At 67.2% G+C, this 55,931-nt stretch carries 53 protein-coding genes and 1 tRNA gene (1 of these 54 cut by a window edge); 24 read left to right on the plus strand and 30 right to left on the minus strand.

Translation table 11 applies throughout. From position 1 onward, the window contains the following. The first annotated feature begins 481 nt into the window (after positions 1-481). The 3 genes from leuS to holA all read left to right on the plus strand — a co-directional run bounded on the left by leuS (position 482) and on the right by holA (position 4,743). The gene (gene leuS, locus ACZL02_RS15470) at positions 482-3,088 is read left to right on the plus strand and encodes a leucine--tRNA ligase (RefSeq protein WP_472939160.1); all 2,607 of its coding nucleotides are present in this window, start codon (positions 482-484) and stop codon (positions 3,086-3,088) included. Continuing rightward, positions 3,075-3,626, plus strand: coding sequence for a hypothetical protein (locus tag ACZL02_RS15475; RefSeq protein WP_472939161.1), 552 nt, complete (start codon positions 3,075-3,077; stop codon positions 3,624-3,626). Before leuS ends, ACZL02_RS15475 begins: the two co-directional genes overlap by 14 nt. Positions 3,627-3,693: 67 nt before the next feature. After that, positions 3,694-4,743, plus strand: coding sequence for a DNA polymerase III subunit delta (holA, locus tag ACZL02_RS15480; RefSeq protein WP_472939162.1), 1,050 nt, complete (start codon positions 3,694-3,696; stop codon positions 4,741-4,743). Between the two features lie 175 nt (positions 4,744-4,918). On the opposite strand, the gene ACZL02_RS15485 is transcribed toward holA, so the two are convergent. From ACZL02_RS15485 to rho, 6 genes are all read right to left on the minus strand, one after another. Next, positions 4,919-5,893, minus strand: coding sequence for a ParB/RepB/Spo0J family partition protein (locus ACZL02_RS15485; protein WP_472939163.1), 975 nt, complete (start codon positions 5,891-5,893; stop codon positions 4,919-4,921). Positions 5,894-5,954: 61 nt separating this feature from the next. After that, entirely contained in the window at positions 5,955-6,740 is a 786-nt protein-coding gene (locus ACZL02_RS15490) for a ParA family protein (protein ID WP_472939164.1), read from the minus strand. An 88-nt stretch (positions 6,741-6,828) separates the two neighbouring features. Next, a complete protein-coding gene (rsmG, locus tag ACZL02_RS15495; protein ID WP_472939166.1) occupies positions 6,829-7,542 on the minus strand; it encodes a 16S rRNA (guanine(527)-N(7))-methyltransferase RsmG in 714 nt (237 codons plus the stop codon). Next, positions 7,532-9,415 carry a tRNA uridine-5-carboxymethylaminomethyl(34) synthesis enzyme MnmG gene (gene mnmG / locus ACZL02_RS15500; RefSeq protein WP_472939167.1) on the minus strand — a complete coding sequence of 628 codons (1,884 nt, stop codon included), beginning with the start codon at positions 9,413-9,415 and terminating at the stop codon, positions 7,532-7,534. The genes rsmG and mnmG overlap by 11 nt, the downstream gene beginning before the upstream one ends. A gap of 114 nt (positions 9,416-9,529) precedes the next feature. Beyond that, complete coding sequence (gene mnmE / locus ACZL02_RS15505) at positions 9,530-10,945, minus strand: tRNA uridine-5-carboxymethylaminomethyl(34) synthesis GTPase MnmE (protein ID WP_472939168.1); 1,416 nt, start codon at positions 10,943-10,945, stop codon at positions 9,530-9,532. 87 nt (positions 10,946-11,032) lie between these two features. Then, positions 11,033-12,298: a transcription termination factor Rho gene (gene rho, locus ACZL02_RS15510; protein WP_472936381.1), complete on the minus strand. Its 1,266-nt coding sequence runs from the start codon at positions 12,296-12,298 to the stop codon at positions 11,033-11,035. A 525-nt stretch (positions 12,299-12,823) separates the two neighbouring features. On the opposite strand from rho, the gene ACZL02_RS15515 reads away from it, so the two are divergent. Next, on the plus strand, positions 12,824-15,361 hold the full coding sequence (locus tag ACZL02_RS15515) for a glucose/quinate/shikimate family membrane-bound PQQ-dependent dehydrogenase (RefSeq protein WP_472939169.1): 2,538 nt from the start codon (positions 12,824-12,826) through the stop codon (positions 15,359-15,361). 72 nt (positions 15,362-15,433) lie between these two features. Here the strand turns inward: ACZL02_RS15515 and secB are convergent, their stop codons facing one another. Further along, entirely contained in the window at positions 15,434-15,928 is a 495-nt protein-coding gene (gene secB, locus ACZL02_RS15520; protein ID WP_472939170.1) for a protein-export chaperone SecB, read from the minus strand. Positions 15,929-16,137: 209 nt separating this feature from the next. After that, positions 16,138-16,644 carry an FxsA family protein gene (locus ACZL02_RS15525; RefSeq protein WP_496258478.1) on the minus strand — a complete coding sequence of 169 codons (507 nt, stop codon included), beginning with the start codon at positions 16,642-16,644 and terminating at the stop codon, positions 16,138-16,140. Positions 16,645-16,968: 324 nt separating this feature from the next. Between ACZL02_RS15525 and ACZL02_RS15530 the strand changes: the two genes are divergently transcribed. From ACZL02_RS15530 to ACZL02_RS15545, 4 genes are read left to right on the plus strand one after another with little or no spacing between them, the layout of a single operon-like run. Beyond that, positions 16,969-17,667 carry a Tim44/TimA family putative adaptor protein gene (locus tag ACZL02_RS15530; protein ID WP_472939172.1) on the plus strand — a complete coding sequence of 233 codons (699 nt, stop codon included), beginning with the start codon at positions 16,969-16,971 and terminating at the stop codon, positions 17,665-17,667. Between the two features lie 28 nt (positions 17,668-17,695). After that, the gene (mltA, locus tag ACZL02_RS15535; RefSeq protein ID WP_472939594.1) at positions 17,696-18,808 is read left to right on the plus strand and encodes a murein transglycosylase A; all 1,113 of its coding nucleotides are present in this window, start codon (positions 17,696-17,698) and stop codon (positions 18,806-18,808) included. After that, on the plus strand, positions 18,805-19,407 hold the full coding sequence (locus ACZL02_RS15540) for a Smr/MutS family protein (RefSeq protein WP_472939173.1): 603 nt from the start codon (positions 18,805-18,807) through the stop codon (positions 19,405-19,407). The genes mltA and ACZL02_RS15540 overlap by 4 nt, the downstream gene beginning before the upstream one ends. Before the next feature lie 37 nt (positions 19,408-19,444). Continuing rightward, complete coding sequence (locus ACZL02_RS15545) at positions 19,445-19,840, plus strand: helix-turn-helix domain-containing protein (RefSeq protein WP_472939174.1); 396 nt, start codon at positions 19,445-19,447, stop codon at positions 19,838-19,840. Positions 19,841-20,387: 547 nt separating this feature from the next. On the opposite strand, the gene ACZL02_RS15550 is transcribed toward ACZL02_RS15545, so the two are convergent. The 6 genes from ACZL02_RS15550 to ACZL02_RS15575 all read right to left on the minus strand — a co-directional run bounded on the left by ACZL02_RS15550 (position 20,388) and on the right by ACZL02_RS15575 (position 25,087). Then, positions 20,388-20,588, minus strand: coding sequence for a hypothetical protein (locus ACZL02_RS15550; RefSeq protein WP_472939175.1), 201 nt, complete (start codon positions 20,586-20,588; stop codon positions 20,388-20,390). Positions 20,589-20,678: 90 nt separating this feature from the next. After that, positions 20,679-21,407 carry a DNA polymerase III subunit epsilon gene (gene dnaQ / locus ACZL02_RS15555; protein ID WP_472939176.1) on the minus strand — a complete coding sequence of 243 codons (729 nt, stop codon included), beginning with the start codon at positions 21,405-21,407 and terminating at the stop codon, positions 20,679-20,681. Positions 21,408-21,525: 118 nt separating this feature from the next. Continuing rightward, positions 21,526-22,113, minus strand: a complete 588-nt coding sequence (gene coaE, locus ACZL02_RS15560) for a dephospho-CoA kinase (protein ID WP_472939177.1) — start codon at positions 22,111-22,113, stop codon at positions 21,526-21,528. A 25-nt stretch (positions 22,114-22,138) separates the two neighbouring features. After that, the gene (locus ACZL02_RS15565) at positions 22,139-23,005 is read right to left on the minus strand and encodes a shikimate dehydrogenase (RefSeq protein WP_472939178.1); all 867 of its coding nucleotides are present in this window, start codon (positions 23,003-23,005) and stop codon (positions 22,139-22,141) included. A 175-nt stretch (positions 23,006-23,180) separates the two neighbouring features. Further along, the gene (locus ACZL02_RS15570; RefSeq protein WP_472939179.1) at positions 23,181-23,897 is read right to left on the minus strand and encodes a glutathione S-transferase; all 717 of its coding nucleotides are present in this window, start codon (positions 23,895-23,897) and stop codon (positions 23,181-23,183) included. Positions 23,898-23,980: 83 nt separating this feature from the next. Beyond that, a complete protein-coding gene (locus ACZL02_RS15575) occupies positions 23,981-25,087 on the minus strand; it encodes a catalase family protein (RefSeq protein WP_472939180.1) in 1,107 nt (368 codons plus the stop codon). A gap of 253 nt (positions 25,088-25,340) precedes the next feature. Between ACZL02_RS15575 and ACZL02_RS15580 the strand changes: the two genes are divergently transcribed. The 4 genes from ACZL02_RS15580 (at position 25,341) to ACZL02_RS15595 (ending at position 30,122) form a co-directional block, all read left to right on the plus strand. Next, a complete protein-coding gene (locus ACZL02_RS15580; protein WP_472939181.1) occupies positions 25,341-26,738 on the plus strand; it encodes an MATE family efflux transporter in 1,398 nt (465 codons plus the stop codon). A 213-nt stretch (positions 26,739-26,951) separates the two neighbouring features. Beyond that, positions 26,952-27,923, plus strand: coding sequence for a tripartite tricarboxylate transporter substrate-binding protein (locus ACZL02_RS15585; protein WP_472939182.1), 972 nt, complete (start codon positions 26,952-26,954; stop codon positions 27,921-27,923). 229 nt (positions 27,924-28,152) lie between these two features. Beyond that, the gene (locus ACZL02_RS15590) at positions 28,153-28,617 is read left to right on the plus strand and encodes a tripartite tricarboxylate transporter TctB family protein (protein ID WP_472939183.1); all 465 of its coding nucleotides are present in this window, start codon (positions 28,153-28,155) and stop codon (positions 28,615-28,617) included. Then, a complete protein-coding gene (locus tag ACZL02_RS15595) occupies positions 28,617-30,122 on the plus strand; it encodes a tripartite tricarboxylate transporter permease (protein WP_472939184.1) in 1,506 nt (501 codons plus the stop codon). The genes ACZL02_RS15590 and ACZL02_RS15595 overlap by 1 nt, the downstream gene beginning before the upstream one ends. A 3-nt stretch (positions 30,123-30,125) precedes the next feature. Here ACZL02_RS15595 and ACZL02_RS15600 read toward each other — a convergent pair whose 3' ends face one another. The 4 genes from ACZL02_RS15600 to queG form a co-directional block, all read right to left on the minus strand. Further along, entirely contained in the window at positions 30,126-30,500 is a 375-nt protein-coding gene (locus ACZL02_RS15600) for a helix-turn-helix domain-containing protein (RefSeq protein WP_472939185.1), read from the minus strand. Positions 30,501-30,856: 356 nt separating this feature from the next. Then, complete coding sequence (locus ACZL02_RS15605; protein WP_472939186.1) at positions 30,857-31,261, minus strand: septal ring lytic transglycosylase RlpA family protein; 405 nt, start codon at positions 31,259-31,261, stop codon at positions 30,857-30,859. 141 nt (positions 31,262-31,402) lie between these two features. After that, a complete protein-coding gene (locus ACZL02_RS15610) occupies positions 31,403-32,302 on the minus strand; it encodes an SDR family oxidoreductase (protein WP_472939187.1) in 900 nt (299 codons plus the stop codon). Between the two features lie 39 nt (positions 32,303-32,341). Next, entirely contained in the window at positions 32,342-33,475 is a 1,134-nt protein-coding gene (gene queG / locus ACZL02_RS15615; protein ID WP_472939188.1) for a tRNA epoxyqueuosine(34) reductase QueG, read from the minus strand. 47 nt (positions 33,476-33,522) lie between these two features. On the opposite strand from queG, the gene ACZL02_RS15620 reads away from it, so the two are divergent. Continuing rightward, positions 33,523-33,843, plus strand: a complete 321-nt coding sequence (locus ACZL02_RS15620) for an AbrB/MazE/SpoVT family DNA-binding domain-containing protein (RefSeq protein ID WP_472939189.1) — start codon at positions 33,523-33,525, stop codon at positions 33,841-33,843. A gap of 5 nt (positions 33,844-33,848) precedes the next feature. Then, positions 33,849-34,232, plus strand: coding sequence for a type II toxin-antitoxin system VapC family toxin (locus tag ACZL02_RS15625; RefSeq protein WP_472939190.1), 384 nt, complete (start codon positions 33,849-33,851; stop codon positions 34,230-34,232). 37 nt (positions 34,233-34,269) lie between these two features. Here the strand turns inward: ACZL02_RS15625 and ACZL02_RS15630 are convergent, their stop codons facing one another. After that, positions 34,270-34,962: a glutathione S-transferase family protein gene (locus tag ACZL02_RS15630; protein WP_472936404.1), complete on the minus strand. Its 693-nt coding sequence runs from the start codon at positions 34,960-34,962 to the stop codon at positions 34,270-34,272. Between the two features lie 468 nt (positions 34,963-35,430). On the opposite strand from ACZL02_RS15630, the gene ACZL02_RS15635 reads away from it, so the two are divergent. After that, the gene (locus tag ACZL02_RS15635) at positions 35,431-36,237 is read left to right on the plus strand and encodes an undecaprenyl-diphosphate phosphatase (RefSeq protein WP_472939191.1); all 807 of its coding nucleotides are present in this window, start codon (positions 35,431-35,433) and stop codon (positions 36,235-36,237) included. Positions 36,238-36,555: 318 nt separating this feature from the next. Here ACZL02_RS15635 and ACZL02_RS15640 read toward each other — a convergent pair whose 3' ends face one another. Further along, a complete protein-coding gene (locus ACZL02_RS15640; protein WP_472939192.1) occupies positions 36,556-37,554 on the minus strand; it encodes a complex I NDUFA9 subunit family protein in 999 nt (332 codons plus the stop codon). Positions 37,555-37,754: 200 nt separating this feature from the next. Here ACZL02_RS15640 and ACZL02_RS15645 point away from each other — a divergent pair. Both ACZL02_RS15645 and ACZL02_RS15650 read left to right on the plus strand, forming a co-directional pair. Beyond that, positions 37,755-37,839: transfer RNA gene (locus tag ACZL02_RS15645), tRNA-Leu, on the plus strand. 308 nt (positions 37,840-38,147) lie between these two features. Further along, the gene (locus ACZL02_RS15650) at positions 38,148-38,519 is read left to right on the plus strand and encodes a DUF1236 domain-containing protein (protein ID WP_472939193.1); all 372 of its coding nucleotides are present in this window, start codon (positions 38,148-38,150) and stop codon (positions 38,517-38,519) included. Between the two features lie 128 nt (positions 38,520-38,647). On the opposite strand, the gene hemJ is transcribed toward ACZL02_RS15650, so the two are convergent. Next, a complete protein-coding gene (gene hemJ / locus ACZL02_RS15655) occupies positions 38,648-39,091 on the minus strand; it encodes a protoporphyrinogen oxidase HemJ (RefSeq protein WP_472939194.1) in 444 nt (147 codons plus the stop codon). Between the two features lie 2 nt (positions 39,092-39,093). After that, positions 39,094-40,122 (minus strand): uroporphyrinogen decarboxylase, encoded by a 1,029-nt coding sequence (gene hemE / locus ACZL02_RS15660; RefSeq protein ID WP_472939195.1) that lies wholly within the window; start codon positions 40,120-40,122, stop codon positions 39,094-39,096. Between the two features lie 522 nt (positions 40,123-40,644). On the opposite strand from hemE, the gene ACZL02_RS15665 reads away from it, so the two are divergent. After that, positions 40,645-41,238: a Maf-like protein gene (locus ACZL02_RS15665; protein ID WP_472939196.1), complete on the plus strand. Its 594-nt coding sequence runs from the start codon at positions 40,645-40,647 to the stop codon at positions 41,236-41,238. A gap of 915 nt (positions 41,239-42,153) precedes the next feature. Here the strand turns inward: ACZL02_RS15665 and ACZL02_RS15670 are convergent. After that, positions 42,154-42,981 (minus strand): lytic murein transglycosylase, encoded by an 828-nt coding sequence (locus tag ACZL02_RS15670; RefSeq protein ID WP_472939197.1) that lies wholly within the window; start codon positions 42,979-42,981, stop codon positions 42,154-42,156. A gap of 236 nt (positions 42,982-43,217) precedes the next feature. Further along, a complete protein-coding gene (locus ACZL02_RS15675) occupies positions 43,218-43,595 on the minus strand; it encodes a DUF3307 domain-containing protein (protein ID WP_472939198.1) in 378 nt (125 codons plus the stop codon). A 273-nt stretch (positions 43,596-43,868) separates the two neighbouring features. On the opposite strand from ACZL02_RS15675, the gene ACZL02_RS15680 reads away from it, so the two are divergent. The 6 genes from ACZL02_RS15680 (at position 43,869) to ACZL02_RS15705 (ending at position 51,901) form a co-directional block, all read left to right on the plus strand. After that, positions 43,869-44,792, plus strand: coding sequence for a DMT family transporter (locus ACZL02_RS15680; protein ID WP_472939199.1), 924 nt, complete (start codon positions 43,869-43,871; stop codon positions 44,790-44,792). A gap of 301 nt (positions 44,793-45,093) precedes the next feature. Continuing rightward, entirely contained in the window at positions 45,094-46,125 is a 1,032-nt protein-coding gene (locus tag ACZL02_RS15685; RefSeq protein WP_472939200.1) for an ABC transporter substrate-binding protein, read from the plus strand. 291 nt (positions 46,126-46,416) lie between these two features. After that, complete coding sequence (locus ACZL02_RS15690) at positions 46,417-47,919, plus strand: sugar ABC transporter ATP-binding protein (protein WP_472939201.1); 1,503 nt, start codon at positions 46,417-46,419, stop codon at positions 47,917-47,919. 222 nt (positions 47,920-48,141) lie between these two features. Beyond that, the gene (locus tag ACZL02_RS15695) at positions 48,142-49,080 is read left to right on the plus strand and encodes an ABC transporter permease (protein ID WP_472939202.1); all 939 of its coding nucleotides are present in this window, start codon (positions 48,142-48,144) and stop codon (positions 49,078-49,080) included. Further along, complete coding sequence (locus ACZL02_RS15700) at positions 49,077-50,057, plus strand: ABC transporter permease (RefSeq protein WP_472939203.1); 981 nt, start codon at positions 49,077-49,079, stop codon at positions 50,055-50,057. The genes ACZL02_RS15695 and ACZL02_RS15700 overlap by 4 nt, the downstream gene beginning before the upstream one ends. Before the next feature lie 284 nt (positions 50,058-50,341). Further along, the gene (locus ACZL02_RS15705) at positions 50,342-51,901 is read left to right on the plus strand and encodes a UxaA family hydrolase (protein ID WP_472939204.1); all 1,560 of its coding nucleotides are present in this window, start codon (positions 50,342-50,344) and stop codon (positions 51,899-51,901) included. Positions 51,902-51,949: 48 nt separating this feature from the next. On the opposite strand, the gene ACZL02_RS15710 is transcribed toward ACZL02_RS15705, so the two are convergent. The 6 genes from ACZL02_RS15710 to ppk2 form a co-directional block, all read right to left on the minus strand. After that, positions 51,950-52,270, minus strand: a complete 321-nt coding sequence (locus ACZL02_RS15710) for a hypothetical protein (protein ID WP_472939205.1) — start codon at positions 52,268-52,270, stop codon at positions 51,950-51,952. A gap of 11 nt (positions 52,271-52,281) precedes the next feature. Then, positions 52,282-52,602 (minus strand): type II toxin-antitoxin system RelE/ParE family toxin, encoded by a 321-nt coding sequence (locus ACZL02_RS15715; RefSeq protein WP_472939206.1) that lies wholly within the window; start codon positions 52,600-52,602, stop codon positions 52,282-52,284. A gap of 86 nt (positions 52,603-52,688) precedes the next feature. Beyond that, a complete protein-coding gene (gene denD, locus ACZL02_RS15720; protein ID WP_472939207.1) occupies positions 52,689-53,669 on the minus strand; it encodes a D-erythronate dehydrogenase in 981 nt (326 codons plus the stop codon). 340 nt (positions 53,670-54,009) lie between these two features. Next, positions 54,010-54,762 (minus strand): SDR family oxidoreductase, encoded by a 753-nt coding sequence (locus ACZL02_RS15725; RefSeq protein WP_472939208.1) that lies wholly within the window; start codon positions 54,760-54,762, stop codon positions 54,010-54,012. Between the two features lie 125 nt (positions 54,763-54,887). Next, entirely contained in the window at positions 54,888-55,868 is a 981-nt protein-coding gene (locus ACZL02_RS15730) for a CorA family divalent cation transporter (RefSeq protein ID WP_472939209.1), read from the minus strand. Between the two features lie 12 nt (positions 55,869-55,880). Further along, positions 55,881-55,931: the final stretch of a polyphosphate kinase 2 gene (gene ppk2, locus ACZL02_RS15735; protein ID WP_472939595.1), read on the minus strand. It continues 774 nt past the right edge of the window; 51 of the gene's 825 nt are visible here — the last part of the coding sequence; its start codon lies off the right edge, out of view — the gene reads right to left on this strand; it ends in the stop codon at positions 55,881-55,883.

Below are 55,931 nucleotides of genomic sequence, written 5' to 3' on the forward strand. Positions count from 1 at the left end.
CTTTCAAAGAAGCGAGAGGCGACGGGAGGAACGGGCGCGGCTTTGAAATATGGGCCGGAATGGCGTATATGAAAGGAGTGGGTGCCGGCCGAAGCGACCATAGGTCACCGAAGCCGACACCCTTGGTCAGACGATGAATCGGACCCGGAGACAGACTCGCCAGCCGCTCCGGGTCCTTTTCACCTCCAACGTGATGCTCAGCGGTAGAAACCACATCGCATCACCTCCTCTTCGAGAGCGAGGCTGTCGCCACAGCCGGGGAAGCCCGTTCTCCCCGGTCCGCCGCTGGCCCGGCGTGCTGCTTTCCCTCCCGAAACTCTCCGCCCCCATCTCAGCGCACCCGCGGCCGCCACGTCCAGCGTGAAGCACTGAGCCGCCTGTCGGTTGACGCTGGCGCGCAGGCGGTGTTGAACGACCGCAATCCCCTTCAGACGTCGCGGCCCCTTGTTCCCGGCCTGGCGTGAACCGACGAGCCATCCGCATGTCCATCGAACGCTATAATCCGCGCGAAGCCGAACCCCGCTGGCGGGAGGCGTGGAACGCGGCGAAACTGTTCGAGACACAGGACGATGCGCCGGGCGAGAAATACTACGTCCTCGAGATGTTCCCCTACCCGTCCGGCCGCATCCACATGGGGCATGTGCGCAACTACGCGATGGGCGACGTTGTCGCGCGCTACAAGCGCGCCAAGGGTTTCAACGTCCTCCACCCGATGGGCTGGGACGCCTTCGGCATGCCGGCGGAAAACGCCGCGATGCAGAACAAGGTGCACCCGCGCGAGTGGACCTATGCCAATATCGCGACCATGCGCGGCCAGCTGAAGTCGATGGGCCTGTCGCTCGACTGGACCCGCGAATTCGCCACCTGCGACGTCGACTACTACCACCGCCAGCAGATGCTCTTCCTCGACTTCCTGGCCAAGGGCATCGCCTATCGCCGCAAGTCGAAGGTCAACTGGGATCCCGTCGACAACACCGTGCTCGCCAATGAGCAGGTGATCGACGGCAAGGGCTGGCGCTCGGGCGCCGAGGTCGAGCAGCGCGACCTGACGCAATGGTTCTTCCGCATCACCGACTATGCCGAGGACCTCCTGTCGGCGCTCGACACGCTGCCGGAATGGCCGGAAAAGGTCCGGCTGATGCAGAAGAACTGGATCGGCAAGTCGGAAGGCTTGCTGGTGCGCTTCGCGCTGGAGAAGGCGCCGGACGCCGCGACCGACGTCACCGTGTTCACCACCCGGCCGGACACGCTGTTCGGCGCGTCCTTCCTCGCCGTCGCGCCCGACCACCCGCTGGCGACGGCGGCGGCGCGCGACAATCCGGTGCTCGCCGAGTTCATCCTCGCCTGCAAGCGCGGCGGCACCACGGCGGCGGCGATCGAGACCGCCGAGAAGCTCGGCATGCGCACCGGCATCGAGGCCGTGCACCCGCTCGACCCGGCCTGGAAGTTGCCGGTCTACGTCGCCAACTTCGTGCTGATGGACTACGGCACCGGCGCGATATTCGGCTGCCCGGCGCACGACCAGCGCGATCTCGACTTCGCCCGCAAGTACGACCTGCCGGTCACCCCCGTCGTCCTGCCGCCGGACGCCGACGCGGCGAGCTTCAGCGTGGGCACCGAAGCCTATGTCGGCGACGGCACGCTGTTCCAGTCGCGCTTCCTCGACGGCATGAGCCCGGCCGAGGGCTTTGCCGCCGTCGCCGACCACCTCGCCGCGACCGATCTCGGCGGCGCGCCTCAGGCCGAGCGCAAGGTCAACTTCCGCCTGCGCGACTGGGGCATTTCGCGTCAGCGCTACTGGGGCTGCCCGATCCCGGTGCTCCACTGCGAGGCCTGCGGCGTCGTGCCGGAAGCGCGCGAGAACCTTCCGGTAAAGCTGCCGGACGACATCGACTTCGACAGCCCCGGCAATCCGCTCGACCGTCACCCGACCTGGCGCCACGCCGCCTGCCCGCAATGCGGCGGCAAGGCGCTGCGCGAGACGGACACGATGGACACCTTCGTCGACAGCTCCTGGTATTTCGCCCGCTTCACCGCGCCGCACGCCAGCGAGCCGACCGACCCGCAGCGCGCCAATGCCTGGCTGCCAGTCGACCAGTATATCGGCGGCATCGAGCACGCGATCCTGCACCTCCTCTACTCCCGCTTCTTCGTGCGGGCGATGCAGGCCTGCGGGCATCTCGCCATCGACGAGCCGTTCAAGGGCCTGTTCACCCAAGGCATGGTCGTGCACGAGACCTATCGGCACGGCCGCGACTGGGTCTCGCCCGCCGAGATCCGCATCGCCGAGGTGGACGGCGTGCGCACCGCGACCCGGATGGCGGACGACGCCGTGCTGGAGATCGGCGCGATCGAGAAGATGTCGAAGTCGAAGAAGAACGTCGTCGACCCCGACGACATCATCGCCTCCTACGGCGCCGACACCGCCCGCTGGTTCATGCTGTCGGATTCGCCGCCCGAGCGCGACGTGATCTGGACCGAGTCTGGCGTCGAGGGCGCGCACCGCTTCGTCCAGCGGCTCTGGCGCCTCGTCGCCGAGCTCGCGCCGAAACTCGCCGCCACGACCGGTGACATTGCCGATGCCCCGCGTTCGACCGAGATCCGCCGCGCCGCCCACCGCACGGCGTCCGGTGTTGCCGACGACATCGAGCGCCTCGCCTTCAACAAGGCCGTCGCCCGGCTCTACGAACTCGTCAACACGCTGACCGCGGCGACCGCCGGCGACGCCCGCGACGTCACCGGTGTCGCGGACGCCATTGGCGAGGCGCTGTCGGTGCTGGTGCGGCTGATCGCGCCGATGATGCCGCATCTCGCCGAGGAATGCTGGACGGTGCTCGGCCGCACCGGCCTCTGCGCCGAGCAGAAATGGCCGGAGATCGATCCGGCGCTGCTGGTCGTCGACGAGGTGGTTCTCCCCGTCCAGCTCAACGGCAAGAAGCGCGGCGACTTGACCGTTTCGGTCAAGGCCGGCAAGGCTGAGATCGAAAGCGCCGTCATGGCACTCGACTTCGTGCAGACGGCCCTCGAGGGCCGGACGCCGAAGCGCATCGTCGTCGTCCCCGGAAGGATCGTCAATGTCGTCGTCTGATCGGGCGCTCCGCCCGCGGATCGCCGGGCTTCTCGCCCTCGTCCTCCTCGGTGGCTGCACCGTCTCGCCGATGTACGGCAAATCCAGTCAGGCGGCGCTCGCCACCGGCGGCAGCGGCCAGAGCCTCGGCGACCTCCGCGGCCAGATCGCGGTGGCCCCGGCCAACACCCGTACCGCGCAGCTGTTCCGCAACGCGCTGCTGTTCCGCCTTAACGGCGGCACGACGCCCACCGCCCCGGTCTACGAGATCCGCTACTCCGCCACCGGCCAGGAGAACGTAGTCTCGATCGAGCGTGGCTCGGGCGTGCCAGCTGCGAGCCTTTACCGGATGGACGCGACCTATCAGGTCGTCCGCCTGTCCGATCAGAAGGTCATCGACAGCGGCCTGCGCTTCGCCTCGGTGCCGTTCGACCGGTCTGAGCAGCTCTTCGCCTCCTCGCGCGCCCTCATCGACGCCCGTGAACTGGCGGCGAAGGAAGTCGCCGAAAAGGTGCAGCTCGGCGCCGCCGTCGCGATCCGCAAGGACCTGCGCAAGTGATCCTTGCCGGCGCGGGACGGGCGCACCGCCGCCGCGCGCCGGCATTTCTCCGCCAGCGGGGCGCCTGATGGCGGAAAAGAAGGCGGGTGAGGTCGAGGCCTTCCTGTCGCGGCCCGACACCAGCTTTCCCATCGTCCTGCTCTACGGCCCCGATGCCGGGCTCGTCTCGGAGCGGGCGGCCACGGTGGCGGCGCTGTCGGGCGTCGATCCGAAGGACGCCTTCGCCTTCATCAGCCTCAATGCCGACGAGCTGGAAAAGGACATCGGCCGCCTGTTCGACGAAGCGCGGACCATCTCGATGTTCGGTGGACGCCGGCTGATCCGCATCCGCGGGGCCGGCACCGGTTCCGGCAAGGCGCTGTCGGCCGCGGTCACGGATCTCGCCAAGGACCCGCCGCGCGATGCCGTCGTGGTCATCGAGGCCGGCGATCTCAAGAAAAGTGCGCCCTTGCGCGTCGCCGTCGAGCGAGGCCGGGCCGCCATGGCGCTGCCATGCTACCAGGACGAGGGCAGGGCGCTCGACCTGATGATCGACGAGGAGCTGAAGCTCGCCGGCCTGTCGATCGACCGCGATACCCGCGACATGCTGCGCGCGCGCCTCGGCGCCAACCGGCTGGCCTCGCGCGGCGAGGTGCAGAAGCTTTGCCTCTACTGCTACGGCAAATCGGCTGTCGAGGCCGCCGACATCCTGGCGATCGTCGGCGACGTCTCGGCCGACACGCTGGAGGAGACGATCGATGCGGCCGCCACCGGCGAGGTGCGCAAGCTGCCGGAGCTGATCGAGCGGCTGACCTCCGCCGGCACCCAGCCATTCCTGCTGCAGCAGGGATTGCTCCGCCATTTCCAGGGCTTGCAGCTGATGCGCTTTGCCGTCGAGCATGGCGATCAGAGCGTCGCCCGTGCCGTGGAGGCGCGACGTCCGCATTTCCGGCGGAAGGCTGCGCTCGAAACCGCCCTCGGCCTCTGGACCCTCGACGCGCTTTCGCCTGCGCTCGCGACGATCGAAGCCGACATCCTGCACAGCCGCAAGGAGGCCGCGCTCTCGCACGTCATCCTGCGCCAGACCCTCCTCGGCACCGCCGTCGAGGCGGCGCGCCTGCGGAAAAAGGTCCGCTGAACTCAACCTTCGAGGTGTATCGAACCAGCGCTGTCGACGCTCGAACGCGGTCACCCGCCGCGATCCGCTGTGCAGAGATCGTGGACACCCGAGGCCCCCGCCGGCACTTTCGACGCCGGTGTGACACGGCCGTTACGCCGCCGAATCGATCGTCGGCGGGTTTTGCGGAAAAGAGTTAAAGCGTCCGAATACGGGGTTCAGGTGGGCGGTTCTGCTTCGCCTGGAGAAGCCGGCAGATCTCGTCCAGCTGTTCCAGGTTGCCGTAGTCGATCCGCAGGTCGCCACCATCTTCCGGCAGCCGGATCTCGACGCGCATGCCGAGGGTTTCCGACAGGAGACGCTCGAGCGCTCTCGTGTCCGCATCCTTCTCCTCTGCGAGCGGCCTTGCTGGCTGGGCTTTCGGCCGGGCAGCCGGGCGCTGCCGGGCAGGGAGCCCGGTGACCGACGGCGGCACGGGCGTCCGCGCCAGGTCCTCGGCCTCGCGGACCGACAGGCCGCGCTCGATGATCACGCGCGCAAAAGCCTCCGGATCCTCCGCCGAGACCGCCGTGCGGGCATGGCCGGGCGACAGCTCGCCCCGCGACAGCATGCCCTGCACGCCCTCGGGCAGCTTCAGGAGCCGCAGCGTGTTGGCGACATGGCTGCGGCTCTTGCCGAGCACGTCCGCGAGATCGGCCTGCGTATAGGCATGCTCCTCGATCAGCATCTGGTAGGCCTGCGCCTCCTCGATGGCGCTGAGGTCGGCGCGCTGGACGTTCTCGATGATCGCGATCTCGAGCGACTCGCGGTCCGAGATCTCGCGCACGACCACCGGAACCTCGGTAAGGCCGGCCTTCTGGGCCGCGCGCCAGCGGCGTTCGCCGGCGACGATCTCGTAGGCCTCCGCGCCATCGGCGCGTTCGCGCACCAGGATCGGCTGCACGACGCCATGGGTGCGGATCGAGGCCGTCAGTTCGGCAAGGTCAGCCTCGTCGAAATGCCGGCGCGGATTGCGCGGATTGGGCGACAGGCGGGAAACTGCGATCCGCCGCTCGCCGGCGCTCTCCTGCGGCGCAAAGCCGTTCGAGGCCCGCGCCGGCGAGGCGCCGCCGGTGCCGATGAGCGCAGCCAGTCCACGTCCGAGACGCTGCCGCGACTTGTCCTCGTTCATCTCCGTCTCCCCGTCATGCCGGCGCCGGGCGCCGACCGGCCTGTCTTAGTGCGGCAAGACGTCATGCGACCTCCAGCCGGCGTTCGCGCTGGATCACTTCCGAGGCCAGCCGGATATAGGCCTGGCTGCCCGGACATTTCATATCGTAGAGAATTGCCGGCTTGCCGAAGGACGGCGCCTCCGAAACCCGCACATTGCGCGGGATCACCGTGTCGTAGACGTGCTTGCCCATGTAGGAGCGCACGTCGTTGACCACCTGCGCGGCCAGGTTGTTGCGGCCATCATACATCGTGAGGACAATGCCGTGCAGGTCCAGAGCCGGGTTCAGCGTATCGCGCACCTGCTCCACCGTCTGCAGCAACTGGCTAAGTCCTTCCAGCGCAAAGAACTCGCACTGCAGCGGGACGAGGATCGAGTCCGCGGCGGCCATCGCATTGACCGTCAGAAGGTTCAGCGAGGGCGGGCAGTCGATCAGCACGAAGTCGAACTGCGGGACTTCCATCACATGGAAATGCAGCGCGTCGCGCAACCTGTAGGCGCGGCCGGGTGCACTGGCGATCTCCATCTCGAGCCCGAGCAGATCGAGCGTCGACGGGACAAGCGAGAGGTTCGGCACGGCGGTCGCCATCGCCGCCTCGCTGATCGACGCGGACTCCACCAGCACGTCATAGGAGGACACCTCGCGGTCTTCCTTATCGACGCCGAGCCCGGTCGAGGCGTTACCTTGTGGGTCGAGATCGATCAGCAGCGTCTGCTTGCCCACGGCCGCCAGCGCGGTCGCAAGGTTGATCGCGGTCGTCGTCTTGCCCACGCCGCCCTTCTGGTTGGCGATGGTGATGACCCGCATGCGTCTTGGTGCCCTGGCATCCATCGGCTCGCTCCCTCAACCCGCGATGTTTCACGTGAAACATTCGCTCTGGGTCGGCACATCCGGTTCAGCGCGGCGCGATATCCCGGACTTCCAGGATGACCGATTCCACGTCGACCGTCGAAGAGTGCTTTAGCACTGTGAATCGCCATTCGGCCGATGCGTCAACGATTTCTTCATCATGGCGCCGCCCCTTGGCGAAATAGCAGGGGATTTCAGCCCGGATGCGACCGCTGACGAAGCCGAGCAAAACATCGAGCGAGGCAAGGGCCCGCGCGCTGACGGCGTCCGCCTTCGCCAGTACGGGGCCGCAGTCCTCGATGCGCTCCGCATGAACGGTCGCGGAAATGCCGGTCTCGCGGATGACGGCGCGCAGGAAGGCGGCCTTCTTGGCATTGCTCTCGATGAGATCCACATGGGCACCCGCTTGCCCCCGCTGGCAGATGCCGAGGATGATCCCGGGAAAGCCCGCGCCCGAGCCGAGATCGACCCAGCGGCGCGGCGAAGGAGCGACATCGACCAGCTGGAGAGAGTCGGCGACATGGCGGTGCCAGATCTCGCCAAGAGTGGAAGGCGCAACAAGGTTGGTCTTGACCTGCCATTCCAGCAGCAGCGCGACGTAACGGTCTATTCCCTCCAATGTTTCACGTGAAACATGACGCTGCGCCAGCAGCGCGGCCCGACCCGCCGCGATCTCTGCAGCGGCGGGAACGCTCTGTGCCCGCTTGGTCCGGGGGACGGCGGTGCGGCGGGGGGCTTCTTCCTCGTCGCTACGCCGCATGGGAGAGCCTCTGCTGCTTGCGAAGGTGGACGAGGATCAGAGCCAGCGCTGCCGGTGTCATGCCGTCGATGCGCTCGGCATCGGCGAGCGTCGCAGGCTTGCGGGCTGCGAACTTCTGCTTCAGTTCCGACGAGAGGCCGGGCAGCGCCGATACGTCGAAGCTGTCGGGGATCGCCACGCCTTCGTCGCGGCGCAACCGTGCCTGGTCGCGCCGCTGGCGGTCGAGATAGACATCGTAAGAAGCCTCGATTTCGATACGCTCCCGAATCGACGGCTCGATGGAATCGAGTTCCGGCCAGATCGCGGCAAGCCGGTCGAACCCGATTTCGGGTTGCGACAGCAGCTGGAAGGCGGAGCGCGTCCTCCCGTCCTGGTTGAGGTGCAGCCCGCGCTTTGCGGCTTCGCTCGGCGTGATCGTCGACGCCTCCAGCAAGGCCTTCGCCGCCTCGAGCAGCGCTTCGCTGGCCCTGAACACGGCTTCACGGCGCGGCCCGATGAGGCCAAGGTCCAGGCCGAGGGGGGTCAACCGCCGGTCGGCATTGTCGGCGCGGAGCGACAGTCTGAACTCGGCGCGCGAGGTAAACATCCGGTAAGGCTCGGTGATCCCAGTTCTCGTTAGGTCATCGAGCATCACGCCAATGTAGGCATCGGACCGACTGATCGTCACGCATCCGAATCCACCGGCGCGGCGGGCGGCGTTGAGCCCCGCCCAGAGACCTTGCGCTGCCGCCTCCTCGTAGCCGGTCGTGCCATTGATCTGGCCGGCCAGGAACAGGCCGCGCGCAGCCCGGACCTCGAGTGTCGGATGCAACTCCCGCGGGTCTACATGGTCGTACTCAATGGCATAGCCGGGCTTCAGGATGTCGACGTGTTCGAGGCCGGGGATCGACCGGAGAAACTCCCGCTGGATGTCTTCCGGCAAGGAGGTCGAAAGGCCGTTCGGATAAACGGTATCGTCGTCGAGGCCCTCAGGCTCCAGGAAGATCTGGTGGCCGTCGCGTTCGCCGAACTTGACGATCTTGTCCTCGATCGAGGGACAGTAGCGGGGACCGACGCCCTCGATCTCGCCGGAATAGAGCGCCGACCGGCCGAGGTTCTCGCGGATGATGCGGTGCGTCTCGGGCGTGGTGCGGGTGATGCCGCAGGCAATCTGGCGGTTGGCGATGTGGGTGGTAAGATAGGAGAAGGGGGTCGGCACATCGTCCGCCGCCTGGCTGTCCAGCCCGGACCAGTCGATCGTGCGCCCGTCGAGCCGAGCCGGGGTGCCGGTCTTCAGACGGCCGAGCCGCAGCCCGAGACGGCGCAGCGTGCCGGAAAGCCCGACCGAGGGATCCTCGCCCATGCGGCCGGCCGGGATCTTCTGGAGACCGATATGGATGAGGCCGGAAAGGAAGGTGCCGGTGGTCAGCACCGCAGCGCCACAGGACAGCGTCCGTCCATCACCGAGGATCACGCCGGCGACGCTGCCGTCCTCGGCAAAGCTCAGATCGAACGCGTCACCCTCGATGACCTCGAGGTTTTCAGTCGCCCGGATCATCGCCTGCATGGCCGCGCGGTAGAGCTGTCGGTCGGCCTGGGCGCGCGGGCCGCGCACCGCGGGACCCTTGCTGCGGTTGAGCAGCCGGAACTGGATGCCGGCCGCATCCGCCGCCTCGCCCATCAGGCCGCCCAGCGCATCGATCTCGCGCACGAGATGCCCCTTGCCGATGCCGCCGATCGCCGGATTGCAGCTCATCGCGCCGATCGTGTCGAAGCGATGGGTGAGGAGGGCGGTGCGCGCGCCGAGCCGAGCGGCGGCGCTGGCCGCCTCGCAACCGGCATGGCCGCCGCCGATGACGACGACGTCGAATGCTGTGTGGGATGTGCTGTGCATCGTCTGGTTAAGCCGAAAGCCCGGCGGGCTGTCAATGCGCGAGGCGTCGGGGCCAGCCCAGCCGTCTCGTCGGCACGGCACGCAGAGCTGGTCGCAGCACGTGTTTCACGTGAATCACTTGCCGATGCAGAAGGCTGAGAAGATGACGTCGAGGAGGTCTTCGACACCGACCCGGCCGGTGAGGGCGCCCAAGCGGTCGGTGATCTCCCGCAGATCGTCCGCGGCAAACTCGGGCGGCTGGCTTGCTGCAATGGTCCGGTCGAGGAGGCGCAAGGCGTCCGAGACGATCTCGCGGTGGCGGGTGCGGGCCGGAACCAGGGCCGAGGGGTCCCCGGCAGCCATCGTCGCAGCGCCGGCGATGGCTTCCACCAGCTCCTGCAATCCGATGCGGGACTGCGCGGACACAGCAAACACAGGACGTTCATCGCCGGTCGCATCGTTCGCGATCGTATCGCATCCGAATCGCTCCGGCTCCAGATCGATCTTCGTTCGGACAGACCAGACCGGAGACGCCTCGTGTTCAGTCCGGGTCCGAATCGACCCCCCAGTTCTAGCGTACGGCTGCGCCATGTCCGGATGTTTCACGTGAATCTCTGTTTCACACGACCGGAGATCGAGAATGAGGTCGGCATCCTCAGCCGTTGCCATCGCGCGCTCCATGCCGATCGACTCGATGGCGTCCGCCGTCTCCCGCAGGCCGGCGGTGTCGAACAGGCGCACCTTGAGCCCGCCGAGGTCCAGGGCGACTTCGATGACGTCGCGCGTCGTCCCGGCGATGGGCGAGACGATCGCCGCCTCGCGGTCGGCGAGGGCGTTGAGGAGGCTCGACTTTCCGGCATTCGGCGGTCCGATGATCGCCACCTTGAAGCCGTGCCGCAGGATCTCGCCGCGACCAGCGCCTTCGAGGTGGACCCTCATCTCCGAGGCCAGCGCCTGCAGAGACGGCCGGACGCTGTCGGCAACGTCCTCCGTCACGTCGCCCTCGTCGGCGAAGTCGAACGAGGCCTCGAGCATCGCGCGCGCGTGGACGAGGCGCTTCATCCAGTTCTCGTAGAGCGCCCTTAGCGCCCCGCCCGACTGCGCGACCGCCTGGATCCGCTGCGCCTCGGTCTCGGCGGAGAGGAGGTCGGCGAGACCCTCAGCCTCGGTCAGATCGATGCGGCCGTTCTCGAAGGCGCGGCGGGTAAACTCGCCGGCCTGCGCCAGCCGGACGCCGGGGAGGGCGAGCGCTGCGTCGAGGCACGCGGCGACGACCGCGCGGCCGCCGTGCAGGTGGATCTCGGCGAGATCCTCGCCGGTGACGGTCGTCGGACCCTCGAAGAACAGCACCAGTGCGCGGTCGATGGTCTCGCCGTGCGCATCGCGGATGCGGCGGAGGCTGGCCTGTCGGATGGCCGGGACGCCGCCGGCAAGGCGCTCGAGCACCGGGCGGCTGGCCGGGCCGCTGATGCGGATGACGGCGATACCGGCGGGGAGGGCGCCGGAGGAGAGGGCGATGATGGTGTCGGCGGCGATCATGGCATCGGTCATCATGGCATCCCGTCCTGGCACCGGCTCAAACGCAAACGGCCCGACCCTTCCGGATCGGACCGCTGCCAAATCGATCGTTGAGACCGATCAGGTGTTCATGGAGTCGAAGAAGTCCGAGTTCATCTTGGTCTGCTTCAGCTTGTCGTTCAGGAACTCGACCGCATCGGTCGTGCCCATCGGCGCCAGGATCCGGCGGAGGACGAAGATCTTCTGCAGGTCGGCGCGCGGGACGAGGAGATCCTCCTTGCGTGTTCCGGACTTCAGGATATCCATCGCGGGGTAGATGCGCTTGTCCGCCACCTTGCGGTCGAGGACGATTTCCGAATTGCCGGTGCCCTTGAACTCTTCGAAGATGACTTCGTCCATGCGGCTGCCGGTATCGATCAGCGCCGTCGCGATGATGGTCAGCGAGCCGCCTTCCTCGATGTTACGGGCGGCACCGAAGAAACGCTTCGGGCGCTGCAGCGCATTGGCGTCGACACCGCCGGTCAGCACCTTGCCGGAGGACGGCACGACCGTGTTGTAGGCGCGGCCGAGGCGGGTGATGGAGTCCAATAGGATGACGACGTCGCGGCCGTGCTCGACCAGGCGCTTGGCCTTCTCGATGACCATTTCGGCGACCTGCACATGGCGCACCGCCGGCTCGTCGAAGGTCGAGGAGACCACTTCGCCGCGAACCGAGCGCTGCATGTCGGTGACTTCCTCCGGCCGCTCATCGATGAGCAGCACGATGAGGTAGCACTCCGGGTGGTTGGCGGTGATCGAGTGGGCGATGTTCTGCAGCAGCACCGTCTTGCCGGTGCGGGGCGGCGCGACGATGAGTGCGCGCTGACCCTTGCCGAGCGGGGCGACGAGGTCGATGACGCGGGCCGACAGATCCTTCGAGGTCGGATTGTCGAGCTCCATCTTGAAGCGCTCGTTCGGATAGAGCGGCGTCAGATTGTCGAAATGGCTCTTGTGCTTGATCCGCTCCGGGTCGTCGAAGTTGATCGTGTTGACCTTCAGCAGCGCGAAATAGCGCTCGCCGTCCTTCGGCGAGCGGATCGGTCCCTCGACGGTGTCGCCGGTCTTCAGCGAGAAGCGGCGGAGCTGCGAGGGCGAGATGTAGATGTCGTCCGGACCCGGCAGATAATTGGCATCGGGCGAGCGCAGGAAGCCGAAACCGTCCTGCAGCACCTCGACGACGCCCTCGCCGATGATCTCGACGCCCTGGGCCGCCAGGTTCTTCAGGATCGCGAACAGCAGCTCCTGCTTGCGCAGGACAGGCGCATTCTCGACCGCGTTCTCCTCGGCAAAGGCGATGAGCTCGGGGGCTTTCTTGTTCTTCAGGTCCTGAAGCTTCATTTCCAACATATGGTTTTACGGCTCCGTCCCGCGGATGTGATCGGGCGATCGGTGGGGGGACTGCACTGGCGTCAATAGGAAGACCGGATCGGGGGGAAGTCGTGATCAGGGGAAGTCGGTATCGCGAATGCGGGATGGGGAGAGACCGATGCCAGCGACTGAACACGTGCGGCAACGGAGAGGGTGGTGGCGGAACTGATTCGGCCAGCGCCCCTGAGGCAGGGTATCCAGATTGCCTATACCGGCAAGGCTGCCGGGGTGCAAGCGGGTTGTCAGCCAGCGAGGCATTCGGCGCGGCTGCCGAGCGGCCATTGCCCGTCGTGATGCCGGTCCGTCGCCGCCAAGCGGCTGGTTTCTGGCACCGCACGCCTTGACGAAGCCGGCTACAGGATCACTTGCCCGCGCGGGGATCACGAGAGCGAAAAACGCCGCGCAGCCCTGCTTTCGCCAGCGCTGTGGCAATGCCGCAGTTCCGTTCAGGGACGAGCCATGCAAGGGTCCGTCCACCCAAGACTGTGAAGTGACGAGGTCTACATGCCCACCGGCCGCTCTCCCGCCCTCTGGATCGCCACGATCCTCCTCGTCCTCTTCGGTGTCGCGTCGGCCGTTGGCGGCGTCTGGCTGATCAGCGCCGGCGACTCCTGGTACTATCTTGCCGCGGCCGTCCTGTTCTTCGCCACCGCCGGCCTGCTGTTCGCCCGCCGCGAGGCCGCCCTCTGGGTCTATGCGGCGCTGGTCGTCGGCACGCTCGGCTGGGCACTCTGGGAGGTCGGTCTCGACTGGTGGCCGCTCGCGGCGCGCGGCGACGTGATCTTCCTGATGGGCGTGTTCCTCCTCACGCCCTGGATCACCCGCCGCCTCTATGTGCCCGACGTGCGCGCTGCGATGGACGGCATCAAGGGTGGCCCGACCGCGTTCAGCGGCGGCGGCCTCGCGCTCTCCGCCTCGCTGGTCCTGGTGCTCGCGGTGGCGGTGACGTCCTGGTTCACCGACCTCCACCGGATCAAGGGCACCGTGCCGGCCCCGACGACGCGCGTTGCCGGCGACGCCGCCAGCATCCCCGCCGACGAATGGCGCGCCTATGGCCGCACCGGCTACGGCCAGCGCTTCTCGCCGCTCGACCAGATCACCCCGAAGAACGTCAGCACGCTCGAGACCGCCTGGACCTTCGAGACCGGCGACGTGCCGCAGGACGGCGACCCTGTGGAGACGACTTTCGAGGTCACCCCGCTGAAGATCGGCGACCGGCTTTTCCTCTGCACGCCGCACCAGAGCGTCATCGCGCTCGATGCAGACACCGGTAAAGAGATCTGGCGCTACGACCCGAAGGTCCAGGGTGCACTGGCACTGCAGCACCTGACCTGCCGTGGCCTGTCCTACCACGCCGCAGCCGTTTCATCGGAAGCCGCAGCCCCGGCTGCCGCGGCAACCCCGGCTATCTTGCCGACCGGAGCAACGACTGCCGGTGCCACTGCCACCCCGCCCGCCGGCGATGCCGCGGACCCGGCGCTTCCGGTCGCCACCGCCGGTGCCGCCGTCACCGGCACCTGCGCGGCCAAGCTGTTCATGCCGACGGCCGATGGCCGGTTGATCGCTCTCGACCCGGAGACCGGTGCGGTCTGCAGCAATTTCGGCGGGGGCGACGGGCAGATCGACCTCTGGCAGAAGATGCCCAACGTCAATCCGGGCGCCTACTACTCGACCTCGCCGGTGGTGGTCACCGCCAACATCATCATCGTCGCCGGCACCGTCCTCGACAACGTCTCGACGGCGGAAGCCTCGGGCGTCATCCGCGGCTACGACGTCAACACCGGCGATCTCGTCTGGGCTTGGGACAGCGCCAAGCCGGACCAGACGGCGCCGCTGCCGGAAGGCCAGACTTATACCGCGAACTCGCCGAACTCCTGGTCGATCTCCTCGGTCGATGAGGGCCTCGGCATGGTCTATATCCCGATGGGCAACCAGCCGCCGGACCAGTTCGGCGGCAACCGCTCGCCGGCCGTCGAGCGCTTCTCGTCCTCGGTAGTGGCGCTCGACATCGCGACCGGCACGGTGAAGTGGGTTTTCCAGACCGTCCACCACGACCTCTGGGACTACGACGTGCCGGCCCAGCCGAGCCTCATCGACCTCACCCTCAACGGCCAGACCGTGCCGGCGCTGGTACAGCCGACCAAGCAAGGCGAGCTGTTCGTGCTCGACCGCCGCACCGGCACCCCGGTTCTGCCGGTGACCGAGGTCGCGGCGCCCACGGGCGCGGCGAAGGGCGACCATACAGCGCCCACCCAGCCGAAATCGGCGCTGTCGTTCGACCCGCCCGCGCTCACCGGCAAGGACATGTGGGGCGCCACGATGTTCGACCAGCTGGCCTGCCGGGTGGCCCTGACGCGGCTGAAATATGACGGCCGCTTCACCCCGCCCTCGCTCAAGGGATCGCTGATCTATCCCGGCAATTTCGGCGTGTTCAACTGGGGCGGCGTCGCCGTCGACCCGCAGCGCCAGATCGCCTTCACCACGCCGACCTACCTCGCCTTCACCTCGCAGCTGGTACGGCGCCAGAACGAGACCGAGCTCTACGTCCAGGATGGCGGCGAGAAGCCGGCGGGCGCGCTGCCCTCGCTCAACGAGAATTTCGGCGCGCCGTATGCGATCAAGCTGGCGCCCTTCACCTCGCTGCTCGGCCTGCCCTGCCAGTCGCCGCCCTGGGGCTATGTCGCGGCAGCCGACCTCACCACCGGCAAGGTGATCTGGCAGCACAAGAACGGCACGGTGCGCGACTCCTCGCCGATCCCGCTGCCGTTCCGGATGGGCGTGCCGAACCTCGGCGGTCCGATGATGACGGCCGGCGGCGTCGCCTTCCTGTCGGGCACGCTCGACCAGTACCTGCGCGCCTACGACGTCTCGACCGGCAAGGAACTCTGGAAGGGCCGCCTGCCGGCCGGTGGCCAGGCGACGCCGATGACCTATGCCGGCCGCGACGGCAGCCAGTACGTGCTGGCGGTCGCCGGCGGGCACGGCTCGCTCGGCACCCGCACCGGCGACTCGGTAATCGCCTACAGGCTGCCGAAGCCGTAATAGCGGCTTCGGACCCGATATGAAAAAGGGCGCCCCGTGGCGCCCTTTTTCATGTCTTCGAGAGGCTGGAGATCAGACCGTCTGGACCTGCGCCTTGGCGCGTTCCTCGGCCATCCGCTGGGCGAACAGCGCGGCGAAGTCGATCGGGTCGATCATCAGCGGCGGGAAGCCGGCATTGCGGGTGACGTCGGCGACGATCTGGCGCGCGAACGGGAAGAGCAGGCGCGGGCACTCGATGAACAGCACCGGCAGCAGGTGCTCCTGCGGGAAATGCTGCAGCCGGAACACGCCGCCGTATTCGAGCTCGACATGGAACAGCAGATCCTTGTCGTCGCCAGCCTTGGCGTTCAGCGAGAGCTTGACGTCGTAGTCGCCCTCCTCGGCATTGACCGGGTTGGCGGTGACGTTGACGCCGATGTTGATGCCAGGCGCCTTGGCCTGGTTGCGCAGGGCCGCCGGCGCATTCGGGCTCTCGAACGAGAAGTCCTTGATGTACTGGGCGAGGATGTTGATCGCCGGCGCCTGGCCGTTGGGCAGACCTTGATTGGCCTGGTCGATGTCGGACATGAAAGCCTCCGCTTGGATCCCGGGCATGCCCCGCTGCGCGGCCGGCATGGTCCCCATATCTGTCCCGCCCGCCGGCCCCGGCACGCCGGCACCCGGCACGGTCGCCCGCTGCGGTGGCGCGAGCGCTAACACTTCGCGCAAGGGGAGACAAGTTCGCGCAAGACTACCCGCGACCCCGGCGAAACGCCGGCCAAAGGCGGGAAGGGCGGCTATGGCGCAGGCTTGTCGCCGCGCCAGGGACTGTCGGGGTTCGGCCGCCGGGCATACTCGTCGTCGTCGAGCTCGATCACGCCGGTGGGGGCGGCCGGCCCGGGCGCCGGGCGGCGGAGCAGGTCGCCCGACGGCATTGGGCGCCCGCGAAAGCCGGTGCCGCCGGGCATCGCCATCACGGTGACGCGCCCTTTCAGGAACCGCCAGGCGAGATCGCGCACCGGCGGGATGAAGAGGAGATAGCCGATGAGATCGGTGACGAGGCCGGGCACGATCAGCAGGAACGCCGCCAGCACGATCATCACCCCGTGCACCAGCTCGCGCCCCGGATTTTGCCCGGCCTGGACCTCCTGGCGGATGCGCAGGAGCGTCGACAGGCCTTGCCGCCGCAACAGGAGCACGCCGATCACCGCATTGCCGACGACGAGGCCGAGCGTCGGCATCAGCCCGATCCGGTCGCCGACAAGGATGAACACGGCGATCTCGATGATCGGCAGCAGCAACATCGAGAGCGGGAGCAGCAGGAGGCGCAGGGGAATTCTCCAGGTTGGGATCTCGGGCCAAAAGGAAGAAGAGGCCGGCATCCGACTAAAATTTCGTCGATATCGGCACGCTCCGTTCATTGCGGCCGCATAATTCGCGCGAATGCACGTCACAAAGAAGATAGGATCGGCCAACGGCAATTTGAATGAGCGACCGGCTCACTTATATGCAAGGTCTGCGGCGGCGGGGGAACCGTTGCCAGCTTCTTCCACCGCACCAAGCGGACACACTTTTTCGCCGCACGAATTTCCACCGCACGACGCGAACACATAGGGATTGCGCACAGGATGACCTTCGGGACGATCTTCTTCATCATCGTGGCGGCGATCGTCCTGTTCCAGCTGCGCAACGTGCTGGGCCGGCGCACCGGCAACGAGCGGCCGCCGTTCGATCCCTATGCGCGGCCCGAGAAGACCATCGAGGCTCAAGGCAATGTCGTGACGCTGCCGAACCGGCGCGAGACCGGCGTGACCGAGGCCGTGGTGGTCGACCGCTATGCGGCGATCGACAAGATCGTGCCGCCTGCCGAGCCGGCCAATGCCGAGCTCCGCCGTGTCCAGGACGCCGACCAGACCTTCGATGCCAAGGGCTTCATCGATGGCGTGAAGATCGCCTACGAGATGATCGTCGGCGCCTTTGCCTCCGGTGACCGCAAGACGCTGAAGAGCCTCCTCAGCCAGGAAGCCTATGCCGGCTTCGAGGCGGCAATCACCGAGCGCGAGGCGCGGTCGGAAAAGATGCAGTCGACCTTCGTCGGCATCGACGACGCGAAGATCGTCGCCGCCGAAACCAAGGACCGCGAGGTCCTGATCACCGTGCGGATCGTCTCCCAGCTGATCTCAGCGGTGACATCGACCACCGGCGAGGTGATCGACGGCGATCCGGAGACCGTGGTCGAGGTCAAGGACGTCTGGACCTTCGCCCGCGACACGCGCTCGAAGGATCCGAACTGGAAGCTGGTCGAAACGCAGTCCGAAGCCGCCTGAGCCAGACTGCGACGGCGAGGTGCCCGTGCTGACAGACCTTCTGGCGAAACGCCGCTTCGATGACCTGCCCGGATGGGCCGCGGCAGACCACGCCGCGGCCCTTTCGGCGTTCAGGCGCTCGGCTGCGCGGTTCATGGCCGGCGCCGTCAAGACCGGCACGCTCGGCGTCGATGCGGAGGATTTTCGCCCGGCCGCAGAAGCTGCTCTATCCGCCGCCGCCGAGATCGGCCCGGCGGAGGCCCGCGCCTTCTTCGAACGGCATTTCCAGCCGGCGTTTCTTTCGGCGAAGGCCGAGGATCCCACCGCACGCGGCTTCCTCACCGGCTATTACGAGCCCGAGCTCGACGCCTCGCTGACGCCGGATGCCCGCTTTTCCACCCCGCTCTACGGCGTGCCGAACGACCTCGTCGCCGTCGACGACGTGTCGCGGCCGGCGGGGCTCGATCCGTCCTTCCGCTATGCTTGGCGCCGGCCGGACGAGCATCTCGACGAATACCCCGACAGAGGCGCGATCGAGGCAGGCTTCCTCCACGGCCGCGGGCTGGAGATCGCCTGGCTCGACAACCCCGTCGATGCCTTCTTCGTCCACATCCAGGGCTCGGCCCGGCTGCGGCTACCAGACGGACGCCGCTTGCGCGTCACCTATGCCGCCAAGACCGGGCACCCGTTCACGGCAATCGGCCGGATCCTGGTGCAGGAGGGCGCGCTGACGCTCGCCGAGGCCGACATGGACGGCATCCGCAGCTGGCTGGCCGCGCATCCGGGTCGCGTCCGCGGTCTCCTCGACCGCAATCGCTCCTTCATCTTCTTCCGCGAGGCCGAGGTGCTCGACGAAAGCCTCGGCCCCGTCGCGGCCGCCAAGGTACCGCTGACGCCATTGGCCTCGATCGCCGTCGACCGCGTGCTCCACACCTTCGGCACGCCGTTCTTCATCGACGCGCCCGAACTGGTGCTCGCCGGCACGCCGTTCCAGCAGCTGATGATCGCGCAGGATACCGGCTCGGCGATCCTCGGCGCGGCGCGGGCCGACATCTTCGTCGGCTCCGGCCTCGCGGCGGGGCAGGCGGCGGGACGCGTGCGCCATCCCGGCGACTTCTATCTGCTGCTGCCGGCCTCCGTTCACGCCCGGATCGGGCGATGAGGCGCCGGCGGGGTCTCAGCGACGACGAGCTGCGGCTGTGGGTCGGCGTCGCCCGGCAGGCAAAGCCGATGCCCGGCAAGGATCTGCCCGACCTGCCGCCGGCCGAGCCGGTGGCGGCGCCTCGGCCGCCTGCCGTGCCCCGGCCGGCTTCGGCCAAGAACGTCCGGCTGCCGGCGCCGAAACCCGCCGCGATCGCGGTCCCCAAGCCGAGCCTGATGCCCGCCTACCAGGCGCCGGCGATCAAGGCGAAACCCGTGCGGGTGCTGCCGGGCCTCTTTCCGATCGAGAAGCCGGTCAAGCGCAAGATCGCCAAGGGAAGGGTCGAGATCGACGACCGCATCGACCTGCACGACAAGACCCAGATCGTCGCGCATTACGCGCTGCTCGGCTTCCTGCGCCAGGCGCAGGCCCACCATATGCGGCACGTGCTGGTGATCACCGGGCGCGGCGCTTCCTTCGGCTCGCGCGGGGTGATCAAGCGCTCGTTGCCGCACTGGTTCGATACGCCGGAGTTCCGCAGCCTCGTCGCCGGCTTCGAGCCCGCGGACCGCAGCCATGGCGGCGATGGCGCCTTCTACATCCGCATCCGTCGGCGATGAGCGGCGTCACCCGCAACGCGCCCAAAAGGCGACAGCGTTGACCCCGTTCGGCGAGCGCATCCGCGCACTGCGGCAGGAGAAGGGCGTGACCCAAGGCGAGATGGCAAAGGCGCTGCGCGTCTCCAGCGCCTATCTCTCGGCGCTCGAGCACGGCCGCCGCGGCCGCCCGACCTGGCAGCTGCTGCAGCGGATCATCGGCTATCTCAACGTCATCTGGGACGATGCGGAGGAGCTCGAGCGGCTCGCGGAACTCTCCCACCCGAAAGTGACGGTCGAGACCGCCGGCCTCAGTGCCGACGCGACGGCACTCGCCAACCGCCTCTCCGAAACCATCGCGATTTTGGCCCCGGCAGACCTGGTGCAGCTCCGCGCAGCGCTGGATGAGGCCGCCGCAAGGGCCGAGGCGATCCGGGCTGCGAAGCGGCGGCGGTAGGTGAGGGGGCGGGTGGCGAGATTGGTGGTAGCGGGCGCGGAGTAGCAGGCGCGGGGGTAGCGAGCGCGAAGTGGAGGCGCGGGGGAATTACCCTTTGAGCGTTGACGAGGCGCGGCCCTTGGGCTGAGGATGACATGGTTCCCATATGCTGAGGGCGCACCGGAGCTGCATACGCTGTGGGCAACCTCAATCGTTCGCTATGGGAAACCTCAATGGTTTCGAAGGAGCTGCCATGATGCCGGCCCTTCAATTTCGTCATCCCGGACTTGATCCGGGATCCATTCCTCCGCGCTGAATTGGACCTGTCCCGTGCAGAAACAACACGCGGCGCAAAGGCGGGAAAGTCGCCCGGAGCGTGTGGGGCGGACGATTTGGAATGGATCCCAGCGAAACCGTCGGTTTCGCAGCGGTCAAGCCCGGGATGACAAGGTTTCAGGGTTGGCGCCCTGACTAGTATAGCCGCCGCAAGATACACCGGAACACGGGATTATCTACACCGCCCCCAATTGCCGCGGGCAACCGAGGCATTCCCCGAAACCGCACGACCTCACAGCGGTTCGCCGTCCTCGTCCAGTTCGTCCTCGTCATATTCCTCGATCGGAATGTCGCGGCCGATGAGGCTCTTGTCGGGCGTGCCGTTGAAGGTCGCGTCGGTCTGGCGGACGAAATGCGATGCGAGATCGGGCTTGTCGGTCTCGCTCTCCACGGCAGGAACGGTGTCGGCGGAATGGGTTTTCTTGTCGGACATACTGGCCTCCCGGATCGGCCGACCTTCAAGCGTCGGCTGTCTCGAAAAGGCGGCAGGGCCAGCGCTGGTTCCCGCGCCGGCATGAACGCGTCAGACGGCCACGGCGATTTCCGGCGGGGTCGCGGGCTCGAGGAAGCTCAGCCAGAGGGCATCCGGCCCCAGCGTCTCGATGAAGGCCCGGTGGCGCAGTGCCTCCTCGGGCGTCACCCGCGGCGCCAGCGGCACGCGGCGCGGCGCGAGGCGAAGGACGGCGCCGTCGGCGTCGCGCTGCTCTTCCTGGTGCGAGGAGACGAGGCCGAGCGCCGCCTGGCGGCCGCCGATCAGCTCGATGTAGACGCCGGCCAGGAGTTCGGAGTCGACCAGCGCGCCGTGCTTGTCGCGCTTCGACGTGTCGATCGAGAAGCGCGAGCAGAGGGCATCGAGCGTTGCCGGCGCCATCGGGAATTTTCGCCGCGCCATCTGCAGCGTGTCGATGACCCGCTCCATGTCGATCGGCGGCAGGCCGAGCCGCTTCAGCTCGGCATTGAGGAAGCGGATGTCGAAGGTGGCGTTGTGGGCGATCAGGACGCTGTCGCCGAAGAACTCGGTCATCTCGGCGACGACCTCCTCGAACAGCGGCTTGTCCTTCAGGAAATCGTCGGAAATGCCGTGCACGTCGAAGGCGCCGGGATCGACGCGGCGACCCGCCGGCCGCGCGAAGGCGTGCCAGGACCGGCCGGTCGGGATGTGGTTCCAGAGCTCGATCGCGCCGATTTCGATGACGCGGTCGGCCTCGAAATCGAGGCCGGTGGTTTCCGTATCGAAGACGATCTCGCGCATGACTTCATCCCGTTGGTGTCCCGGTGTCGCGCATCTCCCCCCGAAGTTCAAGCGAGAGCTTCCGGGGGATGACGTTGTCCCCGAGGCTCGCAAGATGTTCTTACTTTGTTCTTAACGTTTACTCAGCGGCTACGAGTTTGTCGATGAGTTCGGCGATCGCGGCGCGGGCGGGTTCGATGCCGCCGGCGGTGTCGAGAACGAAGTCGGCGCGGGCCCGCTGCTCGGCGTCGGGCACTTGGCGGGCAAGGATGGAGGCGAGCTTCTCGGCCGTCATCCCCGGCCGGGCGAGAACCCGCTGGCGCTGCACCTCGGCCGGCGCCGTCACCACCAGCACCTTGTCGACCCGGCGCTCCCCGGCGGTCTCGAACAGAAGCGGGATGTCGAGCACCACCAGCGGCACGCCGGCCTTCCGCGCCTCCGCCAGAAAGGCCTGCTCCTCGGCCCGCACCAGCGGATGCACTAGCGCCTCCAGCGCCTGCAAGGCCGCGGGATCGCCGAGCACCCGGGCCGAGAGCGCCGCGCGGTCGACGACGCCGTCGCGCACCACGCCCGGAAACAACGCCTCCACCGCGGGCGCCGCCTTGCCGGCATAGAGGCGGTGGACGGTCTCGTCGGCGGAATGGACGCGAATGCCGCGCTCGGCGAAGAAGCTTGCCGTCGTCGACTTGCCCATGCCGATCGTGCCGGTAAGGCCGAGGACGATCATCGCGCAGGTCTGCCAGCAGAGCCCGTCATGGCGCGATGTCGGCGACGAGCCGCGCCCGCAGCGCCGCGTCGACGGTCGGGCGCTGGCCGAACCAGCGCTCGAAGCCCGGCACCGCCTGGTGCAGCAGCATGCCGAGCCCGTCGGCATGGCGGAGGCCCCGCGCTTCGGCCGCCAGCAGCACCGGCGTCGCCAGCGGGACATAGACGATGTCGGTGACCAGCGCGGTGTCTGCGAGGGCGGAAAGATCCGGCAAGGCGCCGTCCTCTGTCGCCGAGGCCGGCACGGTGTTGACGAGGAGATCGGCGCCGGCGAGGAGCGCTGCCTGCGCTTCCGCGCCATGGCCGCTGACCCGGGCGCCGAAGCGCTCGGCCAAAGCCGACGCCCGGGCCTCGGTGCGGTTGACGACGTGGACGCGGGCGACGCCGGCCGACAGCAGCGCGAAGACCACCGCCAGCGCCGCACCACCGGCGCCGAGGACCACGGCATTCTCCGCATCGCGCCAGCCGGGCAGGCGCTCGTCGAGATTGGCGGAGAAGCCGTAAGCGTCGGTATTGCCGCCGGTGAGGATCCCGTCCTCCCACCACAGCGTGTTCACCGCCCCGATCGCCTCGGCCGCCGCATCCCGCCGGCCGACGGCGGCAAAGGCCGCCTCTTTGTGCGGCAGCGTGACGTTGCCGCCGACGAAGCCGCTGCCGGCAAAACCCTCGAGGAAGTCGCCGAACTCTTCCGGCGGGATGCCGAGCCGCTGGTAGGAGCCGGGAATGCCGTAGCGCTGCAGCCAGTCGCCGTGGATGAGCGGCGAGCGCGAGTGCCAAACCGGCCAGCCCGTCACGAAGGCGCGCGGGCCTTCCTGAGGCTCATTGGGCGTCTCGTCATCGTGGAAGACATGCATGGCGGTTCCGGCAGCAAGGCGTTCAAGATCCCCGCAGCGTTACCCAATCGATCGCCCGACCGCAAACCTTCGAGAGCGCGGGTTCTTGAGAACGCGGAGACCAACGGCCGCCGTGTCTCACGTGAAACATTCGGCGGACTGCCTAACGTCTCGGGAGAGCGGAAGATGCCCGGCGTCAGTCCGCGTCGAGTTCAGGATAATGGCGGAAGATGCCGTCCTCGCTGAGCGGCAGGCGGCGATCGCTGGCGAGGTAGGTGGCGATGTTCGGCTGCGCGGCGACGCCCGCCGCCAGCGCCACGACGCGCGGATAATCGGCCTCGATGGCGGCCATGCGCCGGGGAAAGGCGTAGCGGAGGCCTTCGACCAGTTGGAACAGGCCGATGTCGGCATAGCTGAGACTGCCGCCGGCGAGGAAGCCGGAGGCGTCGATCAGGCGCTCGTACCAGCCGAGGTACTTTGGCATCCGCTCCGCCCGGAAACCTTCGGCCCGGCGCAGGGCCTCGGGCTTCTGGTCCTCGTAGTAGAGCCCGGTGCCGACGGGATGATGGACCTCGTGCGCCTCCGAAACGATGTCGGCCGTGGTCGCCGCGATCGACCGGGCGAACAGGCGGGTGGCCGGATCCTCCGGCGCCAGCCCCAGCGTCTCGCCGAGATAAGCTGCGATGACGGCGGTCTGCGAGACCATCAGATCGCCGTGAACGAGGAAGGGCGAGGCGAACGGGTGGGCGCCGCCCCAGCCGGACTTCATCATCGCCGTCATACCGGCAATGCCACCGCCGGGAATGTCCAGCCGGGCCATGTCGCGATACTCGGCCCCGGCGGCTTCCAGCACCAGCCGGACGAACTCGCCGCGGCCTTGGATGCCCGGCCAGTAGTAGAGATCAAAGGTCATGGCGGCACTCTCCAAGATTTAGTCGGCCCGCCCCACAGTTGACCGCGGGACGGGTACCGGAGCCGTTCCGGAGGCTCGCAGGACTAGATGCCGATATCCTCGGCGGTCTTCGGCTGCATGATCGGACAGCCATTGTGCGCGGCACGGAAGCCGGAGGACATCTCGTAGGCGGGCTTGCGCACCCGCATGATCGAGCCGAGCGGCCGGTGCTCGGTGATGCCGTGCCAGGGCGAGAAGGCCATGCCGTTGTCGACATGGCGCTCGGCCGCATCGCTCCAGGCATCCTGCGGGCCGACGCTGACGCGGCCGACGGTGATGAACGGGCTCTCCTCCTCGGACCATGGCACCGAGGCATCCTCGATCGGCATGGCCGTTGGATCGGTCATCAGCTGCACCCGCAGTTCCCATTCGCCGGACTGCGTGGCGAACACCTCGGACACCGCCTCGCGCAGCGCATTGGGCTTGCCGGAGACGTCGACCTTTGCGCCGGTCAGGGCTTTCAGGTTGGGGCTGACCGGGGCAAGCGACAGTTTCGCGACGTAGCGGCCATAGAGGAGCGGTGCCTGGGTATAGAAAGTATCGCCGAGCACATGGGTGTTCGGATGGCCGCCCATGGCGATGAGGGTCGAGCTCTTGCCGCCGGCTGCCTCGACCAGAGTCTCGGCGCCGCGCAAGGCCGCCGAAACGGCTTTCTTCAGGAACTGCGGCGTGTCGGTGGTCTTGGCGAGGAGCTTCAGGTTGCCGAGAAACGCCTTGGCGGTGGAGGCGGAGAAGGCGGGGCCGTTGACCATGACGAAATCCTGATCGGCGCCCGGCGAGTCCGGCAGACGCTCGCCGGGCACGCCGACGATCTTCATCGCCATGCCGCGCGGCAGAGAGATGGAGTCGTCGAGGATATCGCCGGGATTGGTGGAGAAGCGCATCACCACCGGATAGGACGCCGCCGTCGCGAAGATGCCCTGCGCGAGTTCCGGCGGCAGGCCGTCCGCGATGGTCAGCGTGCCCCGCAGGATGCCGTGGCTCTTGGCGTGGACGCTGCGCACGGCATGGCCGTAGTCCTTGGCGGTGATCTGCATGATGCCGCGCAAGGTCTCCACGAGCTCACGCGCGGTCTCGGCCTCGTCGAACTCAAGATGCTCGAAGCGCGGGTCGAAAGGGACAGGCGGGTTCTGGAACGGAACATGGCTCATGGGACATCCAGTCTTGCAACAACGGTCTCCCTCGAATGGCCGGGAGGCACTGCTGTTCCCCGGCAACACCGGCTTGTGAGCGAGATGTCGCACTGTTGCCGGCCGGCATCCGTTTGCGCTGCGTCATGCCGGCCCCGGAGACAAGCCGCCTCGGACGGGTGGACAGGCCGGCCGCACTTGCCTAACCAGACGCCGGGGCCCCGCCGGTTCGTCCGCCGCGCCTCTCCCGTATCGAAGACCTCGAGGAAACCCCATGGACGCCGTGCGTTCGTTCGAACGGCCGGCCGTGGCGCCCGACAACAGCTGGAGCCGGCACCTCAAGGCGACGCTGGTGCTCGGCCTGCCGCTGATCGGCGCGCAGCTGGCGCAGATGTCGATCCACGTCACCGACACCGTGATGATCGGCCAGCTCGGCCCCGAGCAGCTGGCCGCCGCGGTGCTGTCGACGCAGGCCTTCTTCCTCGTCTGGATCTTCGGCTCGGGCTTTGCCCAGGCGGTGATGCCGCTCGCCGCCAACGCCGCGGGGCGCGGCGACATCAGGGGTGTCCGGCGGTCGGTGCGAATGGGGCTCTGGGTGATCACCCTCTACGCCATCGCTGTGATGCCGCCGCTCTGGCACTTCGAGGCGATCCTCGTCTCGCTCGGCCAGGACCCGGCCGTCGCCGCGCGCGCCGGCGCCTTCATGCGCGTCCTGCAATGGGGCATGTTCCCGGCGCTCGGCATCATCGGCCTGCGCTCCTATCTCAGCGTCCTCGGCCGCGCCAACCTCATCCTCCTCGTCACCGTGGCGGGCGCGCTGATCAACGGCCTCCTCGCCTATACCTTCATCTTCGGGCATTTCGGCGCGCCGGCGCTCGGCATGCAAGGCGCCGCCTACGCCTCGCTCGGCACCAATGCCGCGATGGCGGCGATCACCGTCGCCTATGCCGTGCTGAACCCGCATCTGAAGCCCTATGAGCTGTTCGTCCGCTTCTGGCGGCCGGACTGGCCGGCGTTCTTCGAGGTGTTCCGCCTGGGGCTGCCGATCTCGCTGACGGTAATCGCCGAGACCGGCATGTTCGGCGCCTCGACCATCATGATGGGCTGGCTCGGCGCGGAGGTGCTGGCCGCGCACGGCATCGCGCTGCAGCTCGCCTCGATCGCCTTCATGGTGCCGCTCGGCCTGTCGAACGCCGGGACGGTCCGGGTCGGGCTCGCCTATGGCCGCAAGGACTGGCCGGGTCTCGGCCGCGCCGGCTATGTGGCGCTGGGGCTGACGGTGATGACCTCCGGCGTCGGGGCGCTGCTGTTCTGGCTGGTGCCGGGCACGCTGATCGGCCTCTACCTCGACCGGTCGAACCCGCACAGTGCGCCGGTGCTGGCCCAGGGCATCGCGATGCTGATGATCGGGGCGGTGTTCCAGCTGGCCGACGGCCTGCAGGTGACCGGCTCGGCGCTGCTGCGCGGCCTGAAGGACACGCGGATACCGATGCTGATCGCCGCCTTCAGCTATTGGGTCGTCGGCGTTCCCGTCGCCTACGTCCTCGCCTTTCCGCTCGGGCTCGGCGGCCCCGGCATCTGGTGGGGCCTCGCCGCCGGGCTGGCGCTGGCGGCCGTGCTGATGTGCTGGCGCTTCCACCGCCGCGCCGCCTTCGGCCTGACGCCGGCCTGAGCGCCGGCAGGCAGGCTCGCCCGCCTCCTGCAAAACGGCCGCACAAAAGACCGGAGCATGAGTCTTTGGCCGCATAGAGCGCCAAAACCGGTTGCGACATGTTGACCGAGGGTAAGCGCGAAACTAGCGTCGACCCAAGCCAAGACCCCGGCCAAGCAGACGCAGCGCTGCACCGGGGCGATCTGCACATCAACGGGTCTGGGAGGACGTCCGATGAAGCTTGCATCCCTTGTAGGCGCTGCCGCCATGGCGCTCGCCATCGGTATGGCCGCCGCGCAGGAATATCCGACGCAGCCGATCACCATCGTCGTGCCGTTTGCCGCGGGCGGGCCGACCGACACGGTGACGCGGCTCATCGCCGAGCCGATGGGCCGGGAGCTCGGCCAGCAGATCGTGGTGCAGAACGTCGCCGGTGCCGGCGGCACGCTGGCAGCGGGTCAGGTCGCGAAGGCCGATCCCGACGGCTACACCATCCTGATGCACCACATCGGCATGTCGACCGCGCCGACGCTCTACCGCAACCTCGACTTCGACCCGCTGAAGGATTTCGCCACCATCGGCCTCGTCACCAACGTGCCGATGACGATGATCGGCCGCAAGGACCTCGAGCCGAACACACTGGCCGAGCTCGTCGCCTACGTGAAGGCCAACAAGGACAGCGTCGTCTACGCCAATGCCGGCATCGGCGCGGCCTCGCACCTCTGCGGCATGCTGTTCATGAACGCCATCGGCACCGCGGTGACCACTGTTCCCTACAAGGGCACGGGCCCGGCGATGACCGATATCCTCGCCGGCGAGGTCGACTTCATGTGCGACCAGTCGACCAACACCACCGGCCAGATCAAGGGCGGCGAGGTGAAGGCGTTCGCGGTGACGACGCCGGAGCGCCTCGGCAACCTGCCGGACGTGCCGACCTCGATCGAGGCGGAGCTGCCGGACTTCCAGGTCGGCGTCTGGCACGGCCTCTACGCCCCCGCCGGCACGCCCGACGCGGTGGTCGACAAGCTCTCGAAGGCGCTGCAGGCGGCGCTCGCCGACAAGACGGTGATCGAGCGCTTCGCCGAGCTCGGCACCGCCCCGGTCGCGCTCGACCAGGCGACGCCCGCCGCGCACAAGACCTACCTCGCCGACCAGATCGCGCTGTGGAAGCCGATCATCGAGAAGGCCGGCGTGTTCGCCGACTGAGAGCCGGCCACACTCTTCGCAATGCACGACGCTGAAGCTGTTTTCTTCGCCCCTCCGGGGAGAAGGTCGCGGCAGCGGGATGAGGGGGAGCGCGCCGCGACAGTGACCATCGTCCGTCCGCGGCATGCCCCCTCATCGGCCTGCCGGCCACTTCTCCCCGAAGGGGCGAAGGAGGCAGCGTCGACGCCGCAGCCTCCCCGAATGTCACCGCCCCCCTGAAAGGCCCGCCGTGGAACTGCAGAAATCGCGCAAGGACCTTCTATCCGGCCTGATCTTCCTCGGCTTCGGGGCAGCGTTCGCCGTTACCGCGCTCGGCTATCCCATGGGCACCGGCCTGCGGATGGGCGCCGGCTTCTTTCCCTTCGCGCTCGGGCTGATCCTCTGCGGCTTCGGCATCGCCGTCATGATCAAGGGTTTTCTGCACCGGGGCGAGGCCGAAGACCTCGGCACCATCCCCTGGCGCGGCGTGGTGCTGATCCTCGGCGGGCTGATCTTCTTCGGCGCCTGCGTGCGCGGGCTCGGCCTCGGGCCGACGCTGTTCGTCACCGTGCTGGTCAGCGCCCTTGCCAGCCGCACGCTCTCGCCCGTCATTGCCGTCGTCCTCGCCGCGGCGATGACGGTGATCTGCTACGTTATCTTCGTGCGCGGCCTCGGCGTCACCGTCCCGATGCTCGGCCCTTGGATCGGTATCTGATGGATCTCGTCGCCAACCTCGCCCTCGGCTTCCAGACGGCGCTCGAGCCAACCAACATCCTCTACTGCTTCGTCGGCGTGCTGCTGGGCACCCTCGTCGGCGTGCTGCCGGGCATCGGCCCAACGGCGACGATCGCCATGCTGCTGCCGATCACCTTCGCCTTCGCCCCGGTGACGGCACTGATCATGCTCGCCGGCATCTATTACGGCGCACAGTACGGCGGCTCGACGACGGCGATCCTGATCAACCTGCCGGGCGAATCCTCCTCGGCGGTGACGGCGATCGACGGCTACCAGATGGCCAAGCAAGGCCGCGCCGGGCCGGCGCTCGCCACCGCCGCGCTCGGCTCGTTCTTCGCCGGCACAGTCGCGACCTTCATCCTGGTGCTCGCCGCCCCGCCTTTGGCGCGCGTCGCCCTATCGTTCTCGGCGCCGGAATACTTCTCGCTGATCATCCTCGGCCTCCTCGCCTCGATCGCGCTGGCGCAAGGCTCGGTGCTGAAGGCGATGGGGATGATCGTGCTCGGCATCCTCCTCGGCACCGTCGGGCAGGACGGCTTCGACGGCACGCCGCGCTATTCCTTCGGCTTCCGCGAGCTCTATTCCGGCATCAGCTTCGTCTCGGTGGCGATCGGCATCTTCGGCGTCGCGGAAATCCTGAGGAACCTCGAGAACGAGACGACGCGCGACGTCATGGTCAAGACTGTGAAGAACCTCTGGCTGACCAAGGACGACTTCAAGCGGATCATCGCGCCGGTGCTGCGCGGCACGGCGCTCGGCTCGATCCTCGGCATCCTGCCGGGCGGCGGCCATGTGCTCGCATCGTTCGCGTCGTATGCCCTAGAAAAGCGGGTGTCGAAACACCCCGAAGAGTTCGGCAATGGCGCGATCGAGGGCGTCGCCGGACCGGAATCGGCGAACAATGCGGCGGCGCAGACCTCGTTCATCCCGCTGCTGACGCTCGGTATTCCCGCCCATCCGGTGATGGCGCTGATGATCGGCGCCTTCATCACGCAAGGCATCACCCCCGGGCCGAACGTCATCACCGACGAGCCGGCGCTGTTCTGGGGCATCATCGTCTCGATGTGGGTCGGCAATCTGATGCTGGTGATGCTGAACCTGCCGCTGATCGGGCTCTGGGTGAAGCTCCTCACCATTCCCTACAAGGTGCTGTTCCCGGCGATCATCGCGTTTGCCTGCATCGGCAGCTACTCGATCGACCAGAACGCCTTCGACATCTACGCCATCGTGTTCTTCGGCGTGCTCGGCTACGGGCTGATGAAACTCGGCTGCGAGCCGGCGCCGCTGCTGCTCGGCTTCGTGCTCGGCCCGCTGCTGGAGGATCATTTCCGCCGGGCGATGATCCGCTACCGCGGCGACCCGATGATCTTCCTCGAACGCCCGATCTCGGCCGCCCTCCTGGCACTGGCGCTCGCCGCGGTGATCATCGCGGTGCTGCCGCAGATCCGGCGCAAGCGGCAGGAGGTGTTCGTCGAGGACGAGTGAGGGTCAGCGGTGGAGCGGATAAGGTTTGATCAGCGCCTCGGCCGGAATGTCCCAGTCCCTCGACAGCCTATGCACCATATCGAGCGTAAGACCGCGTCGTTTGCTTAAGACTTCCGATGCGCGCGACCGCGATCCCAGGAGCTTGCCAAGATCGACCTGCGAAAGGTTCCGCATGGCCATGACTTCGTGAATCATCTCGATCGGATCTGGTGGGTCGATGGGCCAATGCAAGGCCTCGTACCGCTCAATCAAGGTCGCAAGGACATCGTAACGGTCGGCTTCGGCGCTTCCTGCGGGGGGCGAGTCGACGAAATAAGGCTCGATCTCTGCAAGGGCCCAGTCATAATCGGCTTCCGTGCGCAGCGGGCGGATGTCCATGTAAGCCATCCTCGTGCGTCCCAAATCCTCAGCGATCGGCGGAGAAAGGATGGCACGATCGCATGAATTCGTCATCCCGGACTTGATCCGGGATCCATTCCAATCCGTCGAACAAGAGTGGTCCGGGGGACATTCTCACCATTCTGAACCGGTCGACGCCTGACGCGAAGAGGAATGGATCCCGGATCAAGTCCGGGATGACGAACTTGGAGGGTTTGCGCCTTATCTGTAGCAGCCAGAATAGCCAGAGTCGGGGAGAGGTCACAATCGCGTAGGCATATCCGACAGAAGCACGCTGTAACCGATTACGAGGCTAAAGAGCCAGCGTTACTTCCCTGAGCTTAGCCGCTGCGAGCTCAGGCGCAGCTCTTCGAACCGCCGCCTTCGGGCTCGATCTGGACGCGGGTATGGCCGGCGCCGATGAAGCCGAGGCGCTGGGCGGCGCCCTTGGAGAGGTCGATGAGACGGCCCTTGATGAAGGGCCCGCGGTCGTTGATGCGGACGACGACGGCCTTGCCGTTGTTGAGGTTGGTCACCTTAACCTTCGAGCCGAGCGGCAGCGTCTTGTGCGCGGCGGTCATGGCCGAAGGGTTCATCATCTCGCCGGATGCGGTACGCGAGCGCAGGGCATACCAGGAGGCGCCACCGCAGGAAGTGCGGACCAGGGGCTTGATCGGCCGGGCATCGGCCGTGACGGCGAAGGTGGCGGTGAACAGGGTAGCCACGAGGGCAGTGGCGGCCAAAACAGTCGTCGTCTTCAAGAACTCGGGTCCTTATCCCGTTGATTTCCCACGGGTGACCGAGCCTTGCCTCGTGGCCCCCGTGTTTGACGGGGGCTCAGTGCGCGGCTGATCAGGCCAGAAAAAGGACCGTTCCATCACGAAGCATTTCAGCGCGTTATCCTAGCGCGGTTTTTGTGAGGCATGCGCCGCGTAATCGCCTGCGAGGGCTGACAGCGCCTCCCGGTAGGTCGGATAGCGAAACGTGTACCCCGTGCGCTTAATTTGCGCGTTGGAAACCCGCTTGTTCTCGCCGTAAAAGCTCCGCGCCATCGGCGAAAGCGTCGCGGTGTCGAAGTCCACCGCCGGCGGGACGGGCAGACCGACGAGCTGAGCGGCATGCTCGACGACGTCCTGCGGGGGGGCGGGCTCGTCGTCGGTGACGTTGAAGATGCCGCCGATCCGCTGCCCCGCCAGAAGTTTCAGCGCGCCCGCGATATCCTCGACATGGATGCGGTTGAACACCTGGCCGGGCTTCACCAGCCGCCGCGCCTTGCCCTCCGCTAGATTGACGAAGGCGTTGCGGCCGGGGCCGTAGATCCCCGACAGGCGCAGAATGGCCAGCGGCACGCCGCGCTGGGCGGCAAGCTCCGCCCAGCCCTCCTCGGCCTCGACACGCTCGAGCGAGCGTTGCGAGACCGGCTTTACCGGCGTCGTCTCGTCCACCCAGGCGCCAGCGTGGTCGCCATAGACGCCGACGGTCGAGAGATAGCCGATCCAGGCAAGGTTCGGCATCCGCGAGAGCACGGTGTCGCGGTAGGCCGAAAGAACGGGATCACCGGCCTCGCCGGGGGCGATAGAGACAAGGAGATGCGTCGTCTCGCGGAGCGCGGCCTCGATCTCGTGCGTCCCCGCCGCCGTGCCGCCGAAGAGGAGCGGCTTCCAGCCCTTTTCCGCCATGACGGCTGCCTTGTCGGCGGACCGCGTCGTCACCCCCGCCAGAAGGCCTGGATCCAACGCTGCGACGAAGGCGCTGGCCGAGTAGCCACAGCCGAAGACGAACAACCGGTCGCTCGGGTTCATGACAGGCTCCCGGCTTTGCCTTTGGCCAGCGCGCCCCGTTCAGTCCGTCCCGTCCAACGCATGCCACTCGCTCCTCACCGTCTCGTCCTCCTCCCTATGCAGGGCGGCGGCACGACCTGCCAAGGCCCCCGGCGGATCGAGCCGCCCGAAAGACCAGACCGCCATCGCCCGCACCAAGGGCGCGGCGTCGGTCAGTAGCGCATGAACTTGCGGCCAAAACCCAGCATCGCCCGAATTGCCGGCCGCGATCAGGCAGTTCGACACGAATTTGTCCCGCCCGACGCGCTTGACCGGCGAGCCGGAGAACAGCGCGCGAAAGGCCGCGTCGTCGAGCGCCAGCAGGTCGGCGAGGCGCGGCGCCTTCAGATCGTCGCGGGCCACGAGCTTCGCCTCCCGCGCTTTCTCGGCGAACTTGTTCCAGGGACAGACGGCGAGGCAGTCGTCACAGCCGTAGATGCGGTTGCCCATCGCCCGCCGGAACGCTTTCGGCACCACGGCTTTCGTCTCGATGGTGAGGTAGGAAATGCAGCGGCGCGCATCGAGCCGGTAGGGCGCGGGGAAGGCATCGGTCGGGCAAGCGGTCTGGCAGGACGTGCAGGAGCCGCAAAGGTCGCGGCCGGGCGCGTCGGGGGAAAGGTCGAGCGTCGTGAAGATCGAGCCGAGGAAAAGCCAAGAGCCGAGCTCGCGCGAGACGAGGTTGGTGTGCTTGCCTTGCCAGCCGAGCCCCGCCATCTGGCCGAGCGGCTTCTCCATCACCGGCGCGGTGTCGACGAAGACCTTCATCTCGCCACCGCCGGCCTTGGCGATCAGCCGGGAGCCGAGTTCCTTGAGGCGTCCCTTGATGACGTCGTGATAGTCGCGGTTCTGGGCGTAGACCGAGATCGCCCCGCGGTCCGGCCGGCCGAGGATCGCCAGCGGGTCCGCGTCCGGGCCGTAGTTCATGCCGAGCACCACGATCGAGCGCACCGCCGGCCACAGCGCCCGGGCCGACCGGCGCCGCTCCAGCGTCTCCGGCATCCAGCCCATGGTGCCGTGCCGCCCGTCCGCGACAAATTCTTCCAGCCGCCCGCCGGCCGCGACGTCCCCCTCGCCCGGCGCGACGCCGACGGCATCGAAGCCGAGGCGTCGGGCATCGGCGTCGAGGAAGGCGCGGAGGGCGGCGGGGGTGGTCATGCTCGGTATATAGCCGATCTCGGGCAAAGGCCGGTAGCAAAGCGGGGATGCGCCGTTCCAGCGTAGTTGCTCTTGCGAAAACATCCTCATCGGGCGCAGAATTCACGCTTGAGCGGGAGGAACCCCCTATGAACTTCGTCCTCAAAGTCAGTGAAACCGGTCATCTCGACCTGCCGGAAGACCTGCGGAAATCGATGGGGATCGAGCTTGGCGGACCTGTCACGGTTCGGATCGAGAACGGCGAGCTTCGCATTCGCGCCCTGTCGAAGGTCCTGAAGGAACTGCAAGAAGAAGCCTCCGCAATCCTCGCCGGCGACAGCGTCGACAGCTTCCTTGCCGATCGGCGCCGGGATGCCGCGAGGGAGTAGGCGCGTTGCTGCTCGATGCTTCCGCCGTGCTCGCCTATCTCCTGGAAGAAACCGGAGCCGACAGCGTTCGGGAAACCTTGCTGGCGGACAGCGCGATGAGCACCATCAATTTCGCCGAGGTGGTTACGCGCTATGTCCGTGGCGGAGCGTCGGACGACGCGGTCGGCCGGCTGCGGGACCGCTTGCCGATCCGGCTTGTTCCCTTCGACGAGGCAACTGCGATCGAGGCCGGCCGCCTGGCACGGATCACCGCTGCCTTCGGCCTGTCGCTGGGCGACCGTGGCTGCATCGCGACCGCAAGGCTCGGCGGATACGCAATCCTCACCGCCGATCGGATCTGGAAAGAGGTCGCTCCACTCGTTGGAGTAGATGTGCGTCTGATCCGCTAGCCCATATCTGCCAGCGTTAGTTGGAAGTCAGGCGTCCCTAGAAGTCCAGCTCGGCGTAGTGCGCCACCGGCGGAATGCCGCGGATGCGCTCGGTGAGGAGGGGGCGGAAGGAGGGGCGCGACTTGACGCGCATGTACCATTCCTTGGCGAGCGGCTCCTTCTCCCAGGCGATCTCGCCAAGATAGTCGAGGATCGAGAAGGAGGCCGCGGCAGCAAGATCGGCATAGGAGAGTTTTGGGCCGGACAGCCAGTTGCGGCTCTCCGCCAGCCAGCCGACATAGCGCATGTGGTGCTTGAGGTTGGCACGGGCGGCGCGGATGGCGGAAGCATCGGGCGAGCCGCCGCCCTCCTCGGGGCGCATCTCCAGCTTGAAAACGCGCTCGCGCACGAGGTAGCGGGTCACCTCGCCATCGAGCTTGATCAGGAACCACTCGGTCAGCCGGCGGATCTCGGCGCGCTCCAGCGCCTTCTCGGCGAGCAGCCGCTTCTCGCGCTGGAAGGCGCCGCGGGTCTCGTCGAGATATTCGGCGATCACCATGCCGCCGACGATCGGCGCGCCGGAATCCTCGGAGAGGATCGGCAGCGTGCCCGCCGGGTTCAGCGCCAGAAATTCGCGGCGGCGCTCCCAGGGCCGTTCGTCGACGAATTCGGCCCGCTCGCCGTATTCACCGAGCACGAGCCTGACAAAGCGTGACGCCGCCGACATGGGATGATGATGGAGCCTCAGCATGGGTGCGCGATGGGTTCTTTCGTGGGAAACGGGGCCTGCGAAGGATCGCCGGTTCGGGGCCGGTCCGCCGTGCGCTGCGGTACGGCCAAAACTCAATCTCTCATTAAAAGGTCAAGGAAAGGAAAACTACCTTGTCCAACCCCATCGACCATCTGCGGCACTTTCGGCACTAGCCGTCTCGCCGGTTCCGGCGCCGGAGACCGACGTCTGGCGTGGCGACATCCTCGGTTCGGACCGCACCCTCAACGCCGGACATAGCAGGTCGGTCCCATTCAGCAAGGCCTGCGAACCATTCGGGCCCCTGCCGCGCGATGCCGCACGTCCGCTGGATACCGCTTCATTTTTCCGACACAGCCCGAAGGCAGAGATGGTTAAGGCTTTTCCGATAGCAGGGAGAGAGCCGCCGCCGCCGCGTCTAGACGACCGCGTCGCGTGCCCACAGAGCAGCCGGACTGCAGGGGAACTTTAATGGACATCGGCTCTGCCGCCATCGCCACCTTTCTCGGGTTTCTCGAGGGACTGACCGAGTTCATCCCGGTCTCCTCGACCGGGCACATCCTGCTCGCCGGTCATTTCCTCGGCTTCCATTCCAAGGCCGGCACGTTCGAGGTGCTGATCCAGCTCGGCGCGGTGCTGGCGGTGCTCTCGGTCTACTTCGCCAAACTCTGGCAACTGGTCACCACCTTGCCGACGAGCGCCGAAAGCCGGCGCTTCATCGGCGGCGTGCTCCTCGCCTTCCTGCCAGCGGCGGTGATCGGCATGATCCTGCACGACTTCATCAAGTCGGTGCTGTTCGAGTCGCCGATGACCATCTGCATCGCGCTGCTCGTCGGCGGCATCGCGCTGCTCTTCATCGACCGCCTCGCGCCGAAGCCGCGCTATACCGACATCATGCAGTTCACGCCGGGGCTCTGCCTGAAGATCGGCTTCTTCCAGTGCCTCGCCATGATCCCCGGCACCTCGCGCTCCGGCGCCACAATTGCCGGCGCGCTGCTGCTCGGCACCGACAAGCGCTCGGCCGCGGAATTCTCCTTCTTCCTCGCCATGCCGACCATGGCCGGCGCCTTCGCGCTCGACCTCTGGAAGAACCGCAACGTACTATCGGCCGACGACATCTCGCTGATCGCCATCGGCTTCGTCGTCTCCTTCATCACCGCGCTGTTCGTGGTGAAGTACCTCCTCGACTTCGTCTCCAAGCACGGCTTTGCGCCGTTTGCCTGGTGGCGCATCGCGCTCGGCAGCGTCGGCATCGTGGCGCTCCTCGTCTGGGGATAGGGCGCACTTCGCCCCGTCACGTAAAAGGCCGCCCCGATGGCTCGGGAGCGGCCTTTTTTGTTGGATGCGGGACGCAGCGGCGGAATGAAATGTCGGCCGGAGTGTCTATGTGTGACGGTTTGGAATGGATCCCGGATCAGGTCCGGGATGACGAAGCTGCAAAGCTTTCGCCTGCTGATCAATCGAAAAAGCGTTTCAGAACTGGAATGTCTACTCGGCGTTCGTCATCCCGGGCTTGACCCGGGATCCATTCCAAGCCGCTCAAACAAGTGCGGTCCGGTAGACCTTGGCCTTCCCCGCGCGAAAACCCCGCAATCCTTACGCCGCTTCCTCGTCGCGCAGCCCGCCGGCCTGCGGCTCGGGCGTGGTGAACTGGCCTTGCGGGCGGAAGCGGATGAGGTAGGTGGGGAGGATCGACTGGATCGGCTGCGGCTGGATGCCGAAGGCGGCGAGGGTGCGGTGTTCGGCGATGGCGGCGTCCGAGACGACGTTGTCGTTCTTCAGCTGGTCGACCTGGTCGGGGGTCAGCGGCGCGCCGGGGAGGTACTGCATCACCCGCGCCATCTGGCTGGCGGCGCCGAAGGGGATGTTCACCAGCCGGCGCTTGCGCTGCACAACGGTCAGCATCGCCTCCATCATCGCCTTGAAGGTGAGGATCTCCGGACCGCCGAGTTCGTAGACCTTGCCGCCCTCGACCGTGCCGTCGACGGTCGCCGCGACCGCCTCGGCGACGTCGTTGACGTAGACCGGCTGGAAACGCGTCAGCCCGCCGCCGATCAGCGGCAGGAAGGGCGACAGCCGTGCCATGTCGGCGAAGCGGTTGAAGAACTGGTCCTCGGCGCCGAAGACGATGGAGGGACGCAGGATCGTCGCCCCCGGCACGATCTCCAGCACGGCACGCTCGCCCTCGCCCTTGGTGCGGGCATAGCCGGAGGTTGCGGCCGGGTCGGCGCCGATCGCCGACATCTGCGTCAGCCCGGCACCGGCGCCGCGCGCCGCCTCCGCCACCGCCCGCGCGCCGAACGACTGCAGCGCATCGAAGGTCTGGCGACCGGATTCGGCGAGCACGCCGACGAGGTTGACGACGTGGTCGGACCCTTCCACCGCGCGGTCGATCGACCAGCGGTAGCGCAGGTTCGCCTGGATCGGCATGACCTGGCCCATATTGCCCGCGGTCTGCAGGTGGTAGGCGAGGTCCGGCCGGCGCGAGGCGACGCGGATGCGGTGGCCGCGCTTGGCCAGGGCCCGCACGACATAGCGGCCGAGAAAGCCCGAGCCACCGAAAACCGTGACCGTCTTTTCCGTATCGATCGTCATGCCGCTCTCCGTCCTCGCCGGCGTCCCGGCACCGATGTCCGGCGCCGAATGGGGTTGGCGCGTCATACCGCGGAACGGTTGCAAGGTGAAGCACCAAGGCTGTCGCACCCTCGCCGGCGCCATCAACACCGCGACAGCGGGGACGACAGTGAAATCCGCGTTGACAGCCCGCAAACGAGACTCTAAAGCTCCCGGCAAGTGCCCAGGTGGCGGAATTGGTAGACGCGCACGGTTCAGGTCCGTGTGCCGCAAGGTGTGAAGGTTCGAGTCCTTTCCTGGGCACCAATCTATTCCCGGTCGTGATCGAGGTTCCCGCAGAGCGGGCAGACACCTCGAAGACGACGGAATGGTCCCGCTAGACGACCATCAGAGATTTTACATCGGACGATGACGCCCCGCTTTCAGCGGCGGCGTTTCTTCGGCTTTCCGTCCGTTGTCCGGTATTATCTGGCAGCTTCAAGACTTGGTCTTCTTGGCGTTCCCGGCGTGATCTCCCTGTTCGACCGCGAAGGCCGGCACGGCGTCGCCCGACGCTTCGGCAACATTTCGCGCTCTTGCCCGTTGCTACAGACGAAACAGCAACGGAGTGCATCATGCGCAAGACCCTCATCGCCGCCACGCTCGCCAGCTTCACGCTGATCCCCGCCGCCTTCGCGCAGCAGACGATCGTCGTACAGCAGCCACCGGCCGCCATCGTGACCGAGCAGCCGGCGACGACGACCATTGTCACGGAGCAGCCAGCGCGGCGCGTCATCGAGGTTCCGGCGCAGGTGCGCACCTACGTCACCCAGCAGAGCCGTCCGTCCGTCGTGCTGGAAGGCCCCGTGGTCGTCGGACAGCCACTGCCGGACACCGTGGAGTACCAGGTGATCCCCTACAGCGACGGCTACGCCTATACGGTCATCAACAACCAGAAGGTCCTGATCGACCCGAAGACCCGCAGCGTGATCGAAGTCTACGACTGATCGCCCGCCGGAAGACGGCGATCCGTTTTCGAACGATCGCTGGAAAGTAGCGATTTTAGCATGAAAAAAGCCGAGGCAGCGTCCGCTGTCTCGGCTTTTTCGTGTCCGGTGTCAGGTGTCAGGTGCGATCAGAACGGCTTGACGATCACCAGGATGACGATCAGCACCAGCAGCACCGTCGGCACCTCGTTGACCACCCGCCAGTGCCGGGCGCTCTTGAGGTTGGCGTCGCGGGCGAACTTCTTCGTCGCGGCCGAGAGGTAGCCGTGCAGGCCAGACATCGCGAGCACCAGCGCGATCTTGGCGTGCAGCCAGCCCCCCTGGAAGGCGAAGGTCGAATAGGCGAGCCAGAGGCCGGCGACCCAGGTGATCAACATGGCCGGGGTCATGATCGCCTTGAGGAGCCGGCGCTCCATGACCTTGAAGGTCTCGGACTGCGGCGTGCCCGGTCCGGCTTCCGCATGGTAGACGAAGAGCCGCGGCAGATAGAGCATGCCCGCCATCCAGGCGATGACGGCGATGACGTGCAGCGCCTTGATCCAGGTGTCGAAGTCCTTGAAATCGTATTCCATGCTCAATTCCTCGAATTTCGCACGCGGGCGATCAGCGCCTCGACGTGGGCGATCGGCGTCTCCGGCGTGATGCCATGGCCGAGGTTGAAGATCAGCGGCCCGTGCCCGAGCGCCGCCATGATCCGGTCGACGCCTTCCTCGAGCGCCGCGCCGCCGGCCACCAGCCGCAGCGGATCGAGATTGCCTTGCACGGCGCCCTGCTGCTGCAGCTCGGCGCCGAACGACAGCGGCACCGACCAGTCGAGGCCGACGCCGTTGACGCCGGTCTTCTCGCGGTAGTTCTTCAGGAGCGGACCCGCGCCTTTGGCGAAGCCGATGATCTTGGCGCCTGGAATAGCGGCGCGGACCTTGTCGACGATCGCCTTGGTCGGCGCCACCGAATAGGCCTCGAACTGCGCCTCGTCGAGGACGCCCGCCCAGGAGTCGAAGATCTGCACGCAGTCGGCGCCGGCCTGCAGCTGGCGGATCAGATACTTCGCCGACATGTCGGCCAGCATCCAGATCAGTTCCTTCATCGCCTCGGGGTGCTGGTAGGAGAACATCCGCGCCGGCGCTTGGTCCGGCGTGCCGTGCCCGGCGATCATGTAGGTCGCCACCGTCCAGGGCGCCCCGCAGAAGCCGATCAGCGTCGTCTCGTCCGGCAGTTCCTTGCGCAGCCGCGCCACCGTCGCGATCACCGGCGCGAGATGCGTTTCCGCGCGGGTTGGATCGAGGTTGGCGATTTCCTGCGGCAGGATCGGCGTCAGTTTCGGACCTTCGCCAGTGACGAAGTGGAGACCGCGATCGAGGGCATCCGGAATGACCAGGATATCGGAGAACAGGATCGCCGCATCGAAGCCGAAGCGGCGGATCGGCTGCAGCGTCACCTCGGTGGCGAAGTCCGGATTGTAGCAGAGGTCGAGGAAGCCTCCGGCCTGCTGGCGCAGCGCACGGTACTCCGGCAGGTAGCGTCCGGCCTGGCGCATCAGCCAGATCGGGGGCGGCAGGCCGGTCTCGCCATCCAGCACGCGGAGCAGTCGGCGATCAGCCATCTTGTTCCTCTTTCTAAGAGTAATTTCGATCGAGAAATCTCTTTTAATTCTATGAGTCGGTGGATAGCCGGAATCCACAGAGCGGAGAAGATGGACGCGAGGTCGGTAAAGTCCATGCCTTCCCGGCAGCCGTCAGGCCGTGCCGGGGATAATTCCGGGACTGGTGCCGATTTGTCGATCGAAATGAGAGGTTTGCGCCGAGAGCGCGCTAGGACCGGGCTGTGGACGGTGCGGGGACGGGCGGAACGTCGCCGCTTTATCCCCGGAGTTCACAAGCCTGCTTCCACAGCCGGTATCATGCATGGAATTGTGGATGAAACCGGACTTGTTCACGCCCTGCCGGCGCGCACGGAAAGCCCCCGGGACAAACCCCCGGTCATCAACAGGGGGCCGAGAATCGCGGGGGCAAAGAGGCGCACCTCTTGCGCTTCTCCGGCGAATCGAGTCGCGGGATGAAATCCGGCCCTTTTCGACATCCGCATTTGACCCGAAGAATCTGAATAAAACTTTAAGGAAACCGCCATGCCGATCATTCTTGCCTCGGGCAGCCCGCACCGCCGGCTCATGCTGGAAAACGCCGGCATCGCCTTTGCCGTCGAGCCCTCGACGCTGGACGAGCGGGCGCTGGAGGCGCCGCTTCAGGAAAGCGGCGCAGGTCCCGAGGATGTCGCGCTGGTGCTGGCGGAGGCGAAGGCGGTGGATGTCTCCGGCCGGAACCCCGGCGCGCTGGTGATCGGCGCCGACCAGACGCTGTCGCTGGGCGATCGCGTCTTTCACAAGCCGGCGGATAGGGAAGACGCGCGGCGGACGCTGCTGGCGCTGTCGGGACAGAGGCACCGCCTGAACAGCGCGGTAGTGCTGGCGCGGGACGGCGTCGCCCTCTGGCGGCATGTCGGCGTCGCCGAGATGACGATGCGCACCCTCGATCCCGGCTTCATCGGCCGGCATCTCGGCCGTGTCGGCGACAAGGCGCTCGGCAGCGTCGGCGCCTACCAGATCGAGGGGGAGGGGATCCAGCTGATGGAGCGGATCGAGGGCGACCTCTTCACCATCATCGGCCTGCCCCTGCTGCCGCTGCTCGCCGAGCTGCGGGCGCGGGGGGCGATCGACGGGTAGGTAACGCGGCCACTCCAGGGATCGGAGGGCGAGAACTCCAGATATTCGTCATCACCGCGTGGTGCGCAAGGAGCCATGCCGGGGCTTGGAAGACAACGTCATCGGTCGGCGCGGCGCGAACCATTCTGTCCCCGAAGCAGCCTTGGAAAGGGAGAGGCATGGGTCCCCGCGCGGTGCGCGAGGATGACGATCTCGAGCGCTGTGCCGTCTTCTGGGCAGCCTGCAGCTCCGCTGGCTGAACCGATGCCGCGGCTCCGTGCGCAAAGGGCGGTCATCGTCCTGCGCTAACGCGGTATCGCTGTTTGAATGGCGCCGATCCCAACGGTCGTCATCCTCGGCCGCAGGCCGGGGACCCATGCCGGGGCGTGGAGGTAATTTGAGAAGTTGGAGGTTGTCCGCGTTGCCGAGCACGCCTGGACAGGGAGAGGCATGGGTCCCCGCGCGGTGCGCGAGGATGACGATCTCGAGCGCTGCGCCGTCGTCTGGACAGCCTGCAGATCCGCTGGCCGAACCGATGCCGCGGCTCCGCGGGCAAAGGCCGGTCATCGTCCTGCACCCAACGTTATCGCGGTTTGGATGGCGCCGATCCCAACGGTCGTCATCCTCGGCCGCAGGCCGGGGACCCATGCCGGGGCGTGGAGGTAATTTGGGGCGGTGGAGGTTGTGACGTCCCGGTAGCAGCCGGTGACAGGGAGAGGCATGGGTCCCCGCGCGGTGCGCGAGGATGACGATCTCTGAGGTTTCAACCTGCGGGTGGTTCGGCTGTCACGGACCCCGGAGCTATCCCGCAGAGATCGAAGCGGCATTTTCGGACGGGGCCGGCGTAAACAAAAACGCCGCGCCGGGGTTTCCGGCACGGCGTCAGGCATCAGGCTTCATCTGGCCAGGCGCGAACGCCGCGCCAGAATGTCGGTGTCAGTTCGCCAGCTTGTCGGCGAAGAGGGCGAGGGCCTTCTGGTAGACGCCGGCCTTGTTCCAGTCGGCGAAGACGGCGTTGTTCGGCTCGCCGGGATTGTAGCCGGCGCCGGCCTGCCAGCCGTGTGCCTTCAGGAAGTTGGCGGTGGAGGCGAGGACGTCGGCCTTGGAGCGGATGAGGTCGGAATGGCCGTTGCCGTCGCCGTCGACGGCAAAGCGCAGGTAGTTCTTGGCGAGGAACTGGGTCTGGCCGATCTCGCCGGCCCAGGCGCCGACCATCTGGCTGGCCTGCATGTCGCCGCGCTCGACGATGCCGAGTGCTGCCAGCAGCTCCTCGGTGAAGAAGTCCGAGCGGCGGCAGTCGTAGGACAGCGTCGCCAGCGAGCGGAAGACGTTCATGTTGCCGGAATTGGCGCCGAAGCCGGTTTCCATGCCCCAGATCGCGACCAGCACTTCCTTCTGCACGCCGTAGCGCTTCTCGATGGAGTTGAGCATGCCGGCATTGTCGCGAATGATCTTCTTGCCCTTGTTGACGAAGGAGGCGGGCGCGCGGCGGGACATGAACTCGTCGAGCGAGAGCTTGAAGCTCTTCTGGTTGCGGTCGAGGCCGATGACCTTCTTGTCGTAGCTGACATTGCCGAGCGCCGACTGGATGGTGCCCTCGGAAATGCCGGCCTGCCGGGCCTCGCCCTTGAATTCTTCGAGCCAGGCGGGAAAGCCGTTCGCATTGTTGCCGCACTGGGCGGCGAGCGCCGGTGCGGAAGCGATGCCGACGAGGGCAATGCCGGCGAGCGCCAGAGCGCGGGCGGCCTGTCCGATGATCTTCATGAATTGTTCCTCGTTATGACGCCGCGGAGCCGGGCCCGCCTCGGTTTCATCTGATGTGCGGCGGCACGGCCGCCGCTTTTGGTTGGCATCCTGCGGGTTCCCTAACCCATTGCGTTGCTTCTGCGAAGGGCAGGAGAAGGGGAACGACGAAGGATCGTCTTCGCCAGGACATGCGCTCACGGCGTCGTGTAGAGAAAATCCTCGCGGACACCGAAACGACATCTGCGGCATCTGGCTTAAAGCCGGGTTACCAAAGCGATAACGAAGGCGAAGTGCGTCGCCTGGTGGGCGCTCTGGTCGAGCCCGAATGCCCACCAGAACGGCGGCCGGTCGAAGCCAAGCCCGCGCGTCGCCACCGCCTTGATCCGGTCGATGGCGGCGTGCACGGCAAGGTCGACCAGCGCCAGCCAGGCGAGGGCCGGAACCGTGGCGAGCGCGATCGCCAGCGTTCCCGCGGCGTGCAGGGCGGCATGGGCAGCGAGCGGCGCCCGCCAGTCGTTGACGGCGCCCTTGCCCCGCACCATCCAGGCCGTCTGCAGCAGGTAGTCGCAGAGAAAATGCTTGGCCATGAAGGCGGCGTAGACGAGGCAAAGCGAGGCGAGCGAAATCTGCACGTGACGGACCCGTGCCGCAGAGGCACGGCAGCTGAAGCATCTAGACAAAACACTAACGTTGCATTGCGCCCGCGCTTGTCGCATCGCTGGCGCATCACTCCGATGGCGGCACCCGCAATGTCCAGCTCTCCGCTCGAAACTCCCAGCCCTCTCGCGCCAGCCTTCGGTGAGCGCGCGCCCGGTGCTCCCAGTGCCCCCGGCACTCCCAGTGCCTCCCGCACTCCGGGCACTCCGGGTACGCCCGGCGTTATTGGCGTTCCTGGCGACCCCGCGGTGCCCGTCACGCCGGTTCCGCCGGGGCCGGCTGTCGCGCCGGCCACCCGCACCGGGCTCGGCATCCTCCTGATGCTTCTCGCCATGCTCGCCTTCTCGCTGAACGACACCATGGGCAAGTGGCTGGTCGCCACCTACACCGTCGGACAGGTGATGCTGCTGCGCAGCGTCGCCGCCCTCGTCGTGCTCGCGCCGATGATCTGGCGGATCGGCCCGCGCCGGATCATCGCCGTCGACCGGCCGCGGCTGCAGCTGCTGCGCGTCGTGCTCTCGACCTTCGAGGCCTTCTGCTTCTACGCCGCCGTCGCCTCGCTGCCGCTCGCCGACGTGATGACCTACTGGCTGGCCGCGCCGATCTACGTCGCCGCGCTGTCGCCGCTGATGCTCGGCGAAAAAGTCGGCTGGCGGCGCTGGACGGCGATCGCGGTGGGCTTCTGTGGCGTCATCGTGGCGCTCGAGCCCTCGGCCGCGAGCCTTACCTGGCCGGCGCTGATCTCGGTCGTCGGCAGCTTCGTCTTCGGCCTCACCATCATCCTCGGCCGCCAGCTGCGCGGCACGCCGGATACGGTGCTGGTCACCTGGCATTTCGGCGCCTCGTTTCTCGCCGGCCTTGCGACCGTTCCCTTCGCCTGGGTGACGCCGACCGCGCTCGATTTCGGGCTGCTCAGCCTCCTCGGCGTCGTCGCCATGCTCGCCCATGTCGCGATGAACCGGTCGCTGAAGCTTGCCGACGCCTCGCTGGTCGCGCCGCTGCAGTACACGCTGCTGTTCTGGGCGCTGATCTTCGGCTTCATCTTCTTCGGCGAGGTGCCCCGCCCGACCATGCTCGTCGGCGCCGCGATCATCGTCGCCTCCGGCCTGTTCATCGTTTTTCGCGAGCGTCAGCTCGGGAGGCCGGCGGTGCGGCCGGTGGATCCGCACTAGAGCGCCGTGTGCCGCAAGCGAGGCGGGGAGGGCGTCAGGCCCCGCCCTTCACCTGCGTCGAGACGCCGCTGAAAGCCGCCCGCCGACGGCGCACATCCGGTTGACCCTCCGAAAAATATAAAATATTCTTTTGCCGCGACGGCGCTTTGGCTCGGCTCTTGTTCAGGGCGAACCAGGCGGCTGGCGCAGACGGCGCGTGCGGAGGAGAGGCCGTCACGCGGGAGAGACGTCGAAACCCCTGCCGTCAATCGGTGGCAGCGGGCGGGCCGGAGGGCCCTTTCATCCTGGGGAGGATTTCTGCATGACCATTAAACTGACGCCTAAACTGACGCCGTCGCTGCTGGCGGCGGCCGCGTTCACGGTTCTGGCCGGCGCCCCGTCGGCGATGGCCCAGAGCTCGGACAAGACCTTCGCGCTGTCCAACAACTATGCCGGCAATTCCTGGCGCCAGGCGATGATCAAGAGCTGGGAAGACGGCACCAAGAAGGCTGTCGAGGCCGGCGCCGCCAAGTCCGCCGACGCCTTCACCACCGGCGAGAACTCGCCGACCGAGCAGGCCGCACAGGTGCAGAACCTGATCCTGCAGGGCTACAACGCCATCGTGCTGAATTCAGCCTCGCCGAGCGCCCTCAACGGCGCGGTGAAGGAAGCCTGCGATGCCGGCATCACCGTCGTCTCGTTCGACGGCGTGGTCTCCGAGCCTTGCGCCTGGCGCGTCGCGGTTGATTTCAAGAAGATGGGCGTCGACCAGATCGACTATCTCGCCAAGCGCTATCCGAACGGCGGCAACCTCCTCGAAATCCGCGGCCTCGCCGGCACCTCGGTCGACGACCAGATCCATGCCGGTCTCGCCGAGGGCGTGAAGGCCCATCCGAACTTCAAGATCGTCCGCGAAGTGCAAGGCGACTGGACGCAGACCGTCGCGCAGAAGTCGGTGGCGAGCGTGCTGCCGAGCCTGCCGGAGATCATCGGCGTCGTCACCCAGGGCGGCGACGGTTTTGGCGCTGCGCAGGCCTTCGAGGCCGCCGGCAAGCCGCTGCCGACGATCATCATGGGCAACCGCGAGGACGAGCTGCGCTGGTGGAAGCAGCAGAAGGACAAGAACGGCTACGAAACGTTTTCGCAGTCGATCGCACCCGGCGTCTCCACCCTCGGCTTCTGGGTCGCCGAGCAGATCCTCGCCGGCAAGGAAGTGCCGAAGGACCTCGTCGTCCCGACGCTGCGCATCGACCAGGACAATCTGGAAGGCGGCCTCGAAAAGACCCCGGCCGGCGGCGTGACCAACCAGGAATACACCCAGGAACAGGCGGTGGCGGTGATCGCCGGGAAGTAAGCGGCTTCGGCCGGTCGGCCTGCTACCCCCTTTGCCATCACGGCGAGGTGCGGGGGTGACGCTGCCGTCTTCTCCCCTGCGGGGAGAAGGTCGCGGCAGCGGGATGAGGGTTAGCGCTGCCGGGTTTGTCCGCGGCTTCCCCCTCATCGGCCTGCCGGCCACTTCTCCCCGGAGGGGCGAAGAAGCAGCGTTTCGGCCGCGCTTGTCTTCTCAAGCACCGCTCCTCATCCCGCGACCTTCTCCCCGGAGGGGCGAAGAATGCAGCTGACGCCCATCCGAGAATTTGACCCGATGACAGCATCGCCTTCCGCCATCCCGCCCGCACCCCCGATCGTCGCCCTGTCCGGGGTCACGAAATCCTTTGGCGCCGTTCGCGCGCTGGCGGGGGTCGACCTGGTCGTCTCGCCTGGCGAGGCGCTGGGGCTTGTCGGTCACAACGGCGCCGGCAAGTCGACGCTGATGCAGATCCTTGCGGGCACGCTGACCCACGATGCCGGCACCTTCGCGGCCGGTGGCGAGCCGGAGGTTGCGCGCTTTTCGGTCGCCGCCGCGCATGCTGCGGGCGTGCGCTGCGTGTTCCAGGAACTGTCGCTCTGCCCCAACCTCTCGGTCGCCGAGAACACCAGGCTTCGCCATCCGGCGCTGAAGGGCTTTGGCTGGCGCGGCCCGGCCGGCCGGCTGATCGCGGCGACGCTGGACGAGATTTTTCCCGGCCACGGCATCCGGCCGGACACGCTGATCGCCGACCTCGCGCTCGGCCAGCGGCAGATGGTCGAGATCGCCATGAACTTCACCGCGACCGACACCGAGCCGAGGCTGGTGATCCTCGACGAGCCGACCTCCTCGCTCGACCATTCCGTCGCAGCGCAACTGCTCGCCCACATCCGCCGCTTCACCGCGCGGGGCGGCAGCGTCATCCTGATCTCGCACATCCTCTCCGACATCTTGGGCACCTGCGACCGCATCGTCGTCATGCGCGACGGCCGCGTGGTCGCCGAGCGCAAGGCGTCGGACTTCGACCGCGCCGGCCTCGTCGCCGCGATGGGCCATGTCGCCGAGGAGAAGCACGCGGGCGAAGGCCACGCGCGCACTGAAGTGAAGCGTACCGGCAGTCCTTGCGTGAAGGCCCGCTCGCCGAAACAGCGCGACGGCCGCTCGCTGGAACTCTTTCCCGGCGAGATCATCGGCCTTGCGGGCCTTGCCGGTCACGGCCAGACGGGGTTGCTCCGGCTGATCCAGAACGCCTCCGGCCGGTCCTCGCGCTTTGCCGACGTCACCGGAAAAGTCGCCTTCGTCGCCGGCGACCGGCAGGCGGACGGCGTGTTCCCGCTCTGGTCGATCGGCCAGAACGTCACCATCCGCTCGCTCTCGGCGCTGTCGCGGCTCGGCCTGATCGATGCCGGCGCCGAGCGGGCGATGGAGAACACCTGGCGCGACACCTTCCAGATCAAGACGCCGGACATGGGCGACAATATCCTGACGCTGTCGGGCGGCAACCAGCAGAAGGCGCTGTTCGCCCGGGCGCTCGCCTCCGATGCCGACATCATCGCCATGGACGACCCGATGCGCGGCGTCGACGTCGGCACCAAGCGCGAGGTCTACCAGCGCATCCGCGAGGAGGCCGACAAGGGCCGCGCCTTCCTCTGGTACACCACCGAGTTCGACGAACTGCTGAACTGCGGCCACGTCTATGTCTTCCGCGAGGGCGAGATCGTCGCCGACCTCTCCGCCGACGAGTTGACGGAGGAAAAGGTGCTGCAGAGCTCTTTCCTGGAGGAGACGGCGGATGCTTGAGGCCTTTTCGTCTCTGCCGCGGTGGGGCGCCCACCCCCCTCTGTCCTGCCGGACATCTCCCCCTCAAGGGGTGAGATCGGCTTCTTCGGAAAGGCCGCAGTCGTCATCGCGCCCGATCTCCCCCCTTGAGGGGGAGATGCCGGCAGGCAGAGGGGGGTGCTGCGCGCAACCGCTGGCGTACCCCCTCCCGCTCCTTCCCGCCGGAACGCTCGGAACCCCCGCATGACCCTCTTTTCCTCCCGCGCCCTCCGCTCGGCGGTCCCGGCGCTGTCCTTCGCGGTGCTGCTCGCCGCGATCTTCGTGATCCAGCCGCGGGCGATGAGCTATGTCGGCCTCAACCTGATGCTGAACCTTGCGCTGCCGATCGCGCTCGCCACCATCGCGCAGCTGTTCATCCTGACGGTCAACGATCTCGATCTCTCGATCGGCGGCTTCGTCTCGCTGGTCGCCTGCATCGCGGCGACTTGGCTGAACGACACGCCGCTCCTCGGCATTGCCGCGCTGATCGTCTGCATCGCCGTCTATGCCGGCCTCGGCGCGCTGATCCACATCCGCAACCTGCCGTCCATCGTGGTGACGCTCGGCATGTCCTTCGTCTGGCTCGGCTGTGCCGTGCTGATCCTGCCGAGCCCCGGCGGCCATGCGCCGGACTGGCTGACGGCGATCGTCAAGTTCAAGACGCCCTATGTGCCGCTGGCGATCGTCGGCGCGGCGCTGCTGGCGGTGATCGTGCATGTCGGCCTGATGCGCTCGGCGGCCGGCGTGGTGCTGCGCGGCGCTGGCGGCAATGCCCAGGCGGTCGGCCGGGCCGGCTGGTCGCTGCTGCGGGTGAAGGTGACGATGTATGCGCTGTCGGGCTTCTTCGGCGTGCTCTCGGGCCTCGTGCTGGTCGGCACCACCAGCTCGGCCGATGCCAACATCGCGCTGCGCTACACGCTGTTCTCGATCGCCGGCGCCATTCTGGGCGGCGCCGAGTTCACCGGCGGGCGGGTCTCGCCGATCGGCGCCGTGCTCGGCGCGCTGACGCTGGCGCTGGTCGGCTCGCTGCTCTCCTTCATGCGGATTTCGCCGGACTGGCAGATCGGCGCGCAGGGCGTGATGCTGATTGCGGTGCTGGCGCTGCGCAGCCTCGTCAACCAGCTGGAGGCCCGCGAGGCATGAGCGCCGAGACACAAGCCCTTCCCATGCCGGCCAAGCGGTCGATCGGCCGGCGCATGCCCTGGCTGTTCTCCTTCCTCGGCGCCGCCGCGATCTTCGTGGTGACGCTCGTCGTCAACGAGGGCCGCGGCGGGCCGGAGATCATGACGGCGGCGCTGACCTTCGGCGCCTTCTACGTCATCGTCGGCATCGGCCAGATGTTCGTCATCACTACCGGGCCCGGCAATATCGACCTGTCCGTGCCCTCGACCATCGCCTTCTCCGGCGCGGTCGCGATGAAGCTGATGGAAGGGCAGAACGCGGCCATCCTCCTTGGCCTCGGGGCGGCGCTGGCCATCGGTTTCCTGATCGGCTGCTTCAACTACCTGCTGATCCGGGCGCTCAAAATCCCGCCGATCATCGCGACGCTGTCGTCGAGCTTCATCATCCAGTCGCTGGCGATCGCCTATGGCCGCGGCCTGATGATCAAGCCGCCGCCGCTCTTGGCCGAGGCCGCCACCGGCCGCGTGTTCGGCCTGCCGATCGTCGCGATCCTCGCCATTCTCCTCAGCGTCCTGATGGCCGTCATCCTGCACCGCACCGTCTACGGCCGCTCGGTCGCCGCGATCGGCCAGAACATCCGCGCCGCGGGGTTGGCCGGCGTCCGCGTCGACCGGATGCGCTTCGCCACCTACGCGCTCTCGGCCATGCTCGCCGCGCTCTGCGGCACGCTGCTCGCCGGCTTCTCCGGCGGCGCCTCGCTGAACATGGGCGAGGAATACCTCCTCGCCTCGATCGCCGTCGTGGTGGTCGGCGGATCGGCGGTGGCGGGCGGCTTCTCCAACGTCTCCGGGCTCTGGGGCGCCGCGTTGTTCCTCTATCTCCTCGTCACCATGTTGAACACGTTCGGCGTCGGGGCGGGCGTCCGGCAGATCTTGACGGGGCTGATCATCATCGGGGTGATCACGCTGGCGGGCGGGCCGAAGAGCGGGCGGGGGTGATGGGTGTGCGATGTTTCACGTGAGACACGGGCTTTTCCGTTTCGTCATCCCGGGCTTGACCCGGGATCCATTCCAAATCGCCGAACATGCTCGAGAACGGCGGACCTTCCGACATTCTGAACCGAACTGCACCTGACACGCTGAGGAATGGATCCCGGCTCAAGGCCGGGACGACGAACTTTCAAGGATGCATCGCGATGGAAGCGCCGCGAAGCCAAAACGACACCCACACCAACACCGCAACGACACACGACACCTGACCTCTAACTGAAACGAACCTCGCCATGGCCAACACCGTCCGCCTCGACCCCGCCGACAACGTCGTCACCGCGCTGCGCTCGCTCGAAGCCGGCGTGCCGGTGGAGACCGAGGCGACGCCCGCTTCGACCGGCGCCACCACCGGTGCCGACGAGCACGTCACCACGCGGATCATGATCCCGCGCGGCCACAAGGTGGCGACGCGGCTGATCCCGGCCGGGCAGGCGATCGTCAAGTATGCGCAGATCATCGGCTATGCCTCGCGCGACATCGAGCCGGGCGAGCACGTGCACGTGCAGAACACCGAGTTCCGCAACACCGAGCACGCCTACGAGTTCTCGACCGACCTGCGGCACGTCACGATGGTGCCGGAGGGCCTGCGCGACACCTTCATGGGCTACCGCCGCGCCAACGGCACGGTCGGCACCCGCAACACCATCGCCATCCTCACCTCGGTGAACTGCTCGGCCACCGCCGCCCGCAAGATCGCCGCCGCCTTCGGGCCGGAGGAGCTTGCCGCCTACCCGAACGTCGACGGCGTCACAGCCTTCGTGCACGGCACCGGCTGCGGCATGGCCGGGGACGGCGAGGGGTTCGACGCGCTGCAGCGGGTGATGTGGGGCTATGCCCGGCACCCGAACGTCGCGGGCGTCTTGATGGTCGGGCTCGGCTGCGAGGTCAACCAGATCGACTGGCTGCTGGAGGCGAACGGCATCGAGAAGGGCCCGATGTTCCACGCCATGAACATCCAGGACGTCGCCGGCCTTCGGCAGACCGTCGAGGTCGGAATCGCCAAGGTGCGCGCCATGCTGCCGCTCGCCAACGAATTCAAGCGCACGCCTTGCCCGGTGTCGGAGATCATGGTCGGGCTGCAGTGCGGCGGCTCGGACGCCTGGTCCGGCATCACCGCCAACCCGGCGCTCGGCTATGCCTGCGACCTGCTGGTCGCCCAGGGCGGCACCGGCGTGCTCTCCGAGACCCCGGAGATCTACGGCGCCGAGCATCTCCTCACCCGTCGCGCCATCGACCACAAGACCGGCGAGAAACTGACCAAGCTGATCACCTGGTGGGAGGATTATACCGCCCGCAACAAGGGCTCGATGGACAACAATCCGAGCCCCGGCAACAAGAAGGGCGGCCTCACCACCATCCTCGAGAAGTCGCTCGGCGCCGCCGCCAAGGGCGGCACCTCGCCATTGATGGGCGTCTATAAATACGGCGAGCCGATCACCGCGCGCGGCTTCGTGTTCATGGACTCGCCGGGCTACGACCCCGCCTCGGTCACCGGCCAGATCGCGTCGGGCTGCAACATGATCGCCTTCACCACCGGCCGCGGCTCGGCCGCGGGCTACAAGCCTGCGCCCTCGATCAAGATTGCGACCAACACCGAGATGTACCGCCGCATGGTCGAGGACATGGACGTGGACTCCGGCCGCATCGTCTCGGAAGGCCTCACCATCGAGCAGTCCGGCCGCGAGATCTACGACCTGATCATCCGCGTCGCCTCGGGCGAGATGTCGAAGTCGGAAGCGCAGGGCCTCGGCGATTTCGAGTTCGTGCCGTGGCAGATCGGGGCGACGATGTAGTCAGGCTGCTGGGCCGAGGCGACGCGTGTCGCCTCGGTAGGAAGGCGGCTACGCCGTCCGCGTCACCTTGGCTTCGATCCTCACCCCTTCGGCCTCGCCGAGGCGTCCGATGATTTCGAAGAGGTTGTTGGCCGTGGGATTGCCGTCTGGTCCCAGCATCCTCATCAGGCTCTTGGCGTTCTTGCCGGTCAGTTCGGCAAGGGCAGCAAAGCCGATGGTGGCGTTGATGTGCGTGCGCAGCAGAATGCGACCCTCGTCGACCTCGCCGGCGAGCAGTGCCTGGATCGCATCTTCGAACAGGTGATCGGCCATCGCCGGATTGGCTCCGGCGGCAGCCTTCAGCGTATCAGCATAGCTCAGGGTTGGCATGCTCTCTCCCGTCAGTGGCGTTCGGCGAGATGGGCTCGCCACATCAGCTTTGCGCGCGCGATATCCTCGCTCTGACGCTGCTTCGTCCCACCCCAGAGGAGAATGACGATGCGCGTCCCCTCCTGTCCGAGGTATACCCGATAGCCCGGGCCGAACGGGATGCGCAGTTCGTGCACCCCGTCGCCGACACTCTTCAACGCAGTGGTGTTGCCGTCTTCGAGCCGACCGAGCGCTATGGCAACGCGGCTTGCAGCCATGCGGTCGAGCCCTGCCAGCCATCGCGCGAAGGGTGGCCGCTCATTTTCTCCGACATAGGTACGGATCTCGATCACGCGAGAGGGTAACACATAGGTTACCAAGAGCAAGAGATCTCACGCCCGGCGATGCGTATCGATCGCCGGGCAGCGCTGTGTTGGTCTCAGCCAGCCTTCTTCTCCTCGTCCGCGATGTGCGCGCGGATGATGGAGGCGAAATCCTTGTCGGCGGTGAAGCCGAGCGACAGGGCGCGCGCCGGGTCGAAGTCGCGGGCCCAGCCGGCGACGATGGTGGCGATCTTCTCGTCCGGCACGCGCTTCACGCGGGCGACGACGTCGTCACCGGCGACTGCGCGCAGCGTCTCCAGCATCTCGCCGACGGTGACCGAGAGGCCGGGCATGGTGAGCGAGCGACGGGCGCCGAGCGGGGCGGTGTCGAGGGTCGCCGCATGCATCAGGAAGCCGACCGCGGAAGCGGGGCTCGCAGCCCAGTGGCGGACGTCGTCGCCGACCGGCAGGATCGCCTCCTGGCCCGCCAGCGGCTCGCGGATGATGCCGGAGAAGAAGCCGGACGCGGCCTTGTTGGGCTTGCCCGGGCGCACGATGATCGTCGGCAGGCGGATGCCGATGCCATCGAGGAAACCTTTGCGGGAATAGTCGGCGAGCAGCAGCTCGCAGATCGCCTTCTGGGTGCCGTAGCTGGTCAGCGGCGCCGAGAGGAAGGTGTCGGAGATCTTGTCCTCGAACGGCGTGCCGAACACCGCGATCGAGGAGGTGAAGACGAGCTTCGGCTTGTAGCCGCCCCCGGTCAGGCGGATCGCCTCGAGGAGGTGGGTCATGCCGTCGAGGTTGATCCGGTACCCCTTCTCGAAATTCTCCTCGGCCTCGCCGGAGACGATGGAGGCGAGGTGGAAGATCAGGTCCGGCTTGTTGGCGACCAGCGCCTCGACGATCGCCTTGTCGGCGATGTCGCCGGCGCTGCGGGTGATCGCGATGGCCTTCTCGTCGGAGGCGACGGTGGCCTCGACGACGTCGAAGAGATCGAGGGCGGTGATCGCGGTATCGCCGACCTTGCCCTCGGCGACGAGGCGCTCGGTCAGCTTGTGGCCGACCATGCCGGCAGCGCCGAGTATCAGAATGCGCATGTGTTCCTCCCTGGTATGCTTGTTTTCGGCAAGGCGCCGTTTGTTTGAGAGCTGCGTCCCTCTTGAAAGAAGAGGTCGAGCCCTTTCAATTTCGTCATCCCGGGCTTGATCTCTGCGAAACCAACGGTTTCGCTGGGATCCATTCCTCGGCGCGTCAGGCGCAGTCAGGTCTAGAAAGTCGGAAGGTCCGCCGTTCTCGGGCATGTTCAACGATTTGGAATGGATCCCCAGCGAAACCGTTGGTTTCGCAGAGATTAAGTCCGGGATGACGAAGTTTGGGCGTTGGCGCCCTACCCTTCAGCGTGTTCCGTTCCTACGTCGCTCTCGTCCCCGCGCGCGCCTACAGCGTCCAGCCGCCGTCGATCACCTGCATCGTGCCGGTGGTAAATGCGCTTTCGTCGGAGGCGAGGTACAGCGCCAGCGCCGCGATCTCCGTGGGCTTGCCGAGGCGGCCCATCGGCTGGCGGGAGATGAACAGCTCCTCCGCCTTGTCGCGGCCGCCGATCTTGGCGCCGAGTGTGTCCATGCGCTCGCCGAGCGAGGGCGATTCGATGGTGCCGGGGCAGATCGCGTTGCAGCGGATGCCGCGCTTGACGAAGTCGATGGCGATCGAGCGCGTGAGGCCGAGCACCGCCGCCTTCGAGGCCATGTAGGCGTAGCGGTTCTCGGCGCCCTTGATGGTCGAGGCGGCGGACGAGATGTTGATGATCGAGCCGCCGCCGTTCTCCAGCATGCGCGGCAACAGGCCGGAGATCATCCGGTGCATCGCCTTGACGTTGAGGTCGAAGGAGAAATCCCAGTCCTTGTCGGTGCAGTCGAGAATGGTGCCGTGGTGAACGTAGCCGGCGCAGTTGAACAGGATGTCGGGCGTCGGCAGCCCGGCGGCATAGGCGGCGACGGCCGCCGAATCGGTGACGTCGAGCGCTGCTGTCTCGACCGTGCCGAAAGCCTCCAGTCCTTTGAGCTTGGCGGCGTCGAGGTCGCTGGCGTAGACGGTCGCGCCCTCGGCGAGGAAGGTCTCGACAACCTGGCGGCCGATGCCCTGGCCGGCTGCCGTGCAGACCGCGATCTTTCCCTCGAGCCGTCCCGCCATCTCTTCTCTCCCGCTGCGCAAGCCTTGCCGGGCGCCTCCGCGTCCGGTTCTCGAGCGCGAGCTATACAGGTTTTCAGCTGGGATACCAGTTGCCGCCACCGTATCTCCGACGCCCCAAGCCGCGCCTATTCGCCGCCGAGAAAACCCTTGCGGCGGAGCCAGACATAGACAGCGGCGGCCGAGCCGAGGGCGATCAGCCCGGCGACGAACGTGCCCCAGGGCGACTGCGCCAAGGGAAAGCCGCCGGTGTTCATGCCGAAGAAGCCGGTGACCAGCGTCGCCGGCAGCAGCAGAGCTGAGAGGATCGACAGGACGTAGAGGTTGCGGTTGGTGCGCTGGGCGGCCTGAAGGTCCAGTTCGTCGCGCAGCAGCCGGAGGTCGGTCTGCGTGCCCAGCACGTCGGCATCGAGCGAGGCGGTGCGCTGGGATAGCTTTTCGACCGCCGGCAGCAAGGCATCCGGCAATTCTTCGTCGGCCTCCAGCCGCTGCAGCACGGCCCTGATGCCGGAGAGCTGCCGGTGCAGTTGCACGGCCTTGCGGCGGACGGCGACGAGGGTGCGCTGGTCCGGCTGCCAGCCATCGGCGAGGAGGGCGTCCTCGCTGGTCTGGACCGTCGTCTGCAGCGCCACGGCATTCTTGCCGGCGACCTCCAGAATGGCACTGAAAAGCAGTTCCAGCGCGGCCGCCGGCCCGCGCGGTGCCTGGCCGCGGTCGATCCGCCGCTTGACGAGGTCGGCGGCATTCAGCGGGTGATGGCGGGCGGTGACCATCAGCCCATCCGACAGCGCAAAGCGTAGCGCCCCCATGCGGGAGGTCTGGCCGTGGCCAAAATCGACCTCGACGTCGTGCAGCACGCAGGCGACAAACCCTGCCTCGACCAGTGCCCGCTGGTGGGTGTCGGGCGACAGCAGCAGCTCGCCGACGGCAAGCGGCAAGGCACCGTTCGCCTCGATCCAGCGGCAGCTCGACTGGTCGGCGATGTTGAGGTGCAGCCAGCGGAACACGCCGGGCGCCGAAGCGGGCAGCCCAGCCAGGCTGTCCTCGCCCAGCGGCAGGACGACATCGCTGGCGTCAACGCCCCAGATCAGGCCCGATGGCGTCATCATGCGGGATCGCGGCTAGTAGTGCTCGGGCACGTGCATCTCGTCCGGCACGGGGTGGCGGACATA

It is taken from the genome of Mesocryomonas fontinalis, from assembly GCF_055730125.2.

Coding starts and splice junctions, on each gene's coding strand:
- ACZL02_RS15580 (WP_472939181.1), top strand. CDS start 25,341: ATGGACGCCGTGCGTTCGTTCGAACGGCCGGCCGTGGCGCCCGACAAC.
- hemJ (WP_472939194.1), bottom strand. CDS start 39,091: ATGGAATACGATTTCAAGGACTTCGACACCTGGATCAAGGCGCTGCAC.
- rho (WP_472936381.1), bottom strand. CDS start 12,298: ATGTTGGAAATGAAGCTTCAGGACCTGAAGAACAAGAAAGCCCCCGAG.
- ACZL02_RS15575 (WP_472939180.1), bottom strand. CDS start 25,087: ATGAGCCATGTTCCGTTCCAGAACCCGCCTGTCCCTTTCGACCCGCGC.
- ACZL02_RS15475 (WP_472939161.1), top strand. CDS start 3,075: ATGTCGTCGTCTGATCGGGCGCTCCGCCCGCGGATCGCCGGGCTTCTC.
- leuS (WP_472939160.1), top strand. CDS start 482: ATGTCCATCGAACGCTATAATCCGCGCGAAGCCGAACCCCGCTGGCGG.
- ACZL02_RS15700 (WP_472939203.1), top strand. CDS start 49,077: ATGAGCGCCGAGACACAAGCCCTTCCCATGCCGGCCAAGCGGTCGATC.
- ACZL02_RS15515 (WP_472939169.1), top strand. CDS start 12,824: ATGCCCACCGGCCGCTCTCCCGCCCTCTGGATCGCCACGATCCTCCTC.
- secB (WP_472939170.1), bottom strand. CDS start 15,928: ATGTCCGACATCGACCAGGCCAATCAAGGTCTGCCCAACGGCCAGGCG.
- ACZL02_RS15695 (WP_472939202.1), top strand. CDS start 48,142: ATGACCCTCTTTTCCTCCCGCGCCCTCCGCTCGGCGGTCCCGGCGCTG.
- ACZL02_RS15585 (WP_472939182.1), top strand. CDS start 26,952: ATGAAGCTTGCATCCCTTGTAGGCGCTGCCGCCATGGCGCTCGCCATC.
- ACZL02_RS15595 (WP_472939184.1), top strand. CDS start 28,617: ATGGATCTCGTCGCCAACCTCGCCCTCGGCTTCCAGACGGCGCTCGAG.
- ACZL02_RS15650 (WP_472939193.1), top strand. CDS start 38,148: ATGCGCAAGACCCTCATCGCCGCCACGCTCGCCAGCTTCACGCTGATC.
- ACZL02_RS15485 (WP_472939163.1), bottom strand. CDS start 5,893: ATGAACGAGGACAAGTCGCGGCAGCGTCTCGGACGTGGACTGGCTGCG.
- queG (WP_472939188.1), bottom strand. CDS start 33,475: ATGACCACCCCCGCCGCCCTCCGCGCCTTCCTCGACGCCGATGCCCGA.
- ACZL02_RS15570 (WP_472939179.1), bottom strand. CDS start 23,897: ATGACCTTTGATCTCTACTACTGGCCGGGCATCCAAGGCCGCGGCGAG.
- dnaQ (WP_472939176.1), bottom strand. CDS start 21,407: ATGCGCGAGATCGTCTTCGATACGGAAACCACCGGCCTCGATTTCGAG.
- mnmE (WP_472939168.1), bottom strand. CDS start 10,945: ATGACCGATGCCATGATCGCCGCCGACACCATCATCGCCCTCTCCTCC.
- denD (WP_472939207.1), bottom strand. CDS start 53,669: ATGCGCATTCTGATACTCGGCGCTGCCGGCATGGTCGGCCACAAGCTG.
- ACZL02_RS15690 (WP_472939201.1), top strand. CDS start 46,417: ATGACAGCATCGCCTTCCGCCATCCCGCCCGCACCCCCGATCGTCGCC.
- hemE (WP_472939195.1), bottom strand. CDS start 40,122: ATGGCTGATCGCCGACTGCTCCGCGTGCTGGATGGCGAGACCGGCCTG.
- ACZL02_RS15630 (WP_472936404.1), bottom strand. CDS start 34,962: ATGCTGAGGCTCCATCATCATCCCATGTCGGCGGCGTCACGCTTTGTC.
- ACZL02_RS15550 (WP_472939175.1), bottom strand. CDS start 20,588: ATGTCCGACAAGAAAACCCATTCCGCCGACACCGTTCCTGCCGTGGAG.
- ACZL02_RS15725 (WP_472939208.1), bottom strand. CDS start 54,762: ATGGCGGGACGGCTCGAGGGAAAGATCGCGGTCTGCACGGCAGCCGGC.
- ACZL02_RS15525 (WP_496258478.1), bottom strand. CDS start 16,644: ATGTTGCTGCTGCCGATCATCGAGATCGCCGTGTTCATCCTTGTCGGC.
- rsmG (WP_472939166.1), bottom strand. CDS start 7,542: ATGCGGCGTAGCGACGAGGAAGAAGCCCCCCGCCGCACCGCCGTCCCC.
- mnmG (WP_472939167.1), bottom strand. CDS start 9,415: ATGCACAGCACATCCCACACAGCATTCGACGTCGTCGTCATCGGCGGC.
- holA (WP_472939162.1), top strand. CDS start 3,694: ATGGCGGAAAAGAAGGCGGGTGAGGTCGAGGCCTTCCTGTCGCGGCCC.
- ACZL02_RS15670 (WP_472939197.1), bottom strand. CDS start 42,981: ATGAAGATCATCGGACAGGCCGCCCGCGCTCTGGCGCTCGCCGGCATT.
- ACZL02_RS15665 (WP_472939196.1), top strand. CDS start 40,645: ATGCCGATCATTCTTGCCTCGGGCAGCCCGCACCGCCGGCTCATGCTG.
- coaE (WP_472939177.1), bottom strand. CDS start 22,113: ATGATCGTCCTCGGCCTTACCGGCACGATCGGCATGGGCAAGTCGACG.
- ACZL02_RS15620 (WP_472939189.1), top strand. CDS start 33,523: ATGCGCCGTTCCAGCGTAGTTGCTCTTGCGAAAACATCCTCATCGGGC.
- ACZL02_RS15530 (WP_472939172.1), top strand. CDS start 16,969: ATGACCTTCGGGACGATCTTCTTCATCATCGTGGCGGCGATCGTCCTG.
- ACZL02_RS15730 (WP_472939209.1), bottom strand. CDS start 55,868: ATGATGACGCCATCGGGCCTGATCTGGGGCGTTGACGCCAGCGATGTC.
- ACZL02_RS15490 (WP_472939164.1), bottom strand. CDS start 6,740: ATGCGGGTCATCACCATCGCCAACCAGAAGGGCGGCGTGGGCAAGACG.
- ACZL02_RS15640 (WP_472939192.1), bottom strand. CDS start 37,554: ATGACGATCGATACGGAAAAGACGGTCACGGTTTTCGGTGGCTCGGGC.
- ACZL02_RS15600 (WP_472939185.1), bottom strand. CDS start 30,500: ATGGACATCCGCCCGCTGCGCACGGAAGCCGATTATGACTGGGCCCTT.
- ACZL02_RS15540 (WP_472939173.1), top strand. CDS start 18,805: ATGAGGCGCCGGCGGGGTCTCAGCGACGACGAGCTGCGGCTGTGGGTC.
- ACZL02_RS15710 (WP_472939205.1), bottom strand. CDS start 52,270: ATGCCAACCCTGAGCTATGCTGATACGCTGAAGGCTGCCGCCGGAGCC.
- ACZL02_RS15610 (WP_472939187.1), bottom strand. CDS start 32,302: ATGAACCCGAGCGACCGGTTGTTCGTCTTCGGCTGTGGCTACTCGGCC.
- ACZL02_RS15565 (WP_472939178.1), bottom strand. CDS start 23,005: ATGCATGTCTTCCACGATGACGAGACGCCCAATGAGCCTCAGGAAGGC.
- ACZL02_RS15635 (WP_472939191.1), top strand. CDS start 35,431: ATGGACATCGGCTCTGCCGCCATCGCCACCTTTCTCGGGTTTCTCGAG.
- ACZL02_RS15685 (WP_472939200.1), top strand. CDS start 45,094: ATGACCATTAAACTGACGCCTAAACTGACGCCGTCGCTGCTGGCGGCG.
- ACZL02_RS15705 (WP_472939204.1), top strand. CDS start 50,342: ATGGCCAACACCGTCCGCCTCGACCCCGCCGACAACGTCGTCACCGCG.